Here is a 45,684-nt window from a genome sequence, read left to right on the forward strand (position 1 = left end):
GGCCAATATGGTTTTGGAGGCTGGTACTACAGTAACGGTGTCGATCTTTCAAACTATAAATACCTGGTGGTGAAACTTGGAAATACAAATGCCTGTGGGTTTTCATTCCGTTTATACGATGAAAACAGTTACTGGACAACACCTGGAATATATGATATTGGTAACGAAGACCAGGTAGTGGTTTCGCTCGACAATATGTACAAAGACGAGACAACAACCAAAATGGATCCGTCGCAAATTTATTACGTTGGTTTCTGGTCAAGTGGTGGTTGCCCGCTAATCATTGATGATGTATACCTCACTAACGACGAAAGTTACGCAAAACCTACCGGAATAGATGATCTTTTTCCGATCGATTCAGAACCGGAATTTGTGGATGTTTACACCATTACCGGTGCAAGAATACGCTCGCAAGTAAAAAGATCTGAGGCAACAAAAGGGCTGAAAGAAGGGATTTACATAGTTGGTAGAAAGAAAGTTGTTGTGGTTGGAAACAATTAAAACAGTAGCTTATGAAATTTAACTTTTATAAAAATACATTAGGAACAGTAACCCTCGCGCTGCTGCTTGTTATTGCTGTAAATGGTTTTGCCCAGAACAGTAGTCCTGAAAACAGCGAAGACATTTACCGTGATTTTAAAACCGAACTGATGTGGAAGGCCAATGTAAAAATTGGTACAATGATAAACGTTGGCGAAAGTAAACGGGGAACACGACGGGTAATTCCTATCACCGGCGGCACATTTAGCGGACCAAAAATAAAAGGCGAAGTTTTGCCCGGTGGCGAAGACTGGCAATTGGTTCGTCCCGATGGCGATACCGAACTGTATGCTCGTTATTTAATGAAGACAGATGACGGCACGGTACTGCAAATTCTAAACAAAGCGTTAATGCATACTCCAGCACAAGGAGAGGAAGGCGGCTTTTATGTAAAATCGGTGATCGACATTGAAGCGCCCGTAGAAAGTTCGTACGATTATTTAAACCACGCTATATTTTTAGGAACACTCGAAATGCCTCAGTTAAAACCCAATGAAGAGCCTTATGTAATAATTGGGGTTTACAAGGTTTTGTGAGCAAAGTCGGTATAGTAAAAAGAAAACGAAAGAACTATAAAAACAGATTAAACCATGAATAAACTTTTATACATATTGCTAATTGTATCATTTGTATTCACTGATACGAAGCATTTGTGTGCCCAAACAAAACTATACCCCAACGAATTTCCTTTAAGCGACGTTCAACTGCTTGATGGCCCGTTTAAAAAAGCGCGCGACCTGAATATAGAGGTTTTGCTGAAATACGATGTAGATCGTTTTCTGGCACCATACCGTAAGGAAGCCGGGTTGGAACCTCGCAAACCAACCTATCCGAACTGGGACGGATTAGACGGTCATGTTGGCGGTCATTACCTATCGGCTATGGCAATGAACTACGCCGCAACAGGTAATAAGGAGTGCAAGCGCCGAATGGATTATATGCTAAAAGAGTTAAAAGAATGCCAGGAAGCCAATGCGGTAAACAACCCCAAATGGGGAGTTGGTTATGTTGGCGGTTTCCCGAATAGTGCCAAACTCTGGTCAACATTCAAAAAAGGCGATTTTGGAGTGTATTTTGGTTCGTGGGCTCCCTTTTACAACCTGCATAAAATGTATGCCGGTTTGCGCGATGCCTGGCTTTATGGCGAAAGTGAAGAGGCCAAAGACTTGTTTCTGAAGTTCTGCGACTGGGGAATCGATCTGACTGCAGGTTTGTCGGACGAGCAGATGGAAACAATGCTGGGCATGGAGCATGGAGGAATGAATGAAGTTTACGCTGATGCCTACCAGATTACCGGCGATGAAAAATACCTGAATGCAGCAAAACGCTATTCACATAACGAATTTTTGGAGCCTTTATCAAAAGATATCGATAATCTTGATAATCACCATGCAAATACACAGATCCCAAAATTTATTGGTTTCGGGCGCATTGCCGAGCTAGATGATAATGAACAATACCTGGAGGCGGCACGCTTTTCATGGGAAACCATTACCCAAAACCGGTCGCTGGCATTTGGCGGAAACAGCCGCCGCGAGCACTTTCCAAGTGAAAGTTCGTGTATCGATTTTGTACATGTAAACGACGGGCCTGAGTCTTGCAACTCGTATAACATGCTCAAACTTACTGAAGATTTATTCCGTGTTTATCCCGAGGCCAAATATGCTGATTATTACGAACGTACCCTATTCAACCACATTCTTTCCACACAACACCCCGAGCACGGCGGTTATGTGTATTTTACTCCGGCGCGGCCACGTCATTACCGGGTGTATTCGGCACCAAACGAGGCCATGTGGTGTTGCGTAGGTACTGGTATGGAAAACCACGGACAGTACAACCGTTTTATTTACACGCACTCTGATGACGACTTGTACCTGAATTTGTTTGTGGCTTCGGAACTCAACTGGAAAGAAAAAGGCATTCAACTAAAACAGGAAACAACATTTCCGTTTGCAGAGCAAACAAAACTTACCATAACAAAAGGTACTTCTAAGTTCAATTTAAAAGTAAGGTACCCGGCTTGGGTAAAAGAAGGAGCACTAAGAATTAAAGTAAATGGCAAAGCGGTAGAATATACTGCTCATCCTTCGTCATACATTACTATCGACCGAAAATGGGAAAAAGGCGATGAAGTAGTAATTGAATTGCCCATGCAAAGTACCATCGAGCATTTACCAAATGTGCCCGAATACATTGCGTTTATGCACGGGCCAATTTTGCTGGGAGCAAAAACCGGAACCGAAGATTTGAGGGGATTGATTGCTGACGATGGCCGCTGGGGACAATATTCAGGTGGCGAATATTTGCCGGTTGATAAGGCACCGATCCTGGTGGAAGACGATATGGAGAATCTGGGCGACAAACTGGAGCCGATTGAGGGGAATCCGCTTCACTTTAAGCTGAATGTGAAGATGGTGAATCCAATGGATTTGACGCTTGAACCGTTCAGTCAGATTCACGATTCGAGGTACATGATGTATTGGCTCGCTTTAACCAACGATGGTTATCAGGCTTATGTGGACTCGCTTGCAGCCAACGAACAGGCAAAGCTGGCCATCGAAAAAAGAACTGTTGATTATGTGGCTACCGGCGAACAACAGCCAGAAACAGATCATGACATGCAACAGGAAAGATCGAGGTCGGGAAATAACCAAAACCAATTCTTCCGCGAGGCCGCCGGAGGTGGTTATTTTAGTTACGATTTTGCAACCAACTCCGAAACAAACCTCAGCTTGCTGGTGCGTTACTGGGGAGCAGAGTGGGGAGGCCGCAAATTCAATATTTATATCGACGATGAAAAACTGGTAACCGAAGATAACACCAGGCGCTGGGAGATTTCCGCCTTTAAGGATATCGTGTATCCAATTCCTAATTCGATGGTTGAAGACAAAAGCAATGTACGCATAAAGTTTGAAGCGCTTCCCGGGAATACGGCAGGCGCAGTGTATGAGATTCGCTTATTACGGGCTAAGCTAAAACACTAAGGAATTTGATTGAGAATTAAATTATAAGATTATGAAACGACCATGAATTCTAATTTGCTAAAATTCACCCAAGAGCATAATTAAAATTCATCGTGAGTTCCATACTATACCTTTGAAAACTAACAATTTTAATAGTATGAAAAAATATGTTTCTTTTTTATTGATTCTGGTGCTGGCGGTATTTCAAACCAGTCTGGTACAAGCTCAAAAAGCTAATAATCCCATCATCCACGCCGATGTACCCGATGTTTCGATGATTCGCGTTGGCGATAATTATTACATGAGTAGCACCACCATGCACATGGCGCCGGGAGTACCGGTTATGAAATCGAAGGATCTGGTAAACTGGGAGATGGTGAGTTATGCTTACGATAGGCTGGCAGACAATGATGCTATGAATCTTGATAACGAAAAACGCGCCTATGGAAAAGGATCGTGGGCGAGCTGTATCCGATACCACAAAGACACCTATTATGTGTCAACCTTTTCGAGTACAACCGGTAAAACATATGTTTTCTCAACAAACGACATTGAAAAAGGCGAATGGAAGAGACACGAATTTTCTCCAAGTTTGCACGACAATACCTTGTTTTTCGACGACGATGGCAAAATTTATATGATTTGGGGAGCCGGAAGATTAATGATTGCCGAACTGGAACCTGATTTTTCGGGTGTTAAGGAAGGAACAGAAAAGGTATTGATTGAAAATGCAAGTGCACCGGCTGGCAACAATATCATGTTGCCAGCAGAAGGTTCGCAACTTTTTAAAGCAAATGGAAAATATTACCTGTTTAACATTACCTGGCCGCGTGGAAGCATGCGTTCGGTTGTTATTCACCGGGCCGATAATATTAATGGTCCGTGGGAAGGTCGCCTGGCTTTGCAGGATAAAGGTGTTGCTCAGGGCGGACTGATCGACACGCCCGACGGGAGATGGTTTTCATTTCTGTTCCGCGATTATGGTTCGGTAGGCCGCATTCCGTACTTAGTACCTGTGAAATGGGAAGATGGATGGCCTGTTTTGGGTGTTGATGGAAAAGTTCCCGATGAACTGGATTTACCGGCAAGCAAAGGTTTAATTCCTGGAATTGTGAACTCCGATGAATTTACCCGTAAAAAGAACGATCCTGATCTGCCACTGGTTTGGCAGTGGAATCATAATCCGGTTAATGAACTTTGGTCGGTTCGCGACCGCAAAGGATATTTACGACTTACCACAGGACGTGTTGACGACAGCTTTGTTTATGCAAGAAACACCCTTACTCAGCGAACTTTTGGTCCTGTAAGTTCGGCCAATACATTAATGGATGCATCAAACATGAAGGATGGCGATTTTGCCGGATTGTGCGCCTTGCAACGAAAGTACGGACAGGTAGGCGTAAAGATGATAGATGGAGAGAAATTCATTTACATGATAAGCAACGAAACCGATACACCAGTTGAAATGGAAAGTCTTCCGCTAACACAAAACGAAGTGTACTTAAAAATCGACTGCGATTTCCGCGACAGAAAAGATACTGCCCGGTTTTATTACAGCCTTGACGGAAAAATATGGACGGCAATTGGCGGCCCGTTAAAAATGGAATATACCCTGATGGAACATTTTATGGGTTATCGTTTTGGGCTGTTTAACTATGCCACGAAGAATACAGGAGGATACGTCGATATTGATTTCTTCAAAATCAGCGATACAATTTCAGAATAAATTTTAAACCAGTAAAACGAAATACAGATGAAACTTAAAATCAGTCTACTTGTAATTGTAAGTGCTTTTTTGTTGCACTTAAAAGGATATTCACAGGACCCGAATTTTCATATCTATCTCTGTTTCGGGCAGTCGAACATGGAAGGAAACGCACGCCTGGAACACGAGGATTCCCTAAATATCGATGATCGTTTTCTGATGATGTCAGCGGTTGATTGTCCGGATCTAGGAAGGGAAAAGGGACAATGGTACCAGGCAGTACCACCTTTATGTCGTTGCCGCACAGGATTAACGCCTGCAGATTATTTTGGAAGAACGCTGCTTGAAAACCTTCCCGAAAATGTTAGGCTTGGCGTTATCAATGTTGCCGTTGGTGGTTGTAAAATCGAATTGTTCGACAAGGATAGTTGCGAATCGTACGTGGAAACAGCTCCCGGATGGATGATGGGTATGCTAAAACCTTATGACAACGACCCGTATAGCCGTTTGGTTGAAATGGCAAAGCTGGCTCAAAAAGATGGTGTTATAAAAGGAATCTTATTGCATCAGGGAGAGTCCAACACCGGCGATTCGTTATGGACGCAGAAAGTAAAAGTGGTATATGACAACCTGTTCGCCGATCTTGGCCTTCAGGCCGACAATGTGCCTTTATTGGCCGGAGAAGTAGTTGGCGATGACCAGGGTGGCTCTTGCGCAAGTATGAATAAAATTATTGCCACGCTGCCCAATGTAATTCCCAATGCCTATGTAATCCCATCAGTTGGATGCCCGCAACGTGGCGATGGCCTGCACTTTACTGCCGAAGGTTACCGCATGCTGGGAAAACGCTATGGAGAAAAGATGCTTTCCATATTGAAAGAACCATAACCGATGGTTAGTAGTGAGTTCAATCAAAATCAGAAAAATTAAACCGGAACTTCTTTAGGAAAACAAAAATCAAAACTTATGAAAAAAATAAACATCATTTTTTTATGTCTGATTAATTTCTCAATAATCACTGGAAGACTTTTTGCACAGGAAGCAGCAATAATAAAAATCGATTTAGACCGGCAGATTGATGCCATCGATCCGAACATTTACAGTGCTTTTGTTGAACCTATTCGAACGGTCGTTTACGGAAGTATTTACGATCCGGAATCGCCTTACTCTGATGAAAACGGTTTCCGCAAGGATTTTATCGAGTTGGTAAAACAATTGAATGTAAGAAGCGTGAGATGGCCAGGAGGAAACTTTGTTTCTGGCTACAACTGGGAAGACGGAATCGGGCCTAAAGACCAGCGTCCGGCAAAAATGGATTTGGCTTGGAAACAAATTGAAAGTAACCATATGGGAACCGACGAATACGCCAAATTATGCAGCCTGATCGGGGCCGATAATTTCCTTTGTGTAAATGGCGGAACGGGAACCCTCGACGATGCCCGCCACTGGGTAGAATATTGCAACGGCGAAGCAGGAACCTATTACGCCGATCTGCGGATAAAATATGGCAACGAAAAACCCTTTAATGTAAAATATGTAGGGCTAGGCAATGAGATTGATGGTCCGTGGCAAATGGGACAAAAAAGTGCCGAAGACTATTGTAAATGGGCACTTGAAGCCGGCAAACTGATCAGCCTGCTGGATGAAGACATCAAGCTTGTGGCTTCGGGCGCTTCCTTGTACCGCCCTGGAAACGAGTGGGTAGACTGGAACGAGTATGTGCTGGATAAAATTATCGGAAAGATTGATTATTTGTCGGTACATCGATATGCAACCGAAGCACTGCCGGGCGGTCGGTCAAACAAAGTTTTTTCTGACCACATGTCATTGGGACTCGATATTGACGAAAAAATTGAAACTACACAGGCACTCATCAAAAAAGCCATGGTAAAATCGGAAACCAAACGTCCGGTTTATATTTCGTTTGATGAATATTCTCCGGGTTTTGGAGGGCTGCTTAGTTCGCTGATGCTTGCGCAGCATTTGAATTCTTTCATCCGTCATGCCGATGTGGTGAAAATGGCCAACATTACCATGATTACCAACTTAGTAGGCAATTCTCCCGAAGGAGATTTTAAAAACTCGGTCTTCCATACTTTTTCGTTGTATTCGCACAATGCGTTGGGCACCGCGCTCGATGTAAAAACCATTTGCGATGATTATGATAATGAGGTTTTCAAAGATATTTCCTACCTGGATGTAACAGCAGTTTTGAACGAAGCAGAGAACAAAGTGATTGTAAATGTGGTAAACCGCCACGAAACCGATGCTATTGAAACAAACATCGATCTGCAGAGCGGTGAATACGCCGGAAAAGCAACGGCAAGCCTGATCAATGCTGAATCAATCGACACAAGAAATACAAAAGATGCGCAGCCTATTCGGGTAGAATCAGAACAGATAAGTTTTAAAGGAAATACATTAAAACACAGTTTTCCTGCGCATTCGTTTACACAAATCGAAATACCCATTAAATAATTTTAACCGGACGTTATGAATCTCAGACGATCAACATCCCTGATTTTAATACTGTTCTCGCTGCTGGCGCTGGCATTTATTCCGCAAAACCAAATAGCGAAGCAACCCATTTACCTCAACACGGCTTACTCGTTTAAAGAGCGGGCCATCGACCTTGTTTCGCGGATGACTCCCGAAGAAAAACAAAGTCAGTTGGGAAATACCATGCCACCAATTCCGCGGCTTGGCGTAAACCATTACGATGTATGGGGCGAGGCGCTGCACGGAATTATGGGCCGAAACAACAACAGCGGAATGACAGCCACTTCGTTTCCAAACAGTGTGGCGGTGGGTTCAACCTGGGACCCGGAGCTGATTAAACGCGAAACAAAAGTAATTTCCGACGAGGCGCGTGGGTTTAACCACGAGCTGATTTTTACGCTGACTTACTGGTCGCCGGTAATTGAACCGGCCCGCGACCCACGTTGGGGAAGAACCGCCGAAACGTTTGGTGAAGATCCGTTCCTGGTTTCTGAAATCGGAAAAGGATTTATTCAGGGCTTAATGGGCGACGACCCCACCTACCTGAAAACTGTCCCTTGCGGCAAACACTATTTTGCCAACAATACCGAGTTTAACCGGCATTCGGGCAGCTCGGATATGGACGACCGCGACATGCGCGAGTTTTACCTGCTTCCTTACCGGACGCTGATTCGCGATTACAATTTACCTTCGATAATGACCGCTTATGGCGCTGTTAACGGCGTTCCCATGTCGGCCAGTAAATATTTGGTGGATACGGTAGCGCGTAAAACCTACGGAATGGACGGATACGTTACAGGCGACTGCGGTGCAATCGACGATATCGTTCGCGGCCATCATTTTACGGATAGTTATGAAGAAGCAGCGGCGCTGGGTTTAAAAGCCGGAGTTGACACCGACTGTGGTGGTGTGTATCAAAACCATGCTTTGAATGCTTTGGAAAAAGGTATGATGACGCAGGCCGATATCGATAAAGCACTGATTAATATTTTTACCACCAGAATGCGTTTGGGCGAGTTCGACCCGGCAGAAATTGTACCGTACGCAGGTATAAAACCGGATATTGTGAATGATCCTTCGCACAACGATCTGGCCATTGAAATAGCTACAAAAACACCGGTTCTGCTAAAAAATGAGGTAACCGTTAAACCTGCCGAAAAAGCATTACCACTAAATACCAAACACATCAAAAAAATTGCGGTACTGGGACCACAGGCCGATAAGGTGGAACTGGGTGATTACTCTGGTCCAATTGAACCTCATTTGAGTATCTCGCCGCTTTTAGGAATTCAGAATTATATAAAAGAACATAAGCTCGAAATTGAAGTGGTTTCAGCATCAACAGGAAATACGGATAGAAATACCGATTTTCTGACAATGAACAGTTTTTCCACCGTACGAAACGGCGAAGTAGTGGCCGAATTCGATGCTACAAAATATGATGATTCGGCACCCGGATTAATTGTGGCTGCACGTTTTGGACGAACCTCAATTCGCGGTGTAAAAGATGGCGACTGGACAGCTTACGACAATGTGGATATTACCGACATCGATTCCATCCGCTTTAACGTGGCAGCCTCTGGGAACGGTGGTTTGCTTGAAGTGCGTGTTAGCTCGGCAACCGGAAATATTCTGGCAACTCAAAAAATTGAGGCCGTTCAGCAAAGCGGTGGATTCCGGGGATTTTCCCGCCCGCAAAATGTGGCGGTAAAAATCAATACGCTGGGAATTTCAGGGCCGCAAACGCTGGTACTGGTTTACCGCGAAGCCGAAAGTCCTGCAACCGATCAGGAAACACTTGAAATGGCTGCAACTGCAGATGTGGTGCTGGTTTTTGTGGGAACCGATCAAACTACCGGCCGCGAAGAGTCCGACCGCTTTGCCATTACATTGCCCGGAAATCAGAATAAACTCATCGAGGCTGTGGCTGCCGAAAATCCAAACACCATTGTGGTAATGCAAACCATGGGAATGGTAGAAGTGGAGCAGTTTAAAAACAACCCGAATATTCCCGCAATTGTCTGGACCGGCTACAACGGACAGGCACAGGGAACCGCGATGGCACGCATTTTATTTGGCGATGTAAATCCCGGTGGAAAATTGAATGTTACATGGCATAAATCGTTAAACGACCTGCCAGGATTTAACGACTACACCTTGCGTGGCGATGGCTCGAACGGAAGAACTTACTGGTATTTTGATAAACCGGTTTCGTATGAATTTGGTTACGGATTGTCGTACACCACTTTCGAATACAATCGCTTCAGTATCAGCAAAACAAGACTAACGCCTCACGACAAAGTTACCGTAAGTGTTGACGTGAAAAATACTGGTGCAGTTGACGGCGACGAGGTGGTGCAGGTATATGTAAAAACACCCGACAGTCCGGCAGAATTGGAGCGCCCGATAAAACGTCTGAAAGGATTTAAACGCGCAACCATTCCGGCAGGGCAGACGAAACGTGTTTCTATTGATATCGATTGCGACGACCTTTGGTTTTGGGATGCCGAAGCCGGTAAAATTACCTTCGACCAGGGACGTTATATTTTCGAGATCGGGGCATCTTCAAAGGATATAAAAGCCGAACTGGAGACGATTATGAGCGGCGAGTACAAACCGGTGTTAACAACCGTAGTGGCCGAAAGCGACAAGGTGATACTGCGCCCCGGAAATACGGCACAAACCAGCGTAACCGCTGCTATGTCGGACGATAGTTTTTACGATATTTCGAAAGCTGAAATTGAATACAAAAGCAATAATCCGGCGGTGGTAAGCGTGGATGAAAACGGTAAAATAACCGCTACCGGAGTAGGTGTTGCATCGGTATTTGCTTACGTAACTGTTGACGGTGTAACCGAATCAAGCAGCTTTCCTGTAAAAGTAATGCCCGACCTCAACCCGAAATCAATTTTGGTAAACGGCAAGCCCATCGAAAGCTTCGATAAAGAAGTAAAAGCTTATAGTTATCTGCTGAAAGATAAAACCAAAGTGCCTGAACTAAAAGCAACGGCTGCCGGAAACGGAATTACTGTTGATATTCAGCAGGCAAAACAAATTCCAGGAACTGCAGTGGTGAAATTCATCGACAACATCACACTCGAAACCAACACGTACTATTTCAATTTTGATGTGGAAGCGGTTAGCGACGAGTTTAACGGTGCAATTGGTAGTCAGTGGCAGTGGATCAGGGAAAATGCTGCAACACACAGCTCTTCGGCAAACAATGGCAGCCTGACCATTACCAGCGAAGTTGGCGATGTTTCAGAAGGTACCAACAATGCCAAAAACATTCTGTTGCAAAGCGCCAATAACGACTGGACAGTGGAAACAAAACTGACGGCTTCACGAATGCCTTCTCAGCCTGAAAATGCAGGGATTCTGGCCTATCAGGACGATGATAATTTTGTAAAACTCATGTTCCGTGCAGTAATTAAAACCACACGGCAAAGGGAGCCGCAACCCGGAACCATCGATTTGATGATGGAAGAAAACGGCATTGCAAAATCGCTGGGTTCTTTCAATTTGAAAACTGAAATCACCGGCGACCAGGCCTTGGTGCTTAAACTCGATAAAAAAGGAAGTATTTATACGGCTTCGTATTCGTTGGATGGCGAGAATTTCGAAATCCTGGGAACTGCAGATCTGGCATTAGAAGACATAAAAACAGGTTTAATGGTAGGCGACGGGATTATTACCGGCTATATGAAAAGTACGTTCTGGTTTGATTCCGACACAACAAAACCGGATTCGCCGTTTGACGTGGCTTTCGATTATTTCCGGATTACAAACAGTGGACTAAAACAGTAAAACATAAACTTTCAACAAACAAATCATGAAGTATCAAATTCTACCCATTTTAATGGCAATTTTATTGACAGCCGGATTTTGTTTTACGGCTTGTACGCCTAAAACTAACAACAATCAGGAATTGCAGGTTAAAACCACACATGGTGATATATCTGGGAGTATTAACAACAGTGTTTATGCTTTTAAAGGCATACCCTACGCCAAGGCTGAAAGATTTATGCCTCCGCAGAATCCGGATGCCTGGGACGGAATTCGTGAATGTACAAACTTTGGGCCTGTTGCCAGACAAGTAGCACCATGGTATCCTGATTCCGTTCAAAACGAACAGGAACTGTTTAGTGTGAATGTTTGGACAAAGGGCCTTAATGATGGTAAAAAGCGCCCGGTAATGCTCTGGTTACATGGTGGCGGATTTCACATTGGCGCCAGCAACGATCCTATGACCTATGGTGAAGCCTTGGCAAAAAAAGGGGATATCGTTTTTGTTTCGGTAAATCATCGGTTAAATATCCTTGGATTTCTTGATTTATCTGCATGTGGCGAAAAGTATGCAAAATCAGCAAATGTTGGTATGCTCGACATTGTGAAAGCGCTCGAGTGGATTCAGAATAACATTGAGAATTTTGGGGGAAACCCATTTGATGTAACCATTGTGGGCGAATCTGGTGGCGGCGGAAAAGTAGGAACGCTTATGTGTATGCCGGCCGCCAAAGGATTGTTTCAGAAAGCAATTATTCAGAGTGGAACGCTGATTAATACCATGACCAAAAAGAAATCGCAAACACTGGGTTTGGCCGTTCTTGAAAAATTGGGACTTACTCCAAACGATGTTGAAAAACTGGAAACGTTTTCGTACGCTGAACTTGTAAAAGCCGGAAATGAAGCGATAGCTGAGATCTCTGGTCCGAGAAAGCCCGGTTCACCAACCATGTTTGGCTTTGCACCTTCGGCTGATGGTGATGTACTGCTGCAACAACCGTTCAGCCCGGGTTTTGCCGATATTTCAAAAGACATTCCACTTATGATGGGTTCCACTTTGAATGAGTTGATGCCCGTTGCATATGGCGAAAAAGACCTGACCCTGGAACAGGCACAAGAACGCCTGGCAAAACAATACGGTGATAAAACCGGGCAATTCGTAGAGTTGTTTGCAAAGGCATATCCTGATTATACACCGCAGGACCTACTTTCTGTTGATAAGACTTTCAGACCTTATACTATACGAACTGCTGATGCAAGGGCAGTAGAGTCTGGCGCCCCATTGTATGTTTATTTTTTGGCATGGAAAAGTGCTGTTGATAATGCCTCAAAAGGTTCTTTCCATGGTTTGGACATTCCTTTAGCTTTCAATACTGTTGATCTTAGGGCAGACTGGACCGGTAATACCGAAGAAGCCTGGGAATTAGCTGATAAAATGAGCTCTGCTTGGATAAACTTTGTAAAAGCTGGTAATCCCAATGTTGAAGGAATGTTGCCAACGTGGGAGGAATACACTGCGGAAAACGGTGCCACCATGTATTTTGATAAGGAATGTAGAATTGTATATAACCACGACAGAGAATTGATGAATTTCATTAAACCTCTTAATTAGTCGAATAAGGTCATTCGTGAATTATGTAAATAACTGGGATTAATATTATGAAAAAGAAAAATCTAATAATTTCATTTATCTTTTTGATGGCAGTCGGGATCTGTACCGCACAAACGTCGTCGGAAGTAGTTGAGGATTTTAAACCCTCAACAGTGAATCAACCCGGAAAGGAATACCCGATGGTGAATTCCGAAGGACGGGTACGCGTTCAAATTTCTGCGCCTGAAGCAGAAAGAGTGCAACTAGATATCAGCGCAGTAAAATACGATTTGGTAAAAGATGAAAACGGTGTGTGGACCGGCGAATCGTCACCACAAGACGAAGGTTTTCACTACTACCAGCTTTGGGTTGACGGAGCTGCTGTTCCCGATCCAAACAGCCTGTATTTTTACGGAGCCAGCCGATGGGGAAGTGGTATTGAAATTCCGGCGCACGACCAGGAGTTTTATGCCTTGAAAAATGTTCCGCACGGCGAGGTACGCGAGCTTCAATATTTCTCGGAAAGCAACAATACCATGCGCAGGTGTTTTGTTTACACGCCTCCGGGTTACGACGAAAATCCTGAAAAACGCTATCCGGTGTTGTACCTGCAACATGGTGGTGGCGAAAACGAAACAGGCTGGTCGAGCCAGGGACACGCAGGTTTGATAATGGACAACCTGATTGCCGAAGGAAAAACCGTTCCATTTATCATTGTTATGGACAACGGAAACTGGGCAATGCCAAGGCCACCGCGTAACCGCGAAGGTGGCGAGCGCCCGCGCACATGGCCACCCGAAGGTTGGGCCGATGGTTTTATGAATACCTTGCTGAAAGATATTATTCCGCTAATTGATGGAAAATACCGCACCCTGGTTGATGCCGAAAACCGTGCCATGGCCGGATTGTCGATGGGTGGAATGCAAACACGTGTGATAACACTGGCCAACCCCGATGTGTTTTCGCATGTGGGAATGTTTAGTGGTGGCAGCATCACCATGGAAGACATTGGGCAAAATCCTGATTTTAAGGAAAAAGTAAAACTGCTTTTCGTCAGCTACGGAAGCCGCGAGATAGAAAATCCGCGCCCTGGACCATGGGGAGATCCAAAAGAAAATACCGAAGCACTTAAAAAGGCCGGTATAAACACCCATTTTTATGTGTCGCCCGAAACTGCCCACGAATGGCAGAGCTGGCGCCGCAGCCTTTATCAGTTTGCACCTTTATTATTCAAAAACTAAAAAAATGCTGGTAGGATTAGTAAAGAAAAGCTAAAAACCAGACTTCGACTTCGCTCAGCCTGACTGTCACAGTGAGCGAAGTCGAACTGTGAACCAATGGCTTGTGAATTAATTCTGCCAATCAATAGTAAACTATCAACTGTAAAAAAATAATCTTAAAAACATGAAAAAATATATTTCAACACTAATAATATTCTTTGTTTTCTCACTTACGCTGTGTGTAGCTCAAAGCGAAAAACCGGCCATAAAAGAAGATTTTAAACCTTCAGTTTTAAACCAGCCCGGGAAAGAATATCCCATGGTAAACTCGCAGGGTTATGCCCGTTTCCGAATTGAAGCGCCCGAAGCACAAAGTGTGGTGGTGAGCCTTGGTTTGGGCGGAACAAGAGGCGGAACTCCGCTTACAAAAAACGACGATGGCGTTTGGATGGGAACCACTGCCGGCCCAATGGACGAAGGTTTTCATTATTACCATGTTACCATCGATGGCGGTGTTTTTAACGATCCGGGAGCGTTGAACTACTACGGTTCGGTACGTTGGGAGAGCGGTATTGAAATTCCGGCACACGACCAGGATTTTTATGCGCTGAAAAATGTTCCTCACGGGCATGTTCAGCAGGTGCTTTTTCCTTCGCCAAGTACAGAAACCTCGCGCAGGGCTTTTGTTTACACACCTCCGGGTTACGACAAAAATCAGTCGGAGCGCTACCCTGTATTGTATTTGCAACACGGCTGGGGCGAAGACGAAACCGCGTGGATGAACCAGGGACGCGCCAACCTGATTATGGATAACCTGATTGCCGAAGGTAAAATCGATCCGTTTATTATTGTGAATACCTATGGCATGACCAACGAAATTAAGTTTGGCGGCTTACGCAATTTCGACATCACTCCGTTTCAAACTGTTTTGGTAGATGAGCTGATTCCTTATGTTGATGCGCATTTCCGCACTAATCCCGATCAGGCACACCGTGCAATGGCCGGCCTTTCGATGGGTGGTATGGAAACAAAAGATATCACCTTAAACAAACCGGAGGTGTTTTCGCATTATGCCCTGCTAAGTGGTGGTGTTTATGCTCCGGAAGATCTTAAAGATCATTCTAACCTGAAACTCGTATTTATCAGTTGCGGAAGCAAAGAACGTCCGGATGGAGTAAAAAATGCAGTTGTGGCTTTAAAAGATGCCGGTTACAATGCGGTTTCTTATGTTTCGGAAGGTACTGCCCACGAGTTTCAAACCTGGCGCAGAAGTTTGTATCAACTGGCTCCACTGCTGTTTAAAGAATAGGTTATGAAGAATACATTCGTATTAATTGCGGCTTTATTTATCAGCGGAATTTGTACCGCTCAGGATGTGGTTGAAGATTTTCAGCCATCATCGGTAAATCAGCCAGGCAAACAATATCCTCAGGTGAATTCTGAGGGCCGGGTTCGCGCACAGATTTTGGCACCTGAAGCCAACAACGTGAGGCTCGATATTGGTGGTGTAAAATATGAAATGGTAAAAGACGAAAACGGCGTGTGGACCGGTGAATCGGAACCGCAGGATGTTGGTTTTCACTACTACCAGTTAAATGTTGATGGCGCTTCCGTGCCCGATCCGGGAACCAAATATTTTTATGGTGCCGGCCGCTGGGGAAGTGGTATTGAAATTCCGGCCGACGATAGGAATATTTATGCGCTGAAAGATGTGCCGCACGGTTTGGTTAGCGAGCAAACCTATTTCTCTGAAATTACACAATCATTTCGCCGTTGTTTTGTTTATACGCCTGCCGAATATGCTGAAAATCCTGAAAAACGTTATCCGGTATTGTATCTTCAACACGGAAGTTTTGAAGACGAAACCGGATGGCCCGGACAAGGACACGCCAACCGCATTTTGGATAACCTGATTGCCGCGAATAAAGCGATGCCGATGATTATTGTTATGGACAACGGTTATGCCTACAAACCACAAAGCTCAGGGGGCGGTCGCCCGGCAATGGTTTTTGAGGAAGTGATGCTCAACGAAATCATTCCGATGATCGATAAACGTTTCCGAACCATTGCCGATCGGGAACACCGGGCTATTGCCGGTTTGTCGATGGGCGCCAACCAAACCATGCGGATCTGTATGAACAACCTTGATAAGTTTGCTTATTACGGCGGTTTTAGCGGTACATCAAATTACCCCAGTTCCGACGAAATTAATGTGGAAACCTTTTTAAACGGAGCCTTCAAAAACGGGAAGTCTGTAAATGACCAGATAAAAGTTTTCTGGTTGGGCTTGGGAACCAAAGAACCCGAACCTTTTCCCGGCTCGGTTGGTGCTTTCCGCAACATGCTCGAAAAACAAGGCATCGATTATGTGTATTACGAATCGCCCGAAACCGCCCACGAATGGCAAACCTGGCGGCGCAGTCTACATCAGTATGCACAGTTGCTTTTCAAATAAAAACTGAATAATGAACTATATACTCAATAAAACAGATTTCAGGCGAGCAAAGCTGTTGGTCGTTTTTTGTTTGCTGGCTGGTTTAGTTTCGGCACAAATGCCCGAAAATGGCATTCCGGCACCTACCAATAACAACGCCAACCAGTGCCCGTGCATTATGCCCGATAATTCGGTGGTGTTTCAGGTAAAAGCGCCCAATGCCCAAAAAGTGCAAATTGACCTCCGTAAAAAGTATGACATGGAAAAGGGTGCTGATGGTGTTTGGTCGGTTCGTACCGAGCCTATTGAGCCTGGCTTTCATTATTACTTTTTGGTGATTGATGATGTGCCGGTTGCCGATCCGGCGAGCCAGTCGTTTTACGGAACCGGAAAAATGACCAGCGCCATTGATATTCCTGAAAAAGGAGTGGGTTTTTATGAAATAAAAGATGTTCCACACGGCGCTTTAAGTTCGAAATACTATTATTCGGAATACACCAAAAGCTGGAGGCACCTGTTTGTTTATACGCCTCCGGGCTACGATAAAAATACCCGCGAAAAATATCCGGTGGTTTATATTCAGCACGGTGGTGGCGAAGATGAAACCGGCTGGGCTGTGCAGGGAAAAACCGATATTATATTGGACAACCTGATTGCCGAAGGAAAAGCCAAACCAATGATCGTGGTAATTTCCAACGGAAATGTTAGGGCCCCCGGCGGAGCTTTTGGCGGCTACAGCAGCCAGGGAATGGCTCCTTTCAAAGAAGAAATGACGAAAAATATTGTTCCGTTTATCGATGTGAATTACCGCACACTGACGGATGCTAAAAATCGTGCCATTTGCGGACTCTCGATGGGAGGCGGGCAATCATTTTATGTGGGCCTCGAAAGCCCTGAATTTTTTGGCTCTGTTGGTGTATTTAGTTCCGGGCTGTTTGGTGGAATCAGAACTTCGGGGACTGGTTTTGATGCCGAAAAAGAAATTCCGGGACTTTTATCCGAGTCGGAAAAATTCAATAAAAACCTTGATTTATTCTATATTTCGTGTGGCGAGCAGGATATGCGTATTGAGCATACCAAAAAGGCGGTAAAAACAATGCGCGAAAATGGCCTGGATGTGGAGTTTAATTCTTTTCCCGGCGACCATGAATGGCAGGTTTGGCGAAAGTCATTACACGATTTTGCATCAAGAGTATTTCAGTAAAAAACTAAAATCTAAATTATGAAACGAATAAAGAATCTACTACTAATTTTTGTTGCTGCACTGTTTGTGTGCCCGTTAGTTTCACAAGCACAGCAGGCCAATGTTAATCTTGATTATAATCCGCAGAAAGATACCGAAGGACTGATTCCTTTTAGTGCGCCTTTAAATTCACCTGAAGTGCACGACGACCACACGGTAACTTTTCGCTTAAAAGCACCCGAAGCCAAGGTGGTTACAATTACCGATGGAACGATTCTTACTGCTCTTGGCAGAGGTCGTGAGCCTCTTCCGCTTGTAAAAGGAGAAGATGGAATTTGGTCGGTAACCGTGGGGCCGTTTAAACCCGATATGTATGCTTATCATTTTAATGTTGACGGCATGCAAATTTGCGATCCGAGCAATACAATGGCTGCTTTTACAGCCATGCCGCCTTACAGTCAGTTGATTGTTCATGGCGATGGTCCGGCGTATTACGATGCCATAAACGTACCTCACGGAAACGTTACGCGCCACATTTATCATTCGGATGTTACCAAAGGCGAGCGCGAAATGTATGTGTATACACCTCCGGGTTATGATGCTTCTAAAAAATATCCGGTGCTTTATCTTGTGGGTGGTAGCGGCGAATTGCCATCAAACTGGATTTACGATGGTCGCGCCAATCTGATTCTTGACAATCTGCTGGCCGAAGGGAAAGCGGAACCGATGATCATTGCCATTCCAAACAACCAGGTAATTCACCGGAATCATCCGCAGCATACCGAACTCACTTTCGATATTTTTGAAAAAGAACTGCGTAACCATGTAATCCCACTGGTTGATGCAAGTTACAGCACCATTCAAAGTCCAAAGGGACGCGCCATTTCAGGTTTATCGATGGGTGGACGCCACAGTATGTTTATCGGCTTCCGTTCGCTCGATTTGTTTGCAAACTTTGGAATTCTCAGCGCTGGTGACGCAACTGCCGAAACTACGCTCGAACATTTTCTGACCGATCCAAAGGTGAACGACAAAGTTGATTATCTTTTTATCGGACAGGGAACGGAAGAAGCCAAAGGATTTTTTAGCCGGCGAGTTGATGGATTGTGTAAGGCACTTGACAATCATAAGATTGAATATGAATATTATGTGGGCGGCAGTGGTGGCCACGATTGGTCAACCTGGCGTCACTTACTGTATTACAGGTTTCTGCCAAATCTCTGGAAATAGCAAACAAAATAATAATTACCCTTCGACTACGCTCAGGGTGACCGTCAGACTGAGCGTAGTCGAAGTCTGATAATACAAACTAAAAGACTGAAATTTAATAGCTATCAATAATGAAAAAAACATTCTATTTAATTGCAATTGCAATTATTGTTTTAATGAATGCTTGTTCTCAGCTTCCGCCAGAGCAGGTAAAAGTTGAACAGGGAATTGTAGAAGGAACCATCGAGGACGGGCTTCGGATTTTTAAAGGCGTGCCGTTTGCAGCGCCTCCGGTAGGTGATTTGCGCTGGAAAGCACCACAACCTGCCGAAAAGTGGGAGGGAGTCAAAGAAACCAAAGAATTTGGGCCATCTCCAATGCAGGGCGGTAATCCTCCGGCTGGAAAAAGCGAAGACTGTTTGTACCTGAACATTTGGACTCCGGCTATGACGGCCGAAGAAAAACTGCCCGTGTTGGTTTGGATTTATGGCGGAGGTTTTAGTGGCGGAGCAACTTCGTATTACGATGGAACGATACTGGCAAAAGAAGGTGTTGTTTTGGTAAGTGTTGCTTACCGCGTAAATCAGTTTGGCTTTTTGGCGCATCCTGAATTGAGTGTCGAAAGCCCGAATCATGTTTCTGGAAACTACGGAATTCTCGACCAGATTGCCGGTTTACAATGGATACAGGATAACATTGCCGCTTTTGGTGGCGATCCTTCGAAAGTTACCATCTTTGGCGAATCAGCCGGAGGTATTTCTGTAAGCATGTTGTGTGCCTCGCCTTTGGCAAAAGGACTTTTTAGCGGTGCCATTTCGCAAAGTGGAGGTTCGTTTGGACCAACCCGTCCAAGAACTTTCCCGGGCGAAAACATGAAAACACTGGAAAAGGCAGAAGCCGATGGCGTGGAGTACATGCAAAAAGCAGGCGTTTCCAGTTTGGCCGAACTTCGTGCTTTGGATGCCGACGAAGTGCCAAGTGGTTTTGGTATGGCCGGCGGATGGCCAATTGTTGATGGTTATGTAATCCCCGACGATCAGTATAAACTTTACAAAGAAGGAAAATACAACGATGTGCCTGTGCTTATCGGATACAATTCGGATGAGGGAGCAAGTTTCTCGCGCGAAAGAGAACCCGAACAATATTATGACGGGGTAAGAGCGCGGTACGGAAAATTTGCCGACAAGCTGATTGAAGCTTATCCGGCAAGTGAAAACACGGTTCCTAAAACCGCACGCGACCTGTCGCGCGATGCTGCTTTTGGCTGGCATACCTGGAGTTGGGCAAGATTGCAATCGGAAACCGGAGAATCGGATGTGTATTTGTATTATTTCGATCAGCACCCCGATTATCCTGAAGATTCGCCTCGTTACGGATATGGTTCGCCACATGGGCAGGATGTTGCCTTTGTGTTTGGATTGAAGCCCGAAGATAAACATGAAAATGAGTCAGACCTTGCACTTTCGGAAGTAATGGTTGATTACTGGACCAACTTTGCAAAGTATGGTAACCCGAATGGCGAAGGAGTTCCTGAATGGCCGGCTTTCAGCAACGAAAATCCGGATGTAATGTACTTAAAAGGGGCAACACCTTTTGTGGGAGAGGTGCCAAGTGCAGCGTCGTTAGAGGTGCTCAACGAGTACTTTGAGTGGCGACGTTCACCCGAAGGCAAAGAATGGGTAAATAGCCTGGAATAATTATAGAAGTATAAATCATAAATCAGAATTAAAATGAAGAAAATTCAAAGAACAGTATTGTTATTCGTTGCCATAGTAGCAATATCGATTAATAACATTACAGCACAGGAAAGTGCTTCACGAGTGGTTGAAGACGGCGGAACCGGCGAATACAAAGCCATTATGATTTCTGAGCCATCGTTGGCAACACACACCGTTTTCCGGCCACAGGATTTAAGCGTTTTTGGCAAGAAAAGCAAATTGCCAGTTATTGCCTGGGGAAACGGAGCTTGTGCCAACTCGCCATGGGAGCACATTAACTTTCTGAACGAAGTGGCGTCGCACGGATTTTTAGTGATTGCCATTGGCCCGATGCCGGCAGAAGGCGAACGTGGCGGTGGCCGTTCACAATCGTCGCAGTTAACCGATGCCATTGACTGGGCTATCGCGCAAAACAGCGACAAAAACAGTCCGTATTACAAAAAAGTAGATGTGGAAAATATTGCCGTAAGCGGAATGTCGTGCGGAGGGCTGCAAACCCTTGAAATGGCACCCGACCCACGTGTAACAACAGTGGTGGTGTGCAATAGCGGTGTTTTACCAACTCCGGGCGGAGGTATGCCGGGAATGCCGGCTTTGGTAAAAGACGACCTGAAAAAGTTACATACACCTACGCTCTACCTTTTGGGAGGCGAAACGGATATTGCCTACAATAACGGAATGGACGACTACAAACGTATAAACCATGTGCCGGTATATGTGGCAAATTTGGATGTAGGCCATGGCGGAACGTATCGTGAGCCACACGGAGGCGAATTTGCAAGAGTGGCTACAGCCTGGTATCAGTGGCAAATGAAAGGCGACAAAGAAGCATCAAAAATGTTTGTTGGCGACGACTGCGGTTTGTGTAACGATGATGAATGGAAATTTGAATCGAAAAATTAGAACTTAAACGGAGGCCAGAATGTAATATGCAACACACTTGAAAACGGTTTGTCGTGCATTACATTTTGAGTCATTTCATTTCATTCATATGGTGAGAAAGTTGTTGAGTCTGGCTGAATCTGGCGGATTTTTTGAATATTATCTAAAAACGGAATAAGATTATCTTAAAACTGAAACGCAATAATTGGTGTTGATCTAATTTTATTTTTGAAAACATCTTGTGCTATTTGAAGTGTTTTTAAAAGAACAAAATAGTGGTTTTGGCAGAGATGTTTATAGTACCTAAATCAATTATTACTAAACAAACTAGAATGGCTAAAATTTATATTTTAACATTATTTTTTATACTGATTATTGGCCCAATTTCGGCTCAACAAAATAAAATAACAAGTCCTGATGGAAAACTTGTTGTATCAGTGGAAACAAAAAATGGAGTGCCTGTTTACAGCGTTTTGTTAAACGGTAAAACTTTCATAAAAGAATCGCCTCTTGGAATGGAAACCAATATTGGCGATTTTACCCAGGAACTTACCCTTTCCGAATCGGTTGAAAGAAGTGAGATAAACGACTCGTACGAACTTCGAAACATCAAACAAAGCAAGGTAGATTACACGGCTAACGAAGCTGTTTTTTCATTTCAGAAAGATGATAAAACAGTTTTAGATGTTGTCTTTCAGGTAAGCAATAACAATATTGCTTTTCGTTATAAAGTGCATCCGCAAAAAGAAACCCGGAGTTGCGTGGTAAACAGCGAATCAACAGGATTTGTATTCCCCGAAGGCACCACAACCTTTTTGTGTCCGCAAATGAAACCCATGACCGGTTTTGCCCGCACCGCTCCAAGTTACGAAACCGATTATACCCTCGATGATGAAATGGGGAAAAACGGATGGGGATTTGGATACACTTTCCCTTGTCTGTTTAAGGTGAATGATAACGGTTGGGTACTGATTTCGGAAACAGGAGTCGACAGCCGTTATTGTGCCAGCCGTCTGGTTGGAAACGAAGACAAAAGCTACTCGATTGCCTATCCTTTACAAGAAGAAAATAACGGAAACGGAACAAATACTGCCGGTATTCCTTTGCCGGGATTTACACCCTGGCGAACCATTACAGTTGGCGAAACACTGGCCCCAATTGTAGAAACTACCATTCCTTTTGATGTGGTGGAGCCACTTTACGAAGCCTCACAAGAATACAAATACGGAAGCGGCAGTTGGAGTTGGATCATAAAAATGGATGGTGCAACAACTTTTGACGTTCAAAAAGAATACATTGATTTTAGTGCTGCTATGGGATTTGAAACCGTTCTTGTAGATGCCTTGTGGGATACGCAGATCGGTCGCGAAAAAATTGAGGAATTGGCAAAATATGCAGCTTCAAAAGATGTTGCCTTGTATCTATGGTATAATTCGAACGGGTACTGGAACGATGCTCCGCAGGGGCCACGCGGAATTATGGATAATACCATTATTCGTCGCAAAGAAATGGCGTGGATGCAACGAATTGGAATTCGCGGTATTAAAGTTGATTTTTTTGGTGGCGACAAACAGGTAACCATGAAGGTGTATGAAGACATTTTATACGATGCCAATGATTACGGTCTGTTAGTTGTTTTTCACGGTTGTACCTTACCACGTGGCTGGGAACGTATGTTTCCGAACTTTGCCTCTTCCGAAGCTGTTCGTGCCAGCGAGAATCTGCATTTCGGTCAACGAAGTTGCGACCTCGAAGCAACAAATGGCTGTTTGCATCCATTTATCCGCAATGCCGTTGGTAGCATGGATTTTGGCGGAAGTGCCCTAAACGAGTTTTACAATGCCAACAATACGCCGGGAAGAGGAACGAAGCGAATGACTTCGGATGTTTATGCCCTGGCAACAGCTGTTTTGTTTCAAAGTGCAGTGCAGCATTTTGCACTGGCGCCCAATAACCTGACTGATGCCCCTGCATGGGCCATTAATTTTCTGAAAGAAGTACCTACCACCTGGGACGAAGTGCGTTTTATCGACGGTTACCCCGGAAAATATGTGGTGTTGGCACGCAGACATGGCGATACCTGGTATGTGGCCGGTATAAACGCACAAAAAGAGACCCAGGAGTTAACGATAAAGTTACCAATGATAGCTGTCGGAAGTAACTACCGGATTTATAGTGACGATGCCGCGTTGAATGGAAAGCTTGAAACGGAACGACTGGCTAAAAGTCAGGAAATAAATATTTCGATTCCTGGCAATGGCGGGCTACTGATCGTAAACCAGAAATAAAAATCGACAAAAAGAAATTTAAAGAGGATGATTAAGTTACTGACAGCACTTTTTGTTTTTGTTTTAATAAGTACCGGAGCAGGGGCCGAAAATGGTCACAAGCTGTGGCTGAGAGCCAATAGCACTATCCCGGTTGAAGTGAGGTGTTCAAAAAAATCGCCTACCATCGACATTGCAATTAACGAACTAAAGAATGGTTGGCAGGGAAAAGCCGGTGAGCTTGTTGAGTTGAAGATAGTAAAAGATGAACTGTTGGAAAACGATGGTTTTCGTATAAACGATAAAAGTATACTAGCCAAAACTGACGCAGGCTTACTTTACGGCGCTTTTGAAATTTTACGCAGGCAACAAAGCGGTGAACCAATCGCTGACGAAATTGTAAATCCGTCGTATAATTTGCGTATACTAAACCATTGGGATAACCTGGATGGAAGCGTTGAACGGGGGTACGCCGGACGTTCCATTTTTTGGCGTGGAATCGATTCGCTGGAAGTTACTTCAGGCGATTTAAACCTTTGGAAAGAATATGCCCGGGCCAATGCTTCGGTAGGAATTAATGCATCGGTGCTTGACAATGTAAATGCTTCACCATCCGTATTAACAACACCTGTTTTGGAGCGGGCAAAAGCTGTTGCCGATGTACTGCGCCCTTACGGAATAAAAACTTATCTGGCTGTTAACTTTGCTTCGCCTGAAGTAATTGGTGGCCTTGAAACTGCAGATCCTCTCGATCCTGCTGTAAAAGCCTGGTGGAAGGAGAAAGTAAAAGAAATATATACGTTAATTCCCGATTTTGGTGGTTTCCTGGTTAAAGCGAACAGCGAAGGACAGCCCGGACCGCAAAACTTTGGGCGAAACCACGCCGATGGTGCCAATATGATGGCCGAAGCGCTCGAACCATACAACGGTATTGTAATGTGGCGTGCGTTTGTTTATGATCCATCGGATGAAGACCGTGCCAAACAAGCGTACAATGAATTTATGCCACTGGATGGACAATTTCATGATAATGTGATCATTCAGGTAAAAAACGGTCCTATCGATTTTCAGCCACGCGAACCGTTCAGCCCCTTATTTGGAGCAATGAAAAAGACAACCGTGATGCCCGAATTGCAGGTTACAATGGAATATTTGGGACAGTCGGTGCATCTGGTTTTTCTGGCTACCATGTGGGAAGAATTTCTAAAAAGCGAAACCTGGCAGGAAGGTGCAGGCAGTAAGGTTGCCCGTTGCACCGATGGCAGTATTTTCAATCAGAAATACAGCGCTATTGCGGGCGTTGCAAACATCGGGCTCGATGCCAACTGGTGTGGTCACGATTTTGCTCAGGCCAACTGGTATGCTTTTGGGCGGCAAGCCTGGGATCATTCGATCAGCAGCGCACAAATAGCCGATGAATGGTTGAAACTTACTTTCGGGCCACAAAATATTGATAAAGAAACAAGCTCTTATGACCTGGAGTGGAATCTGTCATTTTTACAACCCGTGAAACAAATGATGCTCAACAGTCATGAAGCTACTGTTAATTACATGATGCCTTTGGGGCTTCATCATATTTTCTCGGCGCACGCACATTATGGACCAGGTCCATGGTGGGCTCCGCATGGTATGCGTGCTGACTGGACTCCACCGTATTATCATCAGGCCGATTCGTTGGGAATTGGATTTGATCGTACGGCTTCAGGCAGCAATGCAATTAGTCAATACCACGAGCCGCTTGCCGGCCAGTTAGCCGACCTGAATACCTGTCCCGAGGTGTATTTGCTTTGGTTTCACCATGTTTCGTGGGATCATAAAATGAAAAATAACAGAACGCTTTGGAATGAGCTATGCAATCGGTATGACGAAGGAGTGAAACAAGTGCGCGAATTTCAGCGGGTTTGGGACAAAGCAGAGCGTTTTGTCGATGCCGAAAGATTTGCAGCCATTCAGCATAAACTTACAGAACACAGCATGAATGCACAGGAATGGAAAGACGCCTGTTTGCTGTATTTTCAGCAATTCAGTAAACAACCGATCCCTTATGAACTGGAACGGCCATTATATAACCTGGATGAGCTGCTCGAACGTGACAGACAGCGGGTAAGGCAAAGTCAATAGTGAGAATCTGTAAAAATAATTTTACCAAAAACCTAATAAAATCAATATGACTAAAATAGAAAAACGTAAACAACACCGGTCAGTCAGACAAAAGTTGAAGAATGGAATTTTGGCTTTATTTCTGATAGGTGGTTCATTTGCAGTTTACGGACAAAAAATGAAGGTCACTGAACTGGAGTATTTTGAGAAAACGGGTGTAAATATCCTTGTTTTTAGCAGTGAATACAATGGAATGTTCTTTGATGAAAAAACTGCCGCCATTGAGATTATACAGCATGGAATGCGCACTTCAACAGGTGGGGCGGTACGTCTACAGAATACACCCGAACAATGGGATTTAGTGCCTAAACTAATCGATCGTAAAGTAAATCGTGAAAACAATTCGATAGAGGTTACTTTGCGTTATGAGGAGCTTGATTTTGAATCGAAGCTAATTGTTACAGCAAAAGACGAGGGTGTAGAAATTAATGTATTTCTGGATGAACCACTTCCTGAGAAATTGCAAGGGAAGGCAGGATTTAATCTCGAATTTCTGCCATCAGCATATTTCGAAAAGATGTATTTAATGGATGGTAAACCCGGAACGTTTCCCCGTTACCCTTCTAGTGATACAAAAATAGAACCCGGAAGCAATAAAATACACCAATTTGAAGGACATACCACTTTCGATGATAGGGGAAAAGACGAGTTTATTGTTCCCTTTCCTTTAGCACGCGGAAATACATTGGTAATGGCTCCAGAGGATACAGAACGACTAATAAAAATTAAGAGCGAAACCGAGCTGATGTTGTTCGATGGCCGGAATGTAGCGCAAAATGGTTGGTATATAGTGCGTAGTTTACTCCCCTCGGATAAAACAGGAAAAGTATTAAGCTGGTACCTCGAACCCAATGCGATAGACAACTGGGTGCGTAAGCCTGTAGTTGGCTTTTCGCAGGTTGGTTATGTCCCCAATCAGGAAAAAGTGGCAGTAATTGAGCTTGATAAAAACGATGCACCCCTAAAAACAGCTTCATTATTGCAAATAACAGAGGAGGGCGATTTTGTAGAAAAATTGAGAGGTGAAGTAAAAGTCTGGGGAGAATACATGCGATACAACTATGCCAAATTTGACTTCAGTGAGATAAAAGAACCTGGAATTTACTGCATTCAATACGGCGATCAAAAAACAAATACATTTTCGATCGATTCGGATGTTTACAACGATATCTGGCAGCCTACTTTCGATGTGTGGTTTCCGGTGCAAATGGATCATATGCAGGTGAATGAAGCTTATCGAACCTGGCACGGTGAACCCTATAAAGACGATTGTTTACAGGCTCCGCTAAACCATCTGCATTTTGATGGTTACCAGCAAGGACCAACTACCGATACAAAATACAAACCGTTGGAACGAATCCCCGGAATGGCCGTTGGCGGATGGTTCGATGCCGGTGATTTTGATATTCAGACCGGTTCGCACAACAGCGTAATAAATGATTTTGTAGGATTATGGGAACAATTTGGTGTTGACAGAGATCAAACATATATTGATCAGAAGACACACTATGTAGATATCCATCGCCCCGATGGACAGCCAGATGTGTTACAGCAAATTGAACATGGTGTGTTAAACCTTGTGGCACAAGTAGAAAATATTGGTCACCCGGTTAGAGGAATCATTGTGCCAAATTTGCACCAGTATCACCACCTTGGCGATGCAATGACTGAAACCGATAACCTGCCATACAATTCTGAATTAGGACCTTTCGAAACCGACGGTGTTTCAAGCGGAACAATGGACGACCGCTGGGCTTTTACCAACCGCAGTTCGTTTTTGGATTACCAAACGGCGGCAACTTTAGCAGCTGCAAGCCGGGCACTAAAAGGTTACAATGACCTACTAGCCGGCAAATGTTTGAAATATGCTGTAAAACTTTTGGAAGAGGCAGACGAAGCCATAAAAAACAACAGCGATACCAGCGAAAGTTGGATGAGAATGATGGCGCGTGGAGCGGATTTAAGTACTGTTCTTGAGCTATACATTACTACAAAAGAGAAAAAATACCGCGATCGTTTTGAAGAAAAACTATGGACAATTCTTGATCAACCAACAGGCAATCGCGATTTTGGTCAGATGTTTTTTGCCAGTAGAAGTCTGAACCCTGCATTAAAAGCCATTCCATACATGGATGGAGCTTACAAAACAAAACTCAAAGGCTACATTGTAAAATACAAAGAGTCCTTGGAAGCAATGGAGGAAAATAATCCCTATGGTGTGCCGATTTCTGCCAGTGGGTGGGGTGGTAGCGGAATGGTTGTAAATGCTGCCATTACTAATTACCATGCACATAAAGCTTTTCCCGATGTGATTGATAAAAAATATGTTTTTAAAGGACTGAACTTTATTTTTGGTTGTCATCCGTATTCAAATATCTCGTTTGTAAATGCGGTAGGAACAAAATCAAAAAAAGTAGCATACGGAAATAACAGGGCCGATTTTACAACCATTGCCGGCGGTATTGTTCCAGGATTATTGTTACTAAAACCCGATTTTTTTGAGAACAAAGACGACTGGCCATTTTTATGGGGCGAAAATGAAGTAACCATTGGCGGTTCAGCTGAATATATTTTCCTTTCACATGCTGTTATCGACCTTGTAAGTAATTAAATCGCTAAAACCATTTAAAATGAATATCAGAAAATATTTTACCCTTGCCTTTTTCGTTAGTGTATCGATGCTTTCGTGTTGGGCTCAAAATCCCATAATCAGAGATCAGTTTTCGGCCGATCCTACGGCACGAGTAATAAATGGAAAGGTTTATGTTTTTCCTTCACACGACATCCCGGCCCCGCCCAATAAAAACCTACGAGAGAATTGGTTTTGTATGCCCGATTATCATGTGTTTTCATCAGAAAATCTTAGCTATTGGACCGACCATGGTGTAATTGTAAGCCAGAATAAAGTGGCCTGGGTTGATTCTTCCTCATACAGCATGTGGGCTCCTGATTGTATCGAGCGTAACGGAAAATATTATTTCTACTTTCCGGCCAATAAAAATGTAGCGGGCCCCAACGGCCGCAAAGGTTTTGGAATTGGAGTGGCCGTTGCCGATAAACCTGAAGGTCCTTACATTCCAGAGGAAAATGCGATTGAAGGTATTTTTGGTATCGATCCAAATGTTTTGATCGACAAAGACGGACAAGCTTATTTGTATTATTCGATGGGCAACATATATGTGGCAAAACTAAAAGAGAACATGACGGAACTGGCTTCGGAGCCGGTTGCCATTGCCAATTTGCCCGAAAAAGGGTTGAAGGAAGGACCATTTGTTTTTGAACGAAACGGAAAGTATTACCTCACATTTCCGCATGTTGAAAACAAAACCGAACGACTGGAATATGCCATGGGCGATAGTCCCGAAGGCCCGTTTACCATGACCGGAGTGATTATGGACGAATCGGAAACAGGATGCTGGACCAATCATCATTCGTTGATCGAATACAATGATCAGTGGTATTTGTTTTACCACCATAACGATTATTCACCTCATTTTGATAAGAACCGATCGGTGTGTATCGACAGCCTGTTTTTTAATGCCGATGGAACGATTCAAAAAGTTATTCCAACAAAACGAGGTGTAGGTGTAACCCCGGCATCCGGTAAAATTCAGCTCGACCGTTACAGCGCAATAAGCGAAAATGGCGCAACAATAGCTTTTAACGATACCACAAATACTTTCGCAGGTTGGAAAACCACGCTGGCCAATGAAGGTGCATGGATTTCATACAACGCTGTAAACTTTGAAAAGAAAAAGACTGGAAAAGTAGTGGTGAACGCAGGTGCTTTAAACGGTGGAATAGTTGAATTGAGAATTGATGCAGTGGATGGCCCTGTTCTGGCTGAAATAAATGTGCCAGAAAGTAAAAAAATGACTGTGTCGAAAACAAAAATAAACAAAGTTGAACCCGGTATCCATAATATTTTTGTGGTGGCGGCCAATGATAATCCGGTGGAGATCGACTGGATAAGTTTCGAATAGAACATAAGTAAATTCCACTATTAAAAAGAGGCCTAACAACCTGAAAAAATGAAGATATTTGTATTTTTAATATTCACAGCCTTTTGCGCCTGTGTACAACAGCAGCCTGAAGATAATACGCTGCTAAAGCTGCGTTATGATAAACCCGCTGAACGATGGGTTGAAGCACTTCCGGTTGGAAATGGCCGTTTGGGGGCGATGATTTACGGAAACCCTGAAAACGAAATAATTCAGTTAAACGAGAATACCATTTGGGCTGGACAACCCAACCGAAACGATAATCCGGATGCCAAAGCATCATTAAAAAAGGTGCGTCAGTTGATTTTCGATGGAAAATACAAAGAAGCACAGGATCTTGTTAATCGTGATTTTATTACCAAAAAATCGCATGGAATGCCTTATCAAACGGCGGGGAATCTGAAGTTGACTTTTGACGGGCACCAAAATGTTAGCAACTATTCGCGCGAACTGAACCTGGAAACGGCTGTAGCTACATCGTGCTACCAGGTTGGCGAAGTAAACTATAAAACAGAGATATTTTCATCTTTCCCAGATCAGGTAATGGTTGCACGTATTTCTGCCGATAAATCAGATGCTTTGAATTTTTCGGCGACACTAGACCGGCCTTCAAAAGTAACGGTTACAACAAACGGCATTGACGAGTTGGTTATGACAGGGTTTACCGGTAGTAATGACGGTGTTAAAGGTGCGGTAGAATTCGAAACCCGGGTAAAAATAATAAACGATGGTGGTGAACTGGTAGCCGATGAATCGGTACTTACCGTGAGGGATGCAAAAGCGGCTACCATTATAATTTCAATGGCCACCAATTTTAACAATTACAATGATATTAGTGGGAACGCCAACGAGCGTGCAACCCAATATTTGCAGGCAGCCATTCATAAAAAATACGAGGATTTATTGTATGATCATATTGCAGATTACCAGAGCTACTTTAAACGTGTTGATCTTGATTTGGGGACAACCGAATCGGTACACAAAATGACGGACGTACGGGTGGAGGAATTTGCATCTACCGACGATCCGCAGCTGGTGGAGCTCTATTTTCAGTTTGGCAGGTACCTACTTATTTCATCGTCGCGTCCGGGTGGTCAACCTGCCAATTTGCAGGGGATTTGGAACGACCAGTTAATGCCACCATGGGACAGTAAATACACGGTAAATATTAATGCCGAAATGAATTACTGGCCATCGGAAATCACCAACCTGAGCGAATTAAATGAGCCGCTGGTTCAGATGGTAAAAGAGCTATCGGAAACCGGCCAAAAAACCGCTCAGGATATGTACGGAGCCAATGGTTGGGTACTCCACCATAATACCGATATCTGGCGTATTAACGGGCCAATTGATGGCGCTACCTGGGGCATGTGGCTAATGGGCGGTGCCTGGTTGTCACAGCATCTTTACGATAAATATGCTTTTAACGGAGATACAGAATACCTGAAAAGTGTTTACCCGGCCATGAAAGGGGCAACATTATTTTTCCTCGATTTTTTGATTGAAGAACCTGAAAATGGCTGGCTGGTGGTTTCTCCTTCTGTGTCACCTGAAAATACCCCGGCGGGGCACGGATCAAACATTACAGCCGGAACAACAATGGATAACCAGCTGCTTTTCGATTTGTTTTCGATAACGGTTAAAACCGCTGAAGTTTTAGGAACTGATACGGCCTTGGTAGAAAAAATTAGGGCCACCATGCAGAAACTGGCCCCCATGCAAATTGGAAACTGGGGCCAACTTCAGGAGTGGATGTACGATTGGGATAATCCAAACGATCATCACCGGCACGTATCACATTTGTACGGACTTTACCCTTCGAACCAAATATCGCCCTTTCATTCGCCCGAATTATTTGAGGCTGCACGCACTTCGTTAGTAGCCCGCGGCGACGAATCAACTGGTTGGTCGATGGGATGGAAGGTAAATCTATGGGCACGTTTGCTCGATGGCGATCATGCCTACAAACTAATTACCGATCAGTTAAAACCGGTTTCACGTGCAGGCCGAAGAATGAGCGGTGGTACATATCCAAACTTGTTTGATGCACACCCACCTTTTCAGATTGATGGGAACTTTGGTTGCACAGCAGGAATTGCGGAAATGTTAATGCAAAGCCAGCACGGAGCCATTCATTTGCTTCCGGCACTTCCATCAAAATGGAGTAAGGGATCGGTGAGCGGATTGGTGGCTCGCGGAGGTTTTGAAGTGGGTATTAAGTGGAAGAGTGGCGAAGTACAAACTGCAGTGGTTCGATCAAAACTGGGTGGAAATTGCCGAATTCGTTCTTATGTTCCATTAACAGGCGACGGTTTGGTAGAAGCTAACGGCGAAAATCCAAATCCGTTTTATTCCATTCCTAAAATAAAAGAGCCAAAAGTAAATACGGAAGATGTGAAACTGCCGGAGTTAAGAAAAGTATATGAGTATGATTTGGAAACAATTGCTGGTCAGGAAATACTTCTTATAAGATTATAAAAATGGGAAAGAGAAGACAACTTAAAAACTATGATAAATAGAGAAATGGTAAGAACACTATGTTGCTTTTTTATAGTATTGCTGCTGTTCCCGGCAACTAGTATATTGGGGCAGCAAAAAGAAGAAAAACAAGGAGCCTATTACACCGGTGAGTACCCAAACTTTTTTGCCGAAGCGGGATATGCGCAAAAAGATATCGATGAGAAATTGAAACAAGCTTATCACGATCTTTTTGAGGGACCTAACCGTATTTATTTCGAGGTTGAAGATTCGCTGGCTTATGTTTCTGATATTAAAAATAATGATGCACGAACCGAGGGGCTTTCGTATGGATTGATGGTGGCAGTCCAGTTGGATAAAAAGGAAGTGTTTGATAAACTTTGGCGATGGAGTAGAAAATATATGCAGCATCAGTCAGGATCGCGCGAAGCCTATTTTGCGTGGAGTGTTAATCCGGAAACCAACCGTCAAAACTCCGTAGGATCGGCATCAGATGGAGAGTTGTATTTTGTAACCTCACTGTTGTTTGCATCAAACCGATGGGGCAACGATACCGAAATTAACTATTACGCTGAAGCGCGCCGAATATTAGATGCCATGTGGGAAAAAGACGGCTCCGAGAGAATACATCACATTATCAATGTTGAGCATAAACAAATTAGTTTTGTTCCCGAAGGGGATGGGTACAACTGGACCGACCCATCGTATCATGTGCCGGCGTTTATGGAAGTGTGGGCTGATTTTGCCAATGACGGACACGAACAGTTTTATCGCGATTGTGCCGATACTGCGCGGGCTTTTCTTCATCGCGCCTGTCATCCTGTAACCGGATTGAATTACGATTATACCAATTTTGATGGTTCGAAGCATGATGCCCGCTGGATGCCTCAGGCATTTCGGTACGACTCGTGGCGGGTACCTATGAATATCTCCATGGACTACATTTGGTTTGGCAAAGACAAAAACTGGCAGGAAGATTATGCCGGCCGGTTTCAGGGATTTTTGAGATCGCAGGGAATTAACGATTTTGTTGACCAATACAACCCTGACGGTACAAAACCAGAATGGATACTTCAGGCAGGTGGTTTCAGAAAACTACGTCATTCGCTAGGATTAATTTCTACTTCGGCAACACTTTCGATGGTTGATGATGTTGATCCTGAATTTGATTTTGTACATAAACTTTGGAACGCCAGACTAGAACCGTACAACGATGGATATTTCGATCCTTATTACGATGGCCTGCTCTACCTGTTCAGTTTAATGCATCTGAGTGGGAATTATAAGGCAATTTTACCTGAGAATCCATAATAATGAGGCTAAGATACTTTGAACCTGAATTATAATGAAATAAATAAATAATAATGACAAAAATGAAATTAACACTGGCCTTTTTATTTGTAATTAGTACAAGTATACTTTACGGGCAAACTACAATTACTCTGTTTCCCGATCAGGCGGAAACTAAAATAAACAAGGAAATATATGGCCATTTCGCTGAACATCTCGGACGTTGTATTTATGGCGGTATATATGTAGGAGAAAACTCTGATATCCCAAATACCAGAGGATTTCGTGATGATGTGACCGGTGCCCTTATCGATATGAAAATACCTTTATTGCGTTGGCCGGGAGGTTGTTTTGCTGATACCTACAACTGGAAAGATGGTATTGGACCTCGCGAAGAACGTCCGTCAATGGTAAATGTACACTGGGGCAATGTTACAGAAGATAACAGTTTTGGTACCCATGAGTTTCTTGAGTTTTGTGAATTGATAAATGCCGAACCTTATATAAATGTGAATGTTGGATCGGGGACTGTGCGTGAGGCTTCGGAATGGATTGAATACGTTACTTCTTCAAACATTAGCCCAATGACCGATTTGAGAAAGAAAAATGGTCGTGAAGAACCATGGGAGGTGAAATATTGGGGAATAGGTAACGAAAACTGGGGTTGTGGAGGAAATATGACACCTGAATATTATGCCGATGTTTACCGGAATTTTGCCTCGTATGCAGGTGGTGCAGAATATAAGATTGCCTGTGGTGCAAGTGATTTTGACTACAACTGGACTGATGTGTTGATGTCAAAAATGCAAAGTAAAAAAAATCTGATGCAGGGATTATCATTACATTATTATACCGTTACCCATGACTGGGCTAAAAAAGGCTCGGCTACTGATTTTGATGAAGAAGAGTGGTTCACAACCTTAAGCAAGACCTTATTAATGGACGAGCTTATTCAAAAGCATTCTACCATAATGGATAAATACGATCCTGAGAAACGGGTTGGATTAATAGTCGACGAGTGGGGAAACTGGTTTGATGTAGAGCCCGGAACCAATCCTGGTTTCCTTTATCAACAAAATACTTTGCGCGATGCTTTGGTGGCAGGTATAAACCTGAATATTTTTAATAATCATGCAGATCGCGTTAAAATGTCGAACATAGCACAAACCATTAATGTACTGCAATCTGTTATTCTTACCAAGGATGATGAAATGGTGTTAACACCAACCTATTATGTCTTTAAAATGTACAGCGTTCATCAGGATGCAACTTTAATTCCTGCCAATATAAAATCTGGAAAGTACGAAATAGAAGGAAAATCGATACCAACAATTAATGCTTCAGCATCAAGCAAAAATGGAGTGGTGTCAATTACATTATGTAATCTCGATCCTAATAAAAGTGAAAATATTGTAATTTCTGTACCACAGGGTGAATTTGCATCAGCAAGTGGACAGGTAATTACCGCTGAAAACATGAATGATTTTAATGATTTTGGCGAAAGAGAATCTGTGAGTCTTATGGAGTTTAACGTGCCAAAACCGAAGGATGGAAAACTCGCTATCGAGCTACCTTCAAAATCGGTAGTGCTCATACAAATGAAATAAGGCAACATAGATTGATTATTTGATAGTTTAGTAAAAAGGAAGCTGTTGAGCTTCCTTTTTTTACTGGTGTTAAAAATGTAATTATAGAATTTGGTAGTCAGGAAACGTTAATTTAGAAGACAGAATACTGAAATTACATAAGGTTTTAATAGATCAATATGTAATGCGAATGGTATAACATATCAATAGAGGCAGAACAAATCTTTATGACTTGAAAGAGTATCAAATTAATTATGATTGGCCTAACAAGTTTTTGTTTATTCTTCCTAAATTTTTATATTTCCTCTGTATAATAGTGCAAAATCATGAATTCAAGAAAATACTGTTTTATCCATTTTATTTTCATTTTTCTCAATTGTGTGGCCTTTATTGCCACTGCAGAAAATTCAATTCAGTTCTATAACCTGAATGAAGAATACGGTATTTCAATTCGTGAAACCAATCAGGTTTGTGAAGATGAAGATGGTTTTATTTGGATCTCTTCCAAGGTTGGTATTGTGAGATATTCAAGAGATGATATTCGAACGTATCAAATACCATATGATACAGAAGATATTATTTCTGTTGGTATGGAATATACTAACCATACACTATATGTATACACTAATAATGGACAGGTATTTGTTTACAATAATATTCAAGACCGTTTTGATCTTATCACAAATATTTCCAGACAATTAGAAAACCCTCATGTATTGATTAATAAAATGTTAGTTGATTCGGCAGGTACAGTTTGGGAAGCGAGCTCTTTTGGATTGATGCGTTATAATAACAACGAAGGACTTTCGATTCATTTAAAGGATCAAAATATTCAATTTATTGAATGGTTAGATAATCATCGCTTCTATTATGCTCTCGCAGGTGTGATTGGGATTTTTGATATAAATACTTTAAGCTCGGAAGAGTATTTTATCTTTCCTGAAGAATCTAATTTCTATATTTCATATATTGAGTACGATCAAGCTGAAAAAACTTTATGGCTGGGAACTTTTGGGGATGGCTTGTATTGCCTGAAAGAAGAAAACGGCCAACAACGTTTAACGGCTGTTAAAGCTATTCCCAATCAACCAGTTCAGGCGATAAGTCCAATTTCCGAATCAGTGTTCCTGATCGGAATTGATGGCCAGGGAATATGGGAAGTTGATAAAAAATCACTGGAAGTATTATCTGTTTATAAGGAAGACTCTGATAATCCAAATTCATTAAAAGGAAATGGAGTTTATGATGTCTTTTGCGATCGCAATAAAAGAGTATGGATTTGTACGTATACGGGGGGAGTTTCATTTTTTGATCAGGCAAGTAGCTCGGTTGTAACTAAGATATCACATGTGGTTAATAACGAAAATTCATTAGTAAATAATGATGTCAACAGTGTACTGGAAGATCGTAACGGCAACCTTTGGTTTGCCACCAATAATGGTATCAGCTTTTGGAACACAAAAACCAGGAAATGGAAATCATTCTATCATAATAAGGAACAACATGCCCAGGTTTTTCTTGCACTTTGTCAGGATTCGTTTGGAAGAATATGGGCTGGTTCTTATTCTTCAGGTATTTATATTCTGGATGGAAATACCGGAAAAGAATTAAGGCATTTGAGCCAGGAAAACACTGAGGGCAATTTTGCTGGTGATTTTGTTTTTAACATGATCGAAGACCAAAAGGGAGATATTTGGATTGGTGGTGTTCGGGGCGATTTGATAAGATATAATTACACAAATGACACTTATCAATCATTCCCGAATTATACAATTTATATGATAATTGAATACGGACCTGATAAATTATTGATGGGAACAACCTATGGATTGTTACTCTTTGATAAAACTACCGGTAGCCATGAAGTTCTGGTCGAAGGTTTTGTGGTATCTGACCTTTATCTGTCGGAAGATATAGTTTGGATTGGAACCAATGGTAATGGTGTGATCCGTTATAATTTAAATAATAAGTCTACACAGTATTATACAATAGATAATGGCCTGCCCAGTAATTTCGTAAATAGTATTGAGTACGCAAAAGGATACTATTGGATAGGTACTGAGCTAGGGTTATGTCGATTAAATGAAACCGATCAGACTATATTAACCTTTAACTCATTGTTATATCTTAGTAATGTGTCTTTTAATCAGGATGCACAATGTCTCCTAAAAAATGGAGACTTGATTATGGGCTCAAATAAAGGTGCTTTAATGTTTGACCCAGATGATTTAAAGCTAAACCCGGAAGAAGGTCGGATTTATGTTCAGGATATTTCTGTATCAGGAAGATCAATTCGTGACATTAAAGATTTGAAACCTTCGGTGCCTCTTAATGAGCTTAAGGAAATTAGCCTTAAATATTTTCAAAATACGATAGGCTTAGAACTTATACCTCTTGGAGTTACTTCTCCTGGTGCAAAATTTTCATGGAAGATTGATGGTTTGGATCAGGAATGGAGTAAGCCGGTAGACAACCGAATTTTATCTTACTCTAATCTTCCATACGGATCATATACCATACAAATACGTATGTTCGATAATTCCAGAACCGGCATAATTGCCGAACGCCTAATTGTGGTGAAAATCATTCCGCCTTTCTGGAAAACGGTTTGGTTTACCCTAATTGTAATATTCTTTGTTGTTGGTTTGGGGATTTTCGGTGTTTATTTTTACATTGATAGGTTAAAGAAAAAGCACTCGGAGGAGAAAATCAGGTTTTTTGCTAATACTGCTCACGATATACGTACGTCGTTGACGTTGGTTAACGGACCAATAGAAGAATTAAATAAAGATTCGGGATTAAGCGATAGAAGCATGAAATACCTTCATTTGGCTACCGAACAGGTTCATCGCTTATCGATGGTAGTGACTCAATTGCTAGATTTTCAGAAGGTAGATGTTGGAAGGGAAAGAATGGCATTAAACTTTGTTGATATTGTTAAGACCGTAAAAGACAGGGTGATGATGTTTGAGGCTTATGCTAAAAGTCGAGAAATTGACCTGATCTTCAGAGTAAATTGCGATAAGTTTGAAACATCTGTTGATGAACGAATGATACAGAAAGTAGTTGATAATCTTATTTCCAATGCCATAAAGTACTCAAACCCAAATTCGCGTGTAAATATTGAGCTCAGATGTGCATCTGCAAAATGGATTCTTGAAGTCCAAGACAGTGGTATTGGAATCACCAAAAAGGCTCAAAAAATGTTGTTCAAGGAATACTACCGTGGAGAAAATGCTATCAACTCCAAAATAGTTGGTTCGGGAATTGGCTTGCTATTAGTTAAAAATTATGTTTCCATGCATGGTGGTAAGGTTACATGTTATAGCCAATCTAATGTTGGATCCACATTCTTAGTAACTATTCCCTTTATTCAGAAGGATGTCTCGGAAAGGAAAAAAGAATCAGCTTCTCTATCTGTTGAAGAAAATGTTTTCAAAACATCAAAAATTAATCCTTTAACAGAGAAGCAGGCTGCAGATAAAAGAGGGAATAAAATGACTGTTTTAATTGTCGAAGATCACGAATATCTAAGAGAGTTTCTTCAATCAGCTATGCAAGATCAGTTTAATATTTGTCTGGCAGAAGATGGCGAAGAGGCATGGAAAATAATACAAAAGAAGCATCCAGATCTAATTGTTTCTGATATAATGATGCCCATAATGGATGGTTTTGAATTGTGTGAAAAGGTCAAATCGAATTTTGAAACTGCACATATCCCAATAATCTTATTAACTGCCCTAGCGGGAAAAGCACAACAATTGCACGGATTGGGGATAGGTGCAGATGATTATCTTACCAAACCTTTTGATGTTAGTTTACTTCAACAAAGAATTAGATCAATTCTAAAAAACCGCGAGATTATTAGGGATAAGGCCTTGAAAATGATTAAGGCAGACGAAGGAGCAATTATTTTAGAAAACGAACTAAATGACAAGTTTCTAAAGCGTCTAATTGAGATTGTTAATGATAATATAGGTAATGTTGAGTTTACTAGAGATGATTTTGCTGAAGCAATGAATATGAGCCCTTCACTACTTTATAAAAAAGTCAAATCTCTTACTGACCAGTCGCCATCAGATTTTATAAGGATTAAGAGGCTAAATCGTGCCTACGAATTATTACAATCAAAGAGATATACCATAACCGAAGTGAGTGAACTATGTGGATTTAGTAGTATCGGTTATTTTAGTACTATTTTTCGTAAACATTTTGATAAATCACCTTCCCAGGTTGAATAATTGAAAGGAAACCCCCGTTTATATATCACTACATATTTTAACCCAAAATATGTAAAGTCAGATGTCATATAATTAAGACTCCATTTAAAATCGCGTTTCATATTATGTAAAAATACACGCGTTTTTTTAAATCTACACTCCCGATAGTTCGGATCAAACAAAAAAACTAAGGAAATTATGAATTTTGTAAGTTGTTTATGTTGAATGAGATATGAGTGTAAGGTCCGAGTTTTATCTTAGACTACAAATCAAATATCTTAAAACAGAAGACTCCAAATATGCATGATTCTACATTTGGAAAATGGATTGTTGGAGAATTACTGTTTCACTTCAACGATAGCAAAGTTAAAAATAAACTAATGTAGTAATTGAACTAAACGGTGTAAATAATGATGCGTAGCTATTCTGGAATAACGCTTTTATGTGTATACCTGAACTTATTCTGTTCTTATATACTAAAATCTGTCAATTCAAATTCAATACTAGAACAGCTGGATATGGACTCCAATCGTTTCATCTTACAATCCAGATATTTCTTTCGGAACTGTCATTCTGAATATTTATGGAGAATTTATTCGTGGATTACAGAGATGACACTGCCATTCGACTACCTAAACGAATGGAGATACTATAATGTGTATAAGATTACATGTCGATAGTAAAGTATACTAGCTTTTCAAGTCATAATTTAATCACTTAATCAATATTATTTTAAACGTAAAAAGAACATCTTATGAGGAAAAACACTTATGGACATTCTGTCCTTCATTATTTCTATTCAAGTATTCATTCTTTGCCTTAACAGGGCATTATGGATCAGAGTCAATAAAATCAACATCTAATAAAATTTAGAACTCTTTTGTCAATTTAATAGAGAATATAATGAAACACAGAATTAATTTATCATCTCAAAAAGCTTTGTCAGCTTTGATGAAGAACTACTTGATAAAAACGCTGGTAGTTTTACTTGGGATTTTTATCAATTTATCGTTGTTTGCTCAGGATACCAAGACCATAACGGGGACGGTTGTTGATGAGCAAGATAATCCGGTAATTGGTGCTACAGTAATCGTTAAAGGTACGCAAATTGGTGTGCCAACCAATGTAGATGGAGAATTTGAGCTGCAAGTTCCAACTGATAAGGAGATACTGGTGATCTCGTTTATAGGAATGGAGCCACAGGAAATTAACATTACTAACCAAACTAAACTGGAGGTTGTACTTGCATCATCGAGCGTACAATTGGAGGAGACTATTGTTGTTGGTTACGGCCAGCAAAAGAAGGAGAGTGTTGTTGGGGCGATCACTCAAACAACGGGTGAAGTGTTGCAGCGTGCAGGTGGTGTTACCGATATCGGAATGGCATTAACAGGTAATCTGCCGGGTGTAATTACCATTAACAGCTCGGGTATGCCGGGCGAGGAAGATCCTCAAATTATTATTCGTTCGGCTAGTTCGTGGAACAACAGCGACCCATTGGTATTGGTTGATGGTGTTGAACGCCCGATGAGCGGAGTAGATATGAACTCGGTTGAGTCGATTTCTGTTCTGAAAGATGCTTCGGCAACAGCAGTTTTTGGTGTGAAAGGAGCAAACGGTGTTATCCTGATTACTACCAAACGTGGTAAAGAAGGATCTGCTCGTATTGATGTTTCGGCCAACATGACCATGAAGGTGCCATCGAAACTACCAAACAAACTCGATTCGTACGATGCTTTAATGGCGAGGAACTATGCTATTGAGCACGAGTTGGGTGTTTCTCCTGATTCATGGGGATATATGACTCCGCAGGATATTATTGAAAAATACCGCTACCCGGCTGATTTGGCAGAGGCCGAGCGTTATCCTAATGTCGACTGGCAGGATGTATTGTTTAAAGATTATGCCATGTCGTATAACGCAAACGTAAACGTATCGGGAGGTACCAAATTTGTAAAATATTTTGCCTCGGCAGACTTTGCCAACGAGGGCGACCTTTTTTATGTTTTCGATAACGGAAGGAACTACGAATCAGGATATGCTTATAACCGTATTAATGTACGAAGCAACCTTGATTTCCAACTTACAAAATCTACGGTTTTCCGACTGAACCTGGCAGGATCTAACGGTCAGAAAAAAACACCGTGGGGACAAACCAATTCGGGCGACTGGGCTGTTGCGCAGCAGTGGGCCGGTGCTTATAATATCGCCCCTGATGTGTTTTTGCCACAATATTCTGATGGATCATGGGGATTTTATCCAAACATCTCCAATGTTTCCAACTCGGCTCAAAACCTGTCGCTTTCAGGAACCATGCTTTCAACAACCACACAAATCAACACCGACTTTATTCTGGAGCAGGAGTTGGATTTTATAACTAAAGGCTTGAAGTTTCGTGGTGCCATTTCTTGGGATAATACTTTCCTGGAGAATAACAGGGGTATTAATGACCTTTACAACGATGCACAGCAAAAATGGATCGATCCAGCAACTGGTATTGCTACATATAAAAAGGAATATGAGAATAACAATAAATTCGATTTCCAACAGGGCGTGCTATGGAATACCTCTGCTGGTTCTGTTCAAAACTATGCAACACAACGTAACCTGGAATATCAATTACGCTTAAACTGGGATCGTCAGTTTGGCAACCATAGTATTACTGCAATGGGTATGTTTAGCCGTAAAGAACGCGCACAAGGAAATGTGATTCCTTCTTTCCGTGAAGACTGGGCATTCCGTACTACATACGACTATAAATCGCGCTACTTTTTAGAGTATAATGGTGCTTATAACGGATCAGAAAGATTTTCCAAAGACTATCGTTTTGCCTTTTTTAGTTCGGGAGCAATTGGCTGGATGGTTTCTGAAGAATCATTTATGGAAAATGTCGAATTCCTGGATATGTTAAAACTGAGGGCTTCGTATGGTGAAATTGGTGATGATAATATCAATGGCCGTTGGTTGTACCTTACACAATGGGCTTACGGGGGTAACTCATCTCTCGACTTAAATCAGGGAACCAGCCCTTATGACTGGTACCGTGAATCAACAGTTGGAAACCCTGATGTACGCTGGGAGACAGTTAAAAAGTTTAATGCGGGTGTAGACTACGCTTTCCTTGACGGGCTACTGGCCGGTAGCATTGAATATTTCCGCGATAACCGTGTTGATATTCTTATTAACGGGGGCGATCGTTCGGTACCAGCTTATTTTGGACCGACACCTCCAACAGCTAACCTCGGAGAGGTAGAAACCAATGGGTACGAAATACAACTGCGTATAAATAAAGTATTAAATAATGGCGTTCGTTTGTGGGGCGACATGAGTATGACGCACGCGGTAAATGAAATTATTGAAAGAGACGACCCTGCCTTATACGAAGATTACCGTAAACAGGCCGGTTATAGTCTTGGACAAACACGAGCTTATGTTGATGCAGGTTATTTTAATACCTACGATGCATTATACGGTAGCCCGATGCACGATACCAACGATCCGTACAAAGTACCGGGAGACTATTATATCCTCGATTTTAATGCCGATGGTATTATCGATAGTAAAGATCAGATTCCTTATGGATACGCTGGATCTCCGCAAAATACCTACAATGCCACAGTTGGTGTTGAGTGGAAAGGTTTTAGCGCATTTGTACAGTTTTACGGGGTTAATAATGTAACACGTAACGTACCGTTAACCAGTTTCGGAAGTAAGCTGAATACTGTTTACGATTTCGGAACGTGGTGGTCGCAAGAAACACCAAATGCAGATGTAACTGTTCCGCGTTGGTTGTCAGAACCTAGTTATAATAATGGTACACAGTACTTGTTCGATGGTTCGTATGTTCGATTGAAAAATGCTGAATTAGCTTATACCATTAACGGCGGTTGGATCAATACAATTGGTTTCCGTACCCTGAAGATATTTGTTAATGGTAACAACTTGTGGGTATGGTCAAAAATGCCTGATGACCGCGAATCAAACTTTGCAGGTTCGGGTGGACAGGGAGCCTACCCAACTATGAAACGATATAATTTAGGAATAAGATTTACACTATAATTATGAGTACAATGAAAAATATACATAAGACGCTTTTGAAGAGTGGTGTACTGATCATCATGTTATTGGGGCTCTTTTCCTGCGAAGATTACCTGGATAAAGCACCCGAATCGATCGTATCGGAGGAGGTAGCGTTTAGTAATTTTACCAATTTCCAGGGGTATATTGAGGAGATTTACAACTGTATCCCTGATAAAGAAAAGAAATACTGGACTACCTCGTGGAACTGGGGTGACGATGAGCTGTTTAACCTTGAAGGTAGCTGGCACATGACCAATCAGGTTGATATTGGTAACTTCTGGGCATGGCAAAACAATGCCGGTACATGGCTGGACGATGACAATGCGAATCCAACTTCTACAAACAAATTTGATCATGGATTATGGGCACATGCCTGGTATTGTATCCGTAAAGCTAATATGGGCCTCGAGAATTTGGACCTACTTACTGTGGCAACACAGGAGGAAAGAGATTACATTGAAGGGCAGCTTTACTTTTTCAGAGCATGGTGGCATTTAGAAATGATGCAATATTTCGGTGGCCTGCCATATGTTGATCAGGTATTGCCTTCAGGTGAAAAATTAACTTTACCACGTTTAAGTTACCAGGATTGTGCAGACAAAGCCGGGGCCGATTTAAGAAAAGCTGCCAACTTATTGCCAATTGACTGGGACGAAACAACAGTTGGTAAAAACACGCTGGGTAAAAACCAGTTACGCGCCAATAAAATTATGGCTTTGGGTTACCTGGGTAAAAACTATTTGTGGGCTGCAAGTCCGTTAATGAAAAACGGTGCAGAAACAGGCGGTGCCAATACCTATAACTACGACGAAGATTATGCACGCAAAGCTGCCGAAGCTTTTGGTGAGTTGCTGAACCTTGTTGAAGGTGGGCAAACACAATATGCATTGGTAGATTTTGATTATGAAGACATTTATAATCATAAAAAATCAAGCGGTGTTGAAACCAAGTACAGCGATATGTTCTATACTACGGGCCAAAACTGGTTAATGCCGGGGTCTACAGAAGCTATTTTCCGTGGTCCTTCAACCGATTACAATGGTAGTAACTGGAACACCACAAAAACTTTCGGACCAAAAGTTAAAGGTCTGGTGGAACACGATAATATTATCCATCATCCTACAGCCAATTACGTGAAGAATTACGGTATGGCCAACGGTTTGCCATTGGATGATCCGGAATCAGGTTTTGATCCTGAATATCCTTTTAAAGATCGTGATCCACGTTTCTATCACGACATTGTTTTCGATGGATTTAAATACGTGAATGCAACAATGCCTGCAGATATGGAATACTTGCGTTACACAGGTTTGGCAACAAACGGAACGATGCGTAATCCTGCCGATGGTAGTCGTACCGGTTATTTTATTCAGAAACTGGTACCACATACCGCAAATAAATACGACGGAGCTTATAACTGGAGTTTTAACCTGCATACCTACCTGCCATACATGCGCTTAGGCGATATTTACACCATGTATGCTGAAGCATGTGCTGCGTTTGGTGGTGCTACAGGGAAAGCATCGAATTTCGCAAAAACAGCTGAAGAGGCCCTTAACACGCTTCGCGACCGTTGTGGAGCCGGACATGTTGCTGCCTCGTACACGGCAAGTCGCGAAAAATTCATCGACGAAGTTAGACGAGAACGTGCTGTAGAGCTTTCATTCGAAGGTTTCCGCTTTAACGACTTACAACGTTGGTTGTTGCTTACCGAGTATCCTTACAATGTAAAAACTTCTCAAGAGTTTGACCGGGTAGAAGACCCTGATTTCTACGAGAACAACGACCCAAGAGATGCAAGGGTAGCCAACTTTAGAGAAGAAGTCATTTTAACACGTCAGTTTGGAGTTAAACACTACTGGTTCCCGC

Annotated in this window: 24 protein-coding genes and 1 pseudogene; all 25 read left to right on the forward strand. The window is 42.5% G+C overall.

Translation table 11 applies throughout. From position 1 onward, the window contains the following. Positions 1 to 501: pseudogene (locus QZ576_RS18750) on the forward strand (xylan 1,4-beta-xylosidase); the annotation flags it as partial. Positions 502 to 512: 11 nt separating this feature from the next. Continuing rightward, positions 513 to 1,076, forward strand: a complete 564-nt coding sequence (locus tag QZ576_RS18755) for a DUF3237 family protein (RefSeq protein ID WP_297099892.1) — start codon at positions 513 to 515, stop codon at positions 1,074 to 1,076. Positions 1,077 to 1,130: 54 nt separating this feature from the next. Further along, complete coding sequence (locus tag QZ576_RS18760; RefSeq protein WP_297099894.1) at positions 1,131 to 3,527, forward strand: glycoside hydrolase family 127 protein; 2,397 nt, start codon at positions 1,131 to 1,133, stop codon at positions 3,525 to 3,527. 136 nt (positions 3,528 to 3,663) lie between these two features. Continuing rightward, positions 3,664 to 5,232: a glycoside hydrolase 43 family protein gene (locus QZ576_RS18765; RefSeq protein ID WP_297099896.1), complete on the forward strand. Its 1,569-nt coding sequence runs from the start codon at positions 3,664 to 3,666 to the stop codon at positions 5,230 to 5,232. A gap of 27 nt (positions 5,233 to 5,259) precedes the next feature. Beyond that, on the forward strand, positions 5,260 to 6,099 hold the full coding sequence (locus QZ576_RS18770; RefSeq protein WP_297099898.1) for a sialate O-acetylesterase: 840 nt from the start codon (positions 5,260 to 5,262) through the stop codon (positions 6,097 to 6,099). A 78-nt stretch (positions 6,100 to 6,177) separates the two neighbouring features. Then, positions 6,178 to 7,689 (forward strand): alpha-L-arabinofuranosidase C-terminal domain-containing protein, encoded by a 1,512-nt coding sequence (locus tag QZ576_RS18775; RefSeq protein WP_297099900.1) that lies wholly within the window; start codon positions 6,178 to 6,180, stop codon positions 7,687 to 7,689. 15 nt (positions 7,690 to 7,704) lie between these two features. After that, complete coding sequence (locus QZ576_RS18780; protein WP_297099902.1) at positions 7,705 to 11,517, forward strand: glycoside hydrolase family 3 C-terminal domain-containing protein; 3,813 nt, start codon at positions 7,705 to 7,707, stop codon at positions 11,515 to 11,517. Positions 11,518 to 11,542: 25 nt separating this feature from the next. Beyond that, on the forward strand, positions 11,543 to 13,108 hold the full coding sequence (locus QZ576_RS18785; RefSeq protein ID WP_297099904.1) for a carboxylesterase family protein: 1,566 nt from the start codon (positions 11,543 to 11,545) through the stop codon (positions 13,106 to 13,108). Positions 13,109 to 13,194: 86 nt separating this feature from the next. Beyond that, complete coding sequence (locus QZ576_RS18790; RefSeq protein WP_297099906.1) at positions 13,195 to 14,328, forward strand: alpha/beta hydrolase-fold protein; 1,134 nt, start codon at positions 13,195 to 13,197, stop codon at positions 14,326 to 14,328. Positions 14,329 to 14,491: 163 nt separating this feature from the next. After that, positions 14,492 to 15,616, forward strand: coding sequence for an alpha/beta hydrolase-fold protein (locus QZ576_RS18795; protein WP_297099908.1), 1,125 nt, complete (start codon positions 14,492 to 14,494; stop codon positions 15,614 to 15,616). A 3-nt stretch (positions 15,617 to 15,619) separates the two neighbouring features. After that, positions 15,620 to 16,762: an alpha/beta hydrolase-fold protein gene (locus QZ576_RS18800; protein WP_297099911.1), complete on the forward strand. Its 1,143-nt coding sequence runs from the start codon at positions 15,620 to 15,622 to the stop codon at positions 16,760 to 16,762. A 10-nt stretch (positions 16,763 to 16,772) separates the two neighbouring features. After that, complete coding sequence (locus QZ576_RS18805; protein WP_297099913.1) at positions 16,773 to 17,945, forward strand: alpha/beta hydrolase-fold protein; 1,173 nt, start codon at positions 16,773 to 16,775, stop codon at positions 17,943 to 17,945. A gap of 18 nt (positions 17,946 to 17,963) precedes the next feature. Continuing rightward, complete coding sequence (locus QZ576_RS18810) at positions 17,964 to 19,154, forward strand: esterase (protein ID WP_297099914.1); 1,191 nt, start codon at positions 17,964 to 17,966, stop codon at positions 19,152 to 19,154. A gap of 110 nt (positions 19,155 to 19,264) precedes the next feature. After that, a complete protein-coding gene (locus QZ576_RS18815) occupies positions 19,265 to 20,830 on the forward strand; it encodes a carboxylesterase family protein (RefSeq protein ID WP_297099916.1) in 1,566 nt (521 codons plus the stop codon). Between the two features lie 33 nt (positions 20,831 to 20,863). Beyond that, the gene (locus tag QZ576_RS18820; protein ID WP_297099918.1) at positions 20,864 to 21,754 is read left to right on the forward strand and encodes a hypothetical protein; all 891 of its coding nucleotides are present in this window, start codon (positions 20,864 to 20,866) and stop codon (positions 21,752 to 21,754) included. Positions 21,755 to 22,065: 311 nt separating this feature from the next. Then, positions 22,066 to 24,021 carry a glycoside hydrolase family 97 protein gene (locus QZ576_RS18825; RefSeq protein ID WP_297099920.1) on the forward strand — a complete coding sequence of 652 codons (1,956 nt, stop codon included), beginning with the start codon at positions 22,066 to 22,068 and terminating at the stop codon, positions 24,019 to 24,021. 27 nt (positions 24,022 to 24,048) lie between these two features. Further along, positions 24,049 to 26,121, forward strand: coding sequence for an alpha-glucuronidase (locus tag QZ576_RS18830; protein ID WP_297099922.1), 2,073 nt, complete (start codon positions 24,049 to 24,051; stop codon positions 26,119 to 26,121). Positions 26,122 to 26,167: 46 nt separating this feature from the next. After that, the gene (locus QZ576_RS18835) at positions 26,168 to 28,771 is read left to right on the forward strand and encodes a glycoside hydrolase family 9 protein (protein ID WP_297099926.1); all 2,604 of its coding nucleotides are present in this window, start codon (positions 26,168 to 26,170) and stop codon (positions 28,769 to 28,771) included. Between the two features lie 19 nt (positions 28,772 to 28,790). Further along, positions 28,791 to 30,143, forward strand: a complete 1,353-nt coding sequence (locus tag QZ576_RS18840) for a family 43 glycosylhydrolase (RefSeq protein ID WP_297099929.1) — start codon at positions 28,791 to 28,793, stop codon at positions 30,141 to 30,143. A gap of 48 nt (positions 30,144 to 30,191) precedes the next feature. Further along, positions 30,192 to 32,639, forward strand: coding sequence for a glycoside hydrolase family 95 protein (locus tag QZ576_RS18845; RefSeq protein ID WP_297099932.1), 2,448 nt, complete (start codon positions 30,192 to 30,194; stop codon positions 32,637 to 32,639). A 30-nt stretch (positions 32,640 to 32,669) separates the two neighbouring features. Then, positions 32,670 to 33,950 (forward strand): glycosyl hydrolase family 8, encoded by a 1,281-nt coding sequence (locus QZ576_RS18850; RefSeq protein ID WP_297099934.1) that lies wholly within the window; start codon positions 32,670 to 32,672, stop codon positions 33,948 to 33,950. Between the two features lie 53 nt (positions 33,951 to 34,003). Beyond that, on the forward strand, positions 34,004 to 35,536 hold the full coding sequence (locus QZ576_RS18855; RefSeq protein ID WP_297099937.1) for an alpha-N-arabinofuranosidase: 1,533 nt from the start codon (positions 34,004 to 34,006) through the stop codon (positions 35,534 to 35,536). 305 nt (positions 35,537 to 35,841) lie between these two features. Continuing rightward, positions 35,842 to 39,756: a two-component regulator propeller domain-containing protein gene (locus tag QZ576_RS18860; protein WP_297099940.1), complete on the forward strand. Its 3,915-nt coding sequence runs from the start codon at positions 35,842 to 35,844 to the stop codon at positions 39,754 to 39,756. Positions 39,757 to 40,638: 882 nt separating this feature from the next. Next, positions 40,639 to 43,794, forward strand: a complete 3,156-nt coding sequence (locus QZ576_RS18865; protein ID WP_297099943.1) for a TonB-dependent receptor — start codon at positions 40,639 to 40,641, stop codon at positions 43,792 to 43,794. Positions 43,795 to 43,805: 11 nt separating this feature from the next. After that, a partial coding sequence (locus tag QZ576_RS18870) for a RagB/SusD family nutrient uptake outer membrane protein (RefSeq protein ID WP_297099946.1) occupies positions 43,806 to 45,684 on the forward strand: 1,879 nt, incomplete at its 3' end.

The organism is uncultured Draconibacterium sp. (assembly GCF_913060805.1).
In the GTDB taxonomy this organism is placed as follows: Bacteria; Bacteroidota; Bacteroidia; order Bacteroidales; family Prolixibacteraceae; genus Draconibacterium.

Excerpts from the sequence above, each read along its gene's own strand:
- QZ576_RS18820 (WP_297099918.1), top strand. The coding sequence starts at position 20,864 with ATGAAGAAAATTCAAAGAACAGTATTGTTATTCGTTGCCATAGTAGCA.
- QZ576_RS18800 (WP_297099911.1), top strand. The coding sequence starts at position 15,620 with ATGAAGAATACATTCGTATTAATTGCGGCTTTATTTATCAGCGGAATT.
- QZ576_RS18765 (WP_297099896.1), top strand. The coding sequence starts at position 3,664 with ATGAAAAAATATGTTTCTTTTTTATTGATTCTGGTGCTGGCGGTATTT.
- QZ576_RS18755 (WP_297099892.1), top strand. The coding sequence starts at position 513 with ATGAAATTTAACTTTTATAAAAATACATTAGGAACAGTAACCCTCGCG.
- QZ576_RS18790 (WP_297099906.1), top strand. The coding sequence starts at position 13,195 with ATGGCAGTCGGGATCTGTACCGCACAAACGTCGTCGGAAGTAGTTGAG.
- QZ576_RS18825 (WP_297099920.1), top strand. The coding sequence starts at position 22,066 with ATGGCTAAAATTTATATTTTAACATTATTTTTTATACTGATTATTGGC.
- QZ576_RS18845 (WP_297099932.1), top strand. The coding sequence starts at position 30,192 with ATGAAGATATTTGTATTTTTAATATTCACAGCCTTTTGCGCCTGTGTA.
- QZ576_RS18815 (WP_297099916.1), top strand. The coding sequence starts at position 19,265 with ATGAAAAAAACATTCTATTTAATTGCAATTGCAATTATTGTTTTAATG.
- QZ576_RS18775 (WP_297099900.1), top strand. The coding sequence starts at position 6,178 with ATGAAAAAAATAAACATCATTTTTTTATGTCTGATTAATTTCTCAATA.
- QZ576_RS18830 (WP_297099922.1), top strand. The coding sequence starts at position 24,049 with ATGATTAAGTTACTGACAGCACTTTTTGTTTTTGTTTTAATAAGTACC.
- QZ576_RS18850 (WP_297099934.1), top strand. The coding sequence starts at position 32,670 with ATGATAAATAGAGAAATGGTAAGAACACTATGTTGCTTTTTTATAGTA.
- QZ576_RS18840 (WP_297099929.1), top strand. The coding sequence starts at position 28,791 with ATGAATATCAGAAAATATTTTACCCTTGCCTTTTTCGTTAGTGTATCG.
- QZ576_RS18835 (WP_297099926.1), top strand. The coding sequence starts at position 26,168 with ATGACTAAAATAGAAAAACGTAAACAACACCGGTCAGTCAGACAAAAG.
- QZ576_RS18785 (WP_297099904.1), top strand. The coding sequence starts at position 11,543 with ATGAAGTATCAAATTCTACCCATTTTAATGGCAATTTTATTGACAGCC.
- QZ576_RS18760 (WP_297099894.1), top strand. The coding sequence starts at position 1,131 with ATGAATAAACTTTTATACATATTGCTAATTGTATCATTTGTATTCACT.
- QZ576_RS18810 (WP_297099914.1), top strand. The coding sequence starts at position 17,964 with ATGAAACGAATAAAGAATCTACTACTAATTTTTGTTGCTGCACTGTTT.
- QZ576_RS18865 (WP_297099943.1), top strand. The coding sequence starts at position 40,639 with ATGAAACACAGAATTAATTTATCATCTCAAAAAGCTTTGTCAGCTTTG.
- QZ576_RS18860 (WP_297099940.1), top strand. The coding sequence starts at position 35,842 with ATGAATTCAAGAAAATACTGTTTTATCCATTTTATTTTCATTTTTCTC.
- QZ576_RS18780 (WP_297099902.1), top strand. The coding sequence starts at position 7,705 with ATGAATCTCAGACGATCAACATCCCTGATTTTAATACTGTTCTCGCTG.
- QZ576_RS18855 (WP_297099937.1), top strand. The coding sequence starts at position 34,004 with ATGACAAAAATGAAATTAACACTGGCCTTTTTATTTGTAATTAGTACA.
- QZ576_RS18795 (WP_297099908.1), top strand. The coding sequence starts at position 14,492 with ATGAAAAAATATATTTCAACACTAATAATATTCTTTGTTTTCTCACTT.
- QZ576_RS18805 (WP_297099913.1), top strand. The coding sequence starts at position 16,773 with ATGAACTATATACTCAATAAAACAGATTTCAGGCGAGCAAAGCTGTTG.
- QZ576_RS18770 (WP_297099898.1), top strand. The coding sequence starts at position 5,260 with ATGAAACTTAAAATCAGTCTACTTGTAATTGTAAGTGCTTTTTTGTTG.